The sequence below is a fragment of the Polynucleobacter sp. Fuers-14 genome (assembly GCF_018882045.1).
Taxonomy (GTDB): Bacteria; Pseudomonadota; Gammaproteobacteria; order Burkholderiales; family Burkholderiaceae; genus Polynucleobacter.
Window position 1 is genome coordinate 284,324 of sequence record NZ_JACVPG010000003.1, and the last position, 57,671, is coordinate 341,994.

Here is a 57,671-nt window from a genome sequence, read left to right on the forward strand (position 1 = left end):
CTCCAAGGCTGGCTTAGATACCTCTTCAGCCAATGCTAAATCAGCAATTGCTGCCGCCAAGGCCGCTGAAGTGCAACTCTCTTTCGATTACATTCGCTCTCCCATTGATGGGCGCGCAGGGATTGTGAACGTGTTCCCAGGCTCATTAGTTCAAGCAAGTAATGTGGTTTCAACATCTACTAGCTCCACCGCCACCTCTAGCGTTGGTGCTATGGTCACGATTACGCAATTAAACCCAATAAATGTGCAGTTTGTAATCCCTGAAAAGGACATTCCAACTATTCTTGAAAATCAACTCGATGGTGAGGCGATGTCTGTGCAGGTAACAGTTGGCGATTCAGGCAAAAATACTTATAGAGGCAAAGTTATCGTCGTTGATAACCAAGTTGACCCGCAGATTGCTGCAGTGCGAGTCAAAGCACAAATTCCGAATGACTCCATGAGTCTATTACCAGGCCAGTTTGCTCGTGTATCGCTCATTGCCAATACCCTTAAAGATGTAATTACCGTTCCTTCGCAAGCGGTCATCATGAGTCCAAGGGGTAAGACTGTGTATGTAGTTGGCGAAGGCGATAAAGTTACCGCCAAGCCTGTCAAGGTTGTCTATGACTATCAAGGAACTTCTGTTGTTGAAGGCGTATCCGCAGGTGATCGCGTTGTAGTGGAGGGAAAACAAAACCTTCGACCTGGCGGCAAAATTCGTGAAGCAAAGCCTGCACCTGGCAGCCAAACTGCAACCCCTAGCACCCCAGAGAAAAAATGACACTCTCCGAATTATGTATTCGGCGCCCCGTAATGACAGTGTTGCTTTCAGTAGCAACCGTCATTGCCGGCACTGTTGCCTATCTAAAGATTCCGGTAGCGGCACTACCTAGCTTTAACTCCCCCGTTATTTCAGTGAGCGCTTCACTTCCCGGCGCCTCACCAGAAAACATGGCGGCATCTGTTGCGCTGCCTTTAGAAAAAGAGTTTTCCACAATTGATGGTATTACCGTCATTAGTTCAAGTAACTTTTTGGGTACCACCAACATCACACTTGAATTCAATAATGATCGTGATATCGATAAAGCTTCCGTAGACGTTCAGGCAGCCCTGCTTCGAGCCCAAAAGCGTCTCCCAATTGAAATGACGATTCCCCCGTCATATCGAAAAATTAATCCAGCTGATACTCCGGTATTGGTAGTGCGGATGAGTTCTCCTTCGGTAAATCTGTCCGACCTAAATGACTTTGCAGAAAATCTGCTCTCGCCAAACCTTTCAACAATTACCGGCGTTGCTCAGGTGTTGGTATACGGCGCCAAACGCTATGCTGTTCGCATACGGGTGCATCCTGATGCGTTGGGTAATCGCAACCTCACCATGGATGATGTTGCTACCGCCGTTAACAAGGCCAACGCTAACAGTCCTGTTGGCGTACTTGATGGCCCGCGTCAATCGATCACGATTTATGCCAATCCTCAACTGGTTAAACCAGAAGAATTTGCTAATCTGATCATTGCGCAAAAAAATGGTTTGCCTATCTACCTCAAAGATGTTGCGGAGGTCTCTCAAAGCTATGAGGATGTTAAAACTTGGGCCACCGCTGGCGGCGAACGCTCAATCGCCATTGCCGTTCTTCGCCAACCAAGCGCCAACACTGTCGAGGTCGTTAATGCTGTGAAGGCTTTGATCCCGCAACTGCAAAAGCAGATGCCCTCATCAATTAAATTGCAATTACTTAATGACCGCTCGCTTTCGATTATTGAAGCCATTCACGATGTGAACTTCACACTTGCATTAACTGTCCTTTTAGTGGTTTTGGTGATTTTCTTATTTCTCAAGCATATTTCAGCTACGGTTATTCCATCAATTAGCTTGCCAATCTCCTTAATTGGTGCTTTTTTTCTGCTGTACTTTTTAGGCTATAGCCTAGACAACATCTCCTTGCTGGGTATCACCCTGGCGGTAGGCCTTGTAGTGGATGATGCGATTGTCGTTCTCGAAAACATCATGCGCTATGTCGAAGAAGGCATGGAACCTCTCAAGGCATCTCTTAAAGGCAGTAAAGAGGTCGGCTTTACGATTATTTCTATCTCGATTTCACTTGTGGCGGTTTTTATTCCCATTTTCTTTATGGCGGGACCAATCGGTCTGTTGTTTAGAGAGTTCGCGGTTGTAGTGTCCCTATCTATTCTGGTGTCGGCGATCACCTCATTAACGGTCGTGCCGATGCTGTGCAGTCGTTTTCTGCCCCAGCCAGGCCAACATGCCAAGGAATATGCCATTAACAAGCAATTTGATCGCTTCTTTGGTTGGATGCTCAAAACCTATATTCACTACCTCGATCTAGCACTAAAGCATCGTCGCATCGTATTAATTGGAGCCTTCTCTACATTTGTACTTACTGTTGTTCTATTTGTGAACAGCCCGAAAGGGTTTTTTCCAGAAGAAGATATTGGACAGATTCAAGCAACCACTGAGGCATCCGAGGATATTTCCTTTAAAGCAATGCTAGAACTGCAGGATCGTGCCGCAGCGCTAGTTAACTCAGACCCCAATGTGGATAGCTCCATTTCTGTTGTGGGTGGGGGCTCAAGCTCTGGAACTAATACGGGTCGTATTTTTATCATTCTCAAAGAAAAATCTGATCGTGAAAAAATGTCTAAGGTAATGGAGGGGCTTCGCGCAAAATTTAAGGAACTTCCGGGATTAAACGTTTATATGCGGCCCATACAAAACTTACAGCTTGGGGGTAAAAACAGTAAGAGTCGCTATCAGTTTACGTTGCAAAGCGTTGGATTTGAGGGTGTTAATGAGTGGGCTGATAAGTTGATGCAGAAAATGCGTGCTGACCCCATGTTCCGCGACGTCACCTCGGACTCACAACTTAAAGGTCTGAATGTTCGTATCGATATTAATCGAGAAAAGGCTGCCAATGCAGGTGTGACTATTGCCGATATTAGAACTGCTCTCTACGACTCCTATGGTGAGCGTCAGGTTTCAACGATCTATACACCGGTCAATACTTATTACGCCATCCTGGAAACCGCCGAAGAGGATCGACAGTACGAGACCGATTTAAATAAAGTGTTTGTACGTGGGCGTGCTACCGATAAACTGATACCCCTCTCTAGCATTGCCACTTTTGTCAGAACAGTGGGTCCCACTGCCGTGAATCACCAAGGTCAGATTCCTGCGGTCACGCTCTCATTCAATCTTGCGCCTGACGTATTTTTGGGTGATGCCACTAAAAAGATTGAAGACTACGCCAAAGAAATTAGCCTGCCACCTTCCATCATTACCAGCTATGGTGGCGATGCTGCAGTATTTAAGAGCAATCAATCAGGTCAAATTATCTTAATCCTATCTGCTCTAGGCGTCATTTATATCTTGCTTGGTGTGCTGTATGAAAGTTACATACATCCACTGACGATTTTGGCGGGCCTTCCATCTGCTGCTATCGGAGCAATTCTTACATTACGTATTTTTGGCTTTGAATTGACTATCATTGCTTCTATCGGCATTCTGCTCTTAATTGGTATTGTGAAGAAAAATGCAATTTTGATGATCGACTTTGCTTTGGACGTTCAGCGCAATCAAGGTATGTCACCTGAAAAAGCTATTCGTGAGGCATGCATTTTACGGTTCCGCCCAATTATGATGACCACATTTGCCGCCTTGATGGGGGCGTTGCCAATTGCCTTTGGTTTAGGGGCTGGCGCAGAGTTACGTCAACCTTTAGGCATTAGCGTTGCAGGCGGCCTGATCTTTTCACAATTCGTGACGCTGATCATTACTCCTGTGATCTACCTTTATCTCGATAAATACGCAGGCAATGGTCCTATGGATATTCCTGCCTCTGTTCTTGAGGGCACCTGATGCGTCAAGTGATTCTCGATACCGAAACTACTGGCCTTAATCCAGCCACCGGCGACCGCATTATTGAAATTGGCTGCGTTGAGATGGTTGGTCGTCGACTTACTGATAGAACTTTCCATTACTACATTAATCCTGAGCGTGATATTGATGCTGGCGCCTTTGCAGTCCACGGACTTTCTAGAGAGTTTTTATCTGATAAGCCAATCTTTGCAAACATCGTTGAGCAGTTAATTGAGTTTGTAGATGGCGCTGAAATCGTGATTCATAACGCAGCCTTCGATTTGGGATTCTTAGATAACGAGTTTGCCCTTCTAAAGCGCCCTCCCTTCAGAAATTTAGCCTCCAAGATTACCGACACACTGCTTGACGCGCGTCAAATGTTCCCTGGAAAGCGCAATTCATTAGATGCGCTGTGTGAACGCTTTTCAATTAGTAATAAACACCGTACTTTGCACGGCGCGTTATTAGACGCCCAGTTACTAGCTGAAGTTTACGTATCGATGACAAGGGGTCAAGAAGACCTTTCGATTGATCTGATTGACTACACAGTGGGGGCAGACTCTACTGGTCATACCAAAGCTTTACCAACTAATCTCATGGTGCTGTCTGCATCAGATGATGACCTTGAAAGCCATGAAAAAATCTTGGCAGAAATTGCCAAGGCAAGTAAAAAGGACCCCGTTTGGAGTCCTTTAAATGCTGCTGCCTAGTTATTGGATTGCTAATTAGATTGCTGCGGCAATCGCCTTACCCAAATCATCTGTCTTAGCAGTGCCACCAAGATCTGGTGTCAAAGGCGCATGTCCCGGACCAGATGCCAATACCTTTTCAATGGCACTAAATATTGCTTTACCAGCCTCTGGATAACCAAGGTGATCTAACATCATCGCCCCACTCCAGATCTGACCAATTGGGTTGGCGATCATTTTGCCAAAGATATCAGGCGCTGATCCATGAACCGGCTCAAACAAGGAGGGAAATTTACCTTCAGGATTGATGCTACCGGATGGTGCTACCGCAATAGTGCCGGTACATGCGGGACCCAAGTCGGAGAGAATATCTCCGAATAAATTGCTCGCCACTACAACGTCAAAGCGATCTGGATTCATAACGAAGTGAGCCGCCAAAATATCGATGTGGTATTTGTCAGCCCTAACGTCAGTAAATTTCTTAGACATCGCCTCTACACGCTCATCCCAATAAGGCATAGTGATGGCAATACCATTTGATTTGGTTGCAGAAGTTAAATGCTTCTTAGGGCGACTTTGGGCTAAGTCAAAAGCGTATTGCAAAATTCGGTCAACACCCTGTCTAGTGAAGACAGATTCTTGAATCACGATTTCACGATCGGTATCCGGGAACATCTTGCCACCAACGCTGGAGTATTCACCTTCAGTGTTCTCACGTACTACAAAGAAATCGATGTCACCAGGCTTACGGTTAGCAAGTGGACAAGGCACACCAGGCAATAAACGTACTGGACGCAAATTGACATACTGGTCAAAGCCACGGCGGAATTGAATTAAGCTGCCCCAGAGTGAAACATGGTCAGGCAGAATATCCGGCATACCTACAGCGCCAAAAAAGATCGCATCGTACTTCATGAGGATATCGAACCAATCATCCGGCATCATCTTCCCATGCTTGAGATAGTAATCACAGCTTGCAAAATCAAAATGATCAAACTGCATACCTAGATTAAATTTACGATTGGCTGCCTCTAGCGCACGTACGCCCTCCGGCATGACTTCTTTGCCAATACCATCCCCAGGAATAACGGCAATCTTTGGATTCTTAAATATTTTCTTTGCGTTCATAAATGATGTGTCTCGTTTTATTTTGTTGAAGATGAATTTTACAAATAACTAGCTAATAGCGCGACGGATTTCATCTGGCGCCTTCTTGCTACCCTTTTCAACTGATTCACTATCGTAATCAGTGGTATTTTCAATGGTCTCTGGAACAGCTTCTAGCATCCGAATATTGTCCTTGGGGCAGATTGGCGCTCCATAACTGGCCCACTTCTTGAGCAAAGTTACCTCGTAGCCACATTGCCCACATTTAGCCTTACTTCGACTAGCATTGCTAGGCCTTGGGGGCGGGAAAACAATCGCTTGATGCGGGTAAGGGCCAAGCTCCTGACTAATCATCATCAGTCTTACAGTGAGCTCCTCAGTGGCATGAGCCATTCTGGCAGGGCCTTCCAGACCCACCGTTTGAGCGATTCCCTTGAAATCTTCGCCATGGCCACTAAAGCAGTCATCCACTGCATGGCAGAGTTCATGAACTAAGGTATCTAAAAGCTGAACAGGCTCATCCAACTTAGGGGAAATGAATATCTCATTTACGCCACCACCTGAGCGGTCACGTGGCCAGCATTGACCTAGTGTTGTTCTAGGACTACTAGAGGCCGGGAATCCGCATGAGACCCTGACGGGAGGGATGGCATAACCTGCTTTTGAAAAGACCGGCTCAAGATGCCTTACAGCGTCTTCAAGCCAGGCCTCACGGACTGTATGTTGCTTCATTTAACTTCTCTTCTATCGAAATCTAGGACGAAAACCATCAATTGCGATCATACGCCACCATAAGTAGAATGAGTCCATGAAAGATCTCGAAAGCCTTAGCGCTACCCAAGCCATCAAAGCCCTCTCTAAAAGGGAAATTAAAGCCACTGATTTACTCCTATCCTGCCTAGACCGCATAGGACAAAAAGAGAGCGTTGTTAAGGCCTGGGCAAGCCTAGGAAAGGAAGATGCCTTATCTCGCGCCAAACAGCTTGATAAAGGCGCCTTTCAGGGTCTATTACATGGGCTCCCAATTGGGGTGAAAGATCTTTATGACACCTATGATTTGCCGACCTCCTATGGTTCACCCATTTACGCCAACCACTATCCAGTCTCTGATGCTGTGGCGGTTGCCCTAATGCGACAGTCTGGTGCCATTATTTTAGGCAAAACTGTTACAACAGAATTTGCAACATTTAAGAGTGGCTTAACAACAAATCCCCATAACCCAAAGCACACACCCGGCGGTTCTTCTAGCGGCTCTGCGGCTGCAGTAGCCGATTTCATGGTTCCGATAGCAACCGGTAGTCAAACTGCTGGCTCAATCATTCGCCCTGCTTCTTTTTGTGGTGTAGTGGGTTTTAAACCTAGTCACGGCAAAGTGAGTATTGCGGGAATTAAAAGTCTTTCTGTAACACTCGACACCATGGGTTGCTTTGGTAGAACAGTAGAAGATGTGGGGCTCGGTGTAGCAGCTATGAGTGGCGATCATCGACTAGCAAAAATTGAAGTCTTGCATAACAAACCTCGCATCGCCATTTGCAAGACATCTAGCTGGCCGTTTGCACAAAAGGAAACTGCAACAGCGCTTGCTGTTGCCCGGCATGCTGCCGAGATGATGGCTAAAGGCACCATAATTGATCTGAAGTTACCAAAGACATGTGATGGACTCACCCAAGCGCAAACTCGCATCATGATCTCTGAAATGTCACGCAGCCTTACTTTTGAACGAGTGCATTACGCTAAAAAGCTTAGCCCACAACTTCTGAAGCAACTTAGTGAAGGCGCTGAAATTAGCTACGAGCAATATGCAAAAGATTTGAGCCTTGCCGATAAGTCAAGGGCGGCTATGGAAGACTTATTTAATAATGAAGTGGATATCTTGATCGCCCCAAGCGCAAATGGAGAAGCGCCCAATATCAAAGATGGCACGGGAGATCCACTTTTTTCTAGAGCTTGGACTCTTCTAGGTTTGCCCTGCATCAATATCAACGTAAGCAGTGGCCCCAATGGATTGCCAGTAGGGGTGCAACTCATTGCAGGCCCAGGTAAAGATCATTTCTTATTGAGTGCTGCCCGGGCATTTACATTGGCATTGCCTGACCCCACCCTGCGAGATCAGGCTTAGCCAAACCCTTAATCAAGAGTAATGTTTGCCGCTTTAATTGCTTTAGCCCAGAAAGGAAGTTCTTTCTTAACTAGCGCATCAGTTTGGTTTGGTCCCAAGTAACGAAGTTCAACACCAGCGGCATCGGCACGCTCTTTAATTTCAGGCAATGCCAAGCTCTGCTTTACAGAATTAGTGAGCTTGGTAACCACTGCTGCAGGTGTTCCTGCAGGCGCATAAAGGGCCACCCATGATTCCAACTGAAATGATGGTAGACCAGCTTCAGCGGTAGTTGGTACGTTTGGCATACCAGGGTGACGATTTTTGCCGGTCACAGCAAGCCCCTTGAGTTTTCCACTTTGGACGTGTTGCATGACTGAGGGTGGCGTACTAATAAATACCTGTACCTGCCCCGCCAAAACATCCTGAATGGCTGGACCAGATCCCTTGTATGGAACATGCACCATATCCACACCAGTAGTTTGCTTGAAGATCTCAGTACCAATATGCGACACAGAACCATTGCCTTGTGAGGCGTAATTTAATTTACCTGGATTAGCTTTTGCGTACGCAATAAATTCCTTCAAATTATTTACCGGAACTGAAGGGTGCACTGCAATGACATTGGTTGAAACAGTCAGTAAGGCAATTGGAGAAAAATCTTTAATGGGATCCCACGGAAGCTTATCGAATAAAGCGGGATTACCAACGTGATAACCAGAATAGGAAATCAATAAGGTGTAGCCATCGGGTTTTGCTTTGGCAACATACTGATAGGCGGTATTGCCACTTGCTCCCGGCTTGTTGTCAACAATCACTGGTTGACCGATCACACGCGTCAACGGCTCACTTAATAGACGTGCCGAAGTATCAACCAGCCCACCAGGTGGATTGGGTACTACTAAAGTAATTGGACGATCCGGAAAGGATTCAGCCATAACTAGGCATGAAATCCCAAACCCCAAAATTACAAGCGCACTGCGTATCACCGAATATTTTTTCATTAGCGCTCCCCCAACATATGATTTTTTAATGTTTATCGCTGCCCTACTTTTACATCACCAAATACGGCCTGGGCTTCTCGAGGTAAACAACGCCAATAACGCTCATTTGCAGTAACTGTGCCACCTAGAGCTGCTGCAGCTTCCCAACCCCAGCGAGGCTTGTATAGGAATGCTCTAGCCAAAGCGATGAGATCCGCATCACCCGCCTGCAAAATGTCTTCGGCTTGCTGTGGCTCGGTAATGAGTCCAACAGCCATAGTTGGCAAACCAGATTGATCTTTAACTATCTTTGCAAAAGGCACTTGGTAATTTGGACCAATTGCAATCTTTTGTTTTGGCGAAATGCCACCAGAAGAAATGTGTACGAAATCACAACCCAAAGGTTTGAGTTGTCTTGCAAAATTCGCTGTTTCTTCCGGAGTCCAGCCACCCTCTATCCAGTCGCTAGCTGAAATGCGTATGCCAAGAACTCCTTGATATGCGGCTCTTACGGCAGCAAATAACTCTAATGGAAAGCGAATGCGGTTTTCAAATGAGCCGCCGTATTCATCCGTGCGTTGATTGGCGATAGGAGATAAAAATTGATGCAACAAGTATCCATGGGCACCATGGAGTTCAATCCCATCAATTCCAATACGATCTGCACGTTTTGCTGATGCTACAAAATCATCAATCAACTTTTTTAATTCAACCTTACTCAATTCATGAGGTAAACGCTCTCCATCTAACTGGGGGATCGCTGAGGGTGCTAGAGTTTCCCATCCGCCCTGATCCGTTGGGAGCAATTGTCCGCCGTCCCAGGGGGTTGCACTGGATGCTTTGCGACCTGCATGCGCTAACTGAATAAAAACAGGTACGGCAGGAGCCAACCCGCGCGCTCGACTTAATTTGTCTTTCAAAGCTGCTTCAGTGCGATCATCCCAGAGCCCAAGACAAGCAGGCGTAATTCTGGCCTCCGGACTTACCCCTGTAGCCTCAATAATGAAGAGTGCTGCGCCACTATTCAGCAAATTACCCCAGTGCATGAGGTGCCAGTCAGTTGCCTCGCCGTTATTGGCCGAATACTGGCACATCGGGGCAACCACAATGCGATTTGCCAGCTCTAGAGGTCCCCGCGGGGAATTGAGGGTATAGCTCGAAAATAAAAGACTCATAAAATGCCTTGAAAAATCCAAAAATAGGTCAAAAATACGAAAATTGCTGTTAAGCGCTAGAATACTTAAAAAGCAGAATAAACGAGACAGCGAAGTCGTGCAGGCTAATTGGCCAAACGGCTTTTTTACCCAAAACCTGAAAAATACTCACCACAAGAGATTATGAACGCACCTCAAGCCTTTGAATCAAAAGAAGATATTGGCCACTTTGTTGGCGGCAATGTAGTTAACCCTAAAGATGGTCGCTTTGCCGATGTTTACAACCCAACCAAAGGAACAGTAGCACGCCGTGTTGCGCTTGCTAGCCGTAAAGAAGTTGATGAAGTTGTAGCCAATGCCCAAACAGCCTTTGTGTCATGGAGTCAAACCTCCCCATTGCGCCGTGCACGCATCATGTTCAAGTATCTTGAATTGCTAAACGCTCATCGCGATGAGTTGGCTGCCATCATTACAGCAGAACATGGCAAGGTGTTTACCGATGCCCAAGGTGAAGTAACACGCGGTATTGAGATTGTGGAATTTGCTACTGGCATTCCTGAGCTACTCAAAGGCGACTACACCGAGCAAGTATCGACTGGTATCGACAACTGGGTTATGCGTCAGCCTTTAGGTGTAGTTGCTGGTATCACCCCATTTAACTTCCCAGTCATGGTGCCAATGTGGATGTTCCCAGTTGCGATTGCTTGCGGCAACACTTTCATTCTCAAACCCAGCCCTACAGATCCTTCTGCTTCACTGTTCATGGCTAAGCTCCTCAAGGAAGCTGGCCTACCTGACGGCGTATTCAACGTTGTTCAAGGCGATAAAGAAGCGGTTGATGCCTTAATAGAAAATCCAGATGTTAAAGCGGTCAGTTTTGTGGGCTCCACTCCAATTGCCAATTACATCTATGAGCGCTGCTCGCACTTTGGCAAGCGCTCCCAAGCTTTAGGCGGCGCGAAGAACCACATGGTGATCATGCCTGATGCTGATATTGATAGAGCAATTGATGCGCTGGTTGGTGCTGCTTACGGCTCCGCTGGCGAACGCTGTATGGCCATTTCTGTAGCGGTATTGGTTGGTGATGTGGCAGAGAAGATCATGCCAAAGCTGATTGAGCGCACCAAGACTCTAAAAGTTAAAAACGGCATGGAACTTGATGCTGAAATGGGACCAATCGTTACTAAAGCAGCTCTAGAGCGCATTACCGGCTATATTGAGGCTGGCGTAGCTTCGGGAGCAAAACTCCTTGTTGATGGCCGCGGACTCAAAGTTCCTGGCAACGAGAACGGATTCTTTATCGGCGGTACATTGTTTGACAATGTCACCCCAGACATGAAGATTTACTTAGAAGAAATCTTTGGACCAGTTTTGTCCTGCTTGCGTGTTGCCAACCTTACAGATGCGCTTAACTTAGTTAACTCTTGCGAATTTGGCAATGGTGTTGCCTGCTTCACAAGCGATGGCAATATTGCCCGTGAATTTGCTCGTCGTGTACAAGTAGGCATGGTTGGTATTAACGTACCAATTCCAGTACCTATGGCATGGCATGGCTTTGGTGGTTGGAAAAAGTCGATCTTTGGCGATATGCATGCATACGGCAAAGAAGGCGTACGTTTCTACACCAAGCAAAAGAGTGTGATGCAACGCTGGCCCGAGAGTATTGCTAAAGGCGCAGAGTTTGTAATGCCTACCTCTAAGTAATATCAGGAAGTGATTAGCAAAAAAGCGATCTTCGGATCGCTTTTTTATTTGCCAGGATGAAGTAAAAAATTACTGTAGCGTATTTTTAAGTGCGGGAATCATTGGCATCGAGAGGACATCGATGCCCTCTTCTCGTAAGGCTTCAGCCTCATCGAAAGTAGTTTGGCCACGAATACTTCTCTCAGGAGATTCTTTGTAGTGAATCTTTCTGGCCTCATCAGCAAAAGAATTGCCAACATCCTCAGATCGGCCCATTAGCTCACGCATACCTTTCAAAAAGGCGGCCTGTACTTGAGCCTCGAGATGAGAATGGTCGCTTCCAGTCAAAGCAACAACGCCCCAACTCATACTTTCAGGTTCAGCTTTAGATAAAGCTAACTCAGTAGAGCTTGATTTACCAATATGGGGGGCTGAAGGCATGCGGGTGATTTCTGTGCTGTCGCATATTGGACAAGCAAGCATCCCCTTGTCCTGCTGAGCAAGGCAATCCTCTTCGGAGGCAAACCACCCTTCAAAGCGATGGTCTAGGGGGCAGGTTAAGTTATAAACTTTCATAAAACGTATATAAGGGCAAAAACGATAAATTCAATACCCTATTTTAATCGGGTTTGAATGCAAGCTATTCGATTGGATGCGGTTTTACTAAGCCCCTACGATAGCGATCAAGCCAATAGGTGGCTATCGTGGTTTTGACGTCCGTAATCTCGCCATCCTCAACCCAAGAAATCAATAGCTCCAATGGAGCAGCAAATACATCCAAAAACTCTTCATCATCGAGATGGCTTTTACCGGGGATCAACTCCTCTGCCAGATAGATATCAATGAACTCTGTTGAATACGAAATCACGGGATGAATACGGCGAATGAAACTCCATTTTTTTGCTGTATATCCGGTTTCTTCTTCGAGCTCACGTATCGCGCATACTAAATGATCCTCTTTAGGGTCTAGTTTTCCTGCAGGAATTTCAATGCAGGCTTTTGCGATTGGATAGCGATACTGGCGCTCGAGCAACACACGACCATCATCCAAGATCGCAACAATAGCTACCGCACCCGGATGGGTTAAATATTCGCGTATCGCCTCTTCACCATCAGGCAATGACACTTTATCTCGCCTCATCTTTAAAAAGATGCCGCCGTAAATATCCTCTCCAGATAGACGCTCTTCACGTAAATGTTTATCACCAGTCGGCAGATCTTCAAATGATTTTTCAGTCATAGGTCTTAGTACATATTCCGTCTGTTATTGATTAAACCAGCTTAACTAAATTGAATGTCATTTTGATGGCACCTGAAATGATAAAGGCCCCTTACGGAGCCTTTAGATAGATGTTAATTCCTTCTAAGATCCCAGTAAGGTACGGCGCATTGCATCTAAACAAAGACTCATTAGACCCGCAGGAACAATGCCGATAACCAAAACCAAAATGCTATTAAGACTCAAGAGCCCTTTAGCAAAGCCTGAACCAGAAACTGTGATCTCGTGCTCAGGTTCATCAAAATACATCACCTTGACTACGCGCAAGTAATAGAAGGCACCCACTAAAGAAGCCATTACAGCGATGACTGCCAAGAAGGTATGCTCAGCATCCACTAGCGCTTCTAGAACGCCCAATTTAGCTGCAAAACCAACTGTAGGCGGAATCCCTGCTAAAGAGAACATCATAACCAGACCAATAAAGGCAAACCACGGATGCTTCTTATTGAGCCCTTTTAATCCATCCAAGGTTTCGCAGTCATAACCTTTGCGCGACAAAGCCATCAATAAGCCGAAGGTGCCAAGGGTTGTCAACACATAGGTAATGGCGTAGAACAATGCTGCACTAAATGCGTGATCATCAAAAACAGACAGCATGCCCAAGAGAACAAAGCCCATTTGCGCAATGGCAGAATAAGCCAGCATGCGCTTGATGTTGGTTTGCGCAATTGCAGTCACGTTACCTACAACTAGTGATAGAACTGCGAGCAAAACCAGCATTGGCTGCCAATCGCCCAATAAAGGCAATAAGGTATTTACCAATAAGCGAAATAACAATGCAAATGCAGCTAATTTTGGAGCTGCAGCAATCATTAAGGTCACAGCAGTTGGCGCACCTTGATAGACGTCCGGTACCCACATATGAAATGGCACCACACCCAACTTGAAGGCTAAACCGGCAACAATAAATACCAAGCCAAACGCCATCACCAAATGGTTTACACGAGGGTCAGCAACGGTTTTAAAGATTTCAATAAGGTCAAGCGATCCGGTGACACCGTAGAGCATCGACATGCCATAAAGTAAGAAACCGGATGCTAATGCACCCAAGATAAAGTACTTAATACCGGCTTCCACACTCTTTTCGCTGCTGTGACGCATTGCAACCAATGCGTATGTAGGCAAAGCCATCAACTCCAAGCCTAGGTATAGAGTTAACAGATTTGCACCAGAGATCAATACAAACTGGCCAAGCAAAGCAAGCAGAGCTAAGACAATGAAATCAGGACGGAACAAGGCGCGATCCATCAAATATTGCTTAGAATAAATCAAGCTCACCAAAACAGCGATGCAAGAACACGCCTTGAGTAAGTTAGAAAATGGGTCAGACTGAAATAGCCCATTCATTGCTACAAGCGCTGGGTCTCCCATGCGGCCAATAAAAGCAAAAATGAGATACGCCAATAAGACCAGCGAGAAAAAGTACACGAAGCCAACTCCACGCGGAGTATGAAAGATGTCTTGCTCAACACCAAGGGTAGATGTCACTCTTTCGCGAACATAAACGCTAGCAACCAATAACAAACAGGTTGCTACGAGTAAAACAAGTTCCGGCAGGATGGCGTAAAGGTCGAATGCTTGCATTTGTACTTACTCAGAGTTTGCTGACAGCAACATGCTGCAACAGATTAATTACAGCTGGATGAATGATGTCGGTAAATGGTTTTGGATAGACACCCATACCAATTACACAGATAGATAAAACTGCCATCAAGAAATATTCACGACCGTTCAAATCCTTTAACTCTTCAACGTGGGCATTGTTAACGGTACCGAAAAATACACGTTTCACCATCCACAAGGAATAAGCGGCGCCTAAGATCAATGCTGTAGCAGCTAGGATACCGATGACAAAGTCATAGTCAACAGCAGCTAAGATCACCATGAATTCACCAACAAACCCAGAGGTAGCAGGTAAACCGCAGTTGGCCATCGCCATTAATACGGCAAACGCAGTAAATGCAGGCATGCGATGCACTACGCCACCGTAATCAGCGATCTGTCGGGTATGCATACGGTCGTAAAGTACGCCAATGGACAAGAACATCGCACCGGCAACAAAGCCGTGTGAAATCATCTGCACAATACCGCCCTCAATACCCAGCGGACTAAAGAGGAAGAAGCCTAAGGTTACAAAGCCCATGTGAGCAACTGAAGAATAGGCAACCAGTTTTTTCATGTCTTTTTGAACAAGAGCAACTGCACCTACATAGATCACCGCAACCAAAGATAAGAAGATTACAAAAGGGCCTAAGTATTGGCTCGCATCTGGCGCGATTGGCAAAGAGAAGCGCAGAAATCCATAGGCACCAAGCTTCAACATAATTGCAGCCAAAACCACTGAGCCACCTGTTGGCGCTTCAACGTGGACATCTGGTAGCCAAGTATGTAATGGCCACATTGGAACCTTGACAGCAAACGCCATAAAGAATGCTGCAAACAATAGGATCTGCTCAACAATATCTAATCGGGCATTTTGCCAAGCCAAAATATCGAATGTATTAGTCACGTTGTACAAATACAGCATGGCAATCAAAGTAAGCAAAGAGCCAAGCAAGGTATACAAGAAGAACTTAAATGCCGCATAAATACGGTTGTGGCCGCCCCATACACCAATGATGATGTACATCGGAATTAATGTCGCCTCAAAGAACATATAGAAAAGCAATGCGTCAAGAGCACAAAATACGCCTATCATTAATCCAGACAGGATCATGAACGAGGCCATGTATTGCGAAACCTTGGTTTGAATCACTTCCCATGCTGCAATCACCACAATGACATTGATGAATGCAGTAAGCACGATGAACCAAACAGAAATGCCGTCAATGCCTAGGTAATAGTTAATATCGTAACGCGGAATCCAGCTGATCTTTTCAACGAACTGCATTCCAGAATTAGCGATATCAAAATTAATCAACAATGGAAGCGTTGCAATAAAGCTAAGCACAGCTCCGATCAGGGTCAACCAGCGTAGACCGGCAGTTGATCTTTCAGACCCATAAAACAAAATAATGAGTCCAAAGACAATCGGGGTCCAAATGGCGTAAGAAAGAATCATAGTGGCTACTTAAGTAACAAAGGCCTAGCGAACAAAAGGCAGGTAAGCATACAAAACCCAAGCTAACAATACAGCTAGGCCCGCAATCATTGCGAAGGCATAGTGGTAGAGATAGCCGGATTGCAAATGACGAATTACTCCGGCAAAGCGCCCTACTGCATGCGCACTGCCATTAACAAAGAAACCGTCGATGATCTTTTGATCGCCGCGATGCCATAAGAAGCTGCCGATCCAAATAAGACCTTTAGCAAACACGGCTTGGTTGATTTCATCGAGGTAATACTTGTTATCAAATAATTTTTTAATTGGTGCAAATGTTTCGGCAACTTTGGCTGGCAGCTTAGGGGCCCAGAGATAACCAATCGCAGCAGTCAACACGCCAAGCACTACCAGCATTAAGACTGGTGAAGTGAATGCATGAATTGCCATTGCAACCGGACCATGGAACTCATCTTCCAATTCTTTCATCACCGGATGGCGTGCTAAGTCAATAAATATGGAGTCACCAAAGTAAGTTCCGAATAATAGCGGTGAGATGGTGTAGAAACCAATGATCACGGATGGAATTGCCAGAAGGATCAATGGCAAAGTGACAACGAACGGGGATTCATGGGGCTTTTGACCTGGAGCTAAACCATGATGCGCATGATCGTCACCCTGCTCCGCATGATCATGATGATGGTTGTGGGCATGTGAATCCTCATGACCCCAGCGTGCTTTACCGTGGAATACATAGAAATACAAACGGAATGAGTACAAGGCTGTTACGAATACGCTAGCCATGACTGCAAAGTAGGCAAAGCCTGAACCAGGGATATGACTTGCAGCTACCGCCTCAATAATGGAGTCTTTTGAATAGAAGCCTGAGAAGAATGGAGTTCCCACCAGAGCCAGATTGCCTAACAACATCATCAAGCAAGTAATTGGCATATATTTCCAGAGACCGCCCATCTTGCGCATATCTTGTTCGTGATGCATACCAAGAATCACGCTACCTGCTGCAAGAAATAACAATGCCTTAAAGAAAGCGTGAGTCATCAAATGGAAGATGGCTACCGGATATGCAGAAACACCCAATGCGACTGTCATGTAACCCAACTGAGACAAAGTTGAATACGCAACAACGCGCTTGATATCGTTTTGCACAATACCGAGGAAGCCCATAAAGAGCGCTGTGATTGAACCAATCACCAAGATAAAGCTCAGCGCGACATCTGAAAGCTCAAACAGTGGTGACATGCGTGACACCATGAAAATACCAGCAGTAACCATGGTTGCAGCATGAATCAATGCAGAGATTGGTGTTGGACCCTCCATCGAATCTGGTAGCCAAACGTGTAATGGGAATTGAGCTGACTTACCCATTGCACCAATAAATAAACAGATGCAGGTAACGGTCATCAAATTCCAGCTAGTACCAGGTAATGTCTGGGCTGCTAGAGCGGAATTCTGAGAGAAGATCACGTCATATTGCATCGAGCCAGTACTGGCCAACAGAATGCCGATGCCCAAGATGAAACCAAAGTCACCAACGCGGTTAACTAAGAAAGCCTTCATATTGGCAAACACTGCAGACTGGCGTTCAAAGTAGAAACCAATCAATAAATAAGAAACCACACCCACAGCTTCCCATCCAAAGAAGAGTTGCAATAAGTTATTACTCATCACCAACATCAACATAGCAAAGGTGAATAAAGAAATATAGGAGAAGAAGCGGTTGTAACCTTCTTCACCGTGCATATAGCCAATGGTGTAGATGTGGACCATCAATGACACAAAGGTCACGACGCACATCATGGTTGCCGTTAAAGGGTCAATCAGGAAGCCAATATCTAAATTGAGTTCGCCCAATTGCATCCAATGGTAAACAGTTCCATTGAAATAGAAGCCATCCATCACTTGAACTAATACATTGCAGGAAAGCACGAATGCAATGGTTACGCCCAAAATAGTCACAAACTGACTGGCCCCATGACCAATGCGATTGCCGCCTAATTTGGTGCCAAAGAAACCAGCGATGATAGATCCGACTAACGGCGCCAAAGGAATAGCGCAAAGTACAGGTATGTTTAAGGTCAATTGCATGACTAGCCTTTTAGGTGGTCAAGATCATCGGCATTAATCGTGTCAACCTTACGGAAGAGCACAACCAAAATTGCCAGGCCGATAGCTGCCTCAGCAGCTGCCACAGTCAAAATAAAGAATACGAATACTTGACCAGCCATATCACCCAAATAATGGGAGAAAGCCACAAAGTTCATGTTCACCGACAGAAGCATCAACTCAATTGCCATTAGCAAAACGATGACATTCTTGCGGTTTAAGAAAATTCCGATAACGCTAGTTGCAAATAAGATTGCACCCAACACTAAATAATGAGCGAGAGTGATATTCATTTCTTCTCCCCTCTTACGTCTTGCTTTGCACCCATATCTGAACCCATCTTCACAATACGCATACGATCTGCAGCAATCACATTGACCTGCTCGTGAATATCCTGCGATTTTGAATCTTTACGATTACGCAATGTCAACGCCACAGCAGCAATAATCGCTACCAACAAGATCACGCCAGCCACTTCAAAGGCGTAAACATAATCCACAAAGATCAACATTCCCAAAGCTTGGGTATTGTTTGCCATCATCTCTTCTGGCATGAGCTGCACTGGCACATCAGTTCCAATAAAGCTACGAATGATCACAATTGATAACTCAAGAACAATGACGGCACCCATCAAGAAGGCAACCGGTAGAAACTTTTTGAAATCGCGACGTAAATGTTCAGTATCTAAGTCCAGCATCATCACCACGAAGAGGAACAAGACCATCACTGCGCCAACATAGACCAAAATGAGAGCCAAGCTTAAGAACTCGGCCTTGAGCAACATCCAAAGACCTGATGCGCAAAAGAAAGCCAATACCAAGAATAGTGCTGCATGGACTGGGTTACGAGCCGTGATCACACGAAGCCCAGAAATCACCAATAAGCCTGCAAAGCCATAAAAGAACATGGCAAATAAAGTAGATGGATCGAATGTCATATTAGTTAAGCTCGATTCGATTAACGGTAAGGTGCATCAGCTGCACGGTTAGCGGCAATATCTTTTTCGTATTTATCGCCCACAGCTAAAAGCATGTCTTTAGTGAAATACAAGTCACCGCGCTTATCGCCGAAATACTCAAAAATATTTGTTTCAACAATGGCGTCTACTGGGCAAGCTTCTTCACAGAAACCACAGAAAATACATTTAGTAAGGTCAATGTCATATCGGCTGGTACGACGAGTGCCGTCATCACGCTCAGCAGTTTCAATAGTGATGGCATAAGCTGGGCAAACTGCTTCACATAGCTTGCAACCGATACAACGCTCTTCACCATTTTCATAACGACGAAGAGCATGCAAACCACGGAAGCGACTGGATAACGGCGTCTTCTCTTCTGGGTATTGAACAGTAATTTTTGGCTTGAAGAGATAGCGACCAGTAATAGACATACCGACCAAGATGTCTCTTAGCATCAAGCTATCTAGGAATTGGGAAATTTTCTTAAACATGATTTATCAACTTATTTCCAAATATTCCATGGAGAGACAACCCACGCGCCGATAACAACCACCCAAAATACTGAGATGGGAATAAATATTTTCCAACCCAAGCGCATAATTTGGTCATAGCGATAGCGCGGTAATGTAGCGCGTAACCAAATAACGCAGGATAGGAGGAAGAATGTTTTACCAAATAACCAGAAGAACCCTGGAATATCACGCAAGATTGGCAAGTCAACAATCGGCAACCAACCGCCTAAGAACATGATGGATGCAACAGCTGCAATCAAAATCATGTTGGCATATTCAGCCAAGAAGAACATGGCAAAAGACATGCCTGAATACTCAACCATGTGTCCAGCTACGATTTCAGATTCACCCTCAACCACGTCAAATGGATGGCGGTTTGTTTCAGCAACGCCAGAGATAAAGTAAATCAAGAACATTGGTAATAAAGGTAACCAATTCCACGAGAGGAAATTAAGACCCATGCTGGCAAAGTAGCCCTGCTCTTGTGAAGTTACGATGGCGCTTAAATTTAACGAACCCGAGGTAAGCAAGACGGTAACCAATGCAAAGCCCATTGCAATCTCATAGGAGATCATTTGAGCTGATGCGCGCATTGCACCGAGGAATGGATATTTAGAGTTAGAAGACCAACCAGCCAAGATAACCCCATAAACACCAATAGAAGAAATAGCCATGATGTACAGCAAGCCTGCGTTTACATCAGCTAAAACCATCTTTGCCTGAAATGGAATCACAGCCCAAGCAGCAAATGCAGGCATGATCACCATGATTGGTGCAATGAAGTACAAAACCTTACTAGCTTGAGCAGGTGCAATAATCTCTTTCATCAAGAGCTTTAATGCGTCAGCAATTGGCTGCAATAAACCCAGTGGACCTACGCGATTTGGGCCAAGACGAATATGCATCCAGCCAATCAACTTTCTTTCCCAAAGGGTTAGATAGGCAACGCAACCAAACATCGGCAATACGATGATCACAATACGAATCAATGCCCAAACCAAGGGCCACAATGAGCCAAAAATAGCCTCGCCTTGAGTAGTTATGAGGTTCAAGAAATTATCCATCTCGTCCCTTATGCCTTACTAATAGTTACTGGACCAAACATCGACCCCAATTTGGCACTAGCCATGGTGCCAGCAGAAATCCTGACAGCTCCAGGCGCTAAATTCACTTCTAATGTTGCCGGCATATCAACTGAATGAGAGTCTTGGGTAACGCGCACTGCATCACCCTCTTTGAGACCCAATTCAACGAAAGTGATTTTATTTAAGCCTACCTGATTGCCGCGCTTAGCATCACGCGTTAACTGCAAAGCTGAAGAACGCCGTACGATTTGGTCGCCAGCATAAATGTTGACATCTGCCAAACGCTCGAGACCATTGAAAGGCGCTAGATTTCCATTGGCAATCAAAGAGCTAGAAGCTTTGTTATTTAAGCGATTGCAGTAACCATCGTCCAATGCTTCTCCTAGGACTTCCTCAGGAACATTAAACAAGAAACCGTCTAAACCTAAGAGCCCACCCAATACACGCAATACTTTCCATGCTGGACGTGAATCACCTAAAGGTTTTACTGAAGGCTGTACCGTTTGAACTCTTCCCTCTAAATTCACAAAGGTAGAGACTGTTTCTGAGAACACTGAAGTAGGCAGAATGACATCAGCTACCTCCATCAAGTCAGCACTCTTATAAGCGCTCAAAGCAATAACGGTATTAGCCTTTGCCAAAGCCGCACGAGCAGCTGCTGGATTTGGAAAATCTGAATCTGGCTCGATATTCATCAAGATCACTGCGCGACGTTCGCCAGATAAGACTGACTCAACACCTACGCCATTAGCATTCACTAAAGATGCGCCAACGGCATTGCCACCAACTGGCAAGAAGCCTAAGGTAGCACTAGTCTGATCAGCAATAAATTGCGCCATGACGTGCAAGTCAGAAGCGTGGTGATGCGCAATAGCAGCAGAACCAAGCAATACAGCCTTTGACTCACCAGAGAGCAAGCTATCGGCAATCATCTGCGCCGCAGGAGAAATGGTTAGATTAAATGTGCCAACTGGCGCTGTTACTGATTTTGCTTTTGCAACAGCAAGTGCAACTTCACTCAATGCATTCAACCATGCGCTTGGAGCTACTGAAATACCGCTACTTGGAATCAACCAGTCATCACCACCCGCATCAATACGAAATACTTGTAAGGCGCGTTTGCTGGCAGTACGAATACGAGCAGCCAATACAGGCTGGTCTTTGCGCAAGAAACTACCAATAACTAATACACGATCCAATTCATTGATCTTGGTGATTGGCATACCCAACCATGGCGCTGCTGCAGCATTTTTTACATCAGCTTGGCGCAATCGAGTTTCCATTTGATTGGAGCCAAGGCCACGCACTAACTTTTGCAAGAGGTGCAATTCCTCAGTAGAAGATATTGGGTGGGCTAAAGCACCAATCGACTCAGGACCACTTTCTGCTGAAATTGTTTTCAGAGAATGAGCAACATAATCTAAAGCTGACTGCCAATCTGTTTCTAACCACTGGCCGCCCTGCTTCACCATTGGTGTGGTTACACGGTCAGAACTATTTAAACCTTCATAAGAGAAGCGATCACGATCGCTAATCCAGCATTCATTAATGGCTTCGTTTTCTAGAGCAACTACACGCATGACTTTATTAGCTTTAGTCTGAACTGTAGTGTTGGCACCTAAGCTATCGTGCGGACTAACTGAACGCTTACGTCCGAGTTCCCATGTACGCGCTGCATAACGGAATGGCTTGCTGGTTAAAGCGCCAACTGGACACAAATCAATCATGTTTCCAGACAGCTCTGAATCTACCGTCTGACCAACGAAGGTGGTGATCTCGGAATGCTCACCGCGGTTGACCATACCTAACTCCATAACGCCGGCAACTTCTTGGCCGAAGCGTACACAACGAGTGCAATGGATGCAACGTGTCATCTCTTGCATGGAGATCAATGGGCCAACATTTTTATGGAAGACAACACGCTTCTCTTCATCGTAGCGTGAGTTTGATTTTCCGTAACCAACCGCTAAGTCTTGTAATTGACACTCGCCACCCTGATCGCAAATTGGGCAATCTAATGGATGGTTAATGAGCAAGAATTCCATGACAGAACGCTGGGCTTCTACGGCTTTGGCAGAATGCGTAAACACCTTCATGCCTTGAGTTACTGGTGTAGCACAAGCGGGTAGAGGTTTAGGAGCCTTCTCTACTTCAACCAAACACATGCGGCAGTTAGCGGCAATCGATAACTTCTTGTGATAGCAGAAGTGAGGAACGTAGGTGCCGAGCTTGTTCGCGGCGTGCATCACCATCGAACCTTGCGGAACTTCTACAGTCTTACCATCTAATTCGATTTCTACCATGCTCACTTTTAGATATCCCGTGCTCTAAATCTTTATAAAGGTTGTGCAGAATCTAAGCAGCGCTTATGTTCTACGTGATAGGCAAATTCATCCATGTAATGTTTCAACATGCCACGTACCGGCATTGCTGCTGCATCACCTAAAGCGCAAATCGTACGACCTTGAATATTGGCAGCTACGTCATTAAGCAAATCCAAGTCCTCTGGACGTCCTTCACCATGTTCAATGCGATGAACAATGCGCCATAACCAACCAGTACCTTCACGACATGGGGTGCATTGACCGCATGATTCTTCGTGGTAGAAGTAAGACAAACGCTCCAAGGCACGGACCATACAACGGGTTTCGTTCATCACGATCACAGCGCCAGATCCCAACATTGATCCTGCTTTTGCAATACTGTCGTAGTCCATAGTCAGATCCATCATCTGCGCGCCAGGAACAACTGGCGCAGAAGATCCTCCAGGAATCACAGCCTTCAAAGCTTTGTCATCACGCATACCGCCAGCAAGCTTTAAGAGCTCTGAAAATGGAGTACCCAACGGAATTTCATAGTTGCCTGGATGAACCACGTCACCCGATACCGAGAATATTTTGGTTCCACCATTATTGGGTTTTCCAAGCTCTAAATAGGCTGGACCGCCAATGGCCAAAATAAATGGCACAGCAGCAAATGTCTCAGTGTTATTAATGGTTGTTGGCTTGCCATACAAACCAAAACTTGCCGGGAATGGTGGCTTAAAGCGTGGCTGCCCTTTCTTACCTTCTAAAGATTCAAGCAGGGCCGTTTCTTCACCACAAATATAAGCACCCCAACCTGGGGATGCGTGTAACTGGAAGGAAAAATCGCTTCCTAAAATTTTGTCACCCAGATATCCTGCTGCTCGCGCTTCTTCAAGCGCCTCTTCAAAGCGAGAATACACATCCCAGATTTCACCGTGGATGTAGTTGTAGCCAACTGTAATACCCATTGTGTAAGCGCCGATGATCATGCCTTCAATCAAAGCGTGTGGGTTATAGCGCATGATGTCACGGTCTTTAAAAGTACCGGGTTCACCTTCATCACTATTACAAACTAAATATTTTTGTCCCGGGAATTGACGGGGCATAAAGCTCCACTTCAAACCCGTTGGAAAGCCTGCGCCTCCACGACCACGTAATGAAGAAGCTTTTAATTCAGCGATGATGGCATCAGGAGAAACTTTGTCATTAATTAAACGACGTAATTGTTGATAGCCACCACGACTTTCGTAATCTTTTAAACGCCAGTTATCACCATTTAATCCAGCGAGGATTAAAGGCTTGATATGGCGATCGTGCAAGCTGGTCATACTGCTTTCCCTTCTGCACGTAATTCACTCAATAAAGCATCAATCTTTTCTTTGCTCATAAAGCTGCACATGCGCTTGTCATTCACCAGCATCACTGGTGAGTCTCCACATGCCCCCATGCACTCACCCTCTTTCAAGGTAAAAGTTCCACATGGTGTAGTTTCGTTGTAGCCAATACCTAGAGTTTCTTTGAGATATGTTGCTGCCGTTTCACCATGGGTCAATTGGCATGGCAAATTAGTGCAGATCACCAATTTGTATTTACCAATTTGCTTGGTGTTGTACATGTTGTAGAAAGTCGCTACTTCATCAACAGCAATGCTTGGCATTTCTAAAATCTGGGCAACCGTTTCAATAACTTCTGGAGAAACCCAGCCCACCTCAGTTTGAGCGGCGATTAAACAGGCCATTACAGCAGACTGCTTGTGCTCAGCGGGATACTTGGCGATATTGCGATGAATATCAGCCAGTGTTTTATCGGATAGTTGCAGAGTCGTAGTCATTAAATATTCCTTGGCACGCCTATTAGCGGTCAATCTCCCCGAACACAATATCTTGGGTACCAATAATGGTTACTGCATCAGCCAACATGTGACCACGTGACATCTCGTCCATTGCCGACAAGTGCACAAATCCTGGCGCACGAATCTTCATGCGATAGGGTTTATTTGCACCATCAGAAATTAAGTAAATACCAAATTCACCTTTAGGATGCTCAACAGCTGAGTAAGCCTCGCCATCAGGAACGTGAATACCTTCGGTGAATAGTTTGAAATGGTGAATGAGCTCTTCCATATTGGTTTTCATATCCACACGCTTTGGTGGGGAAACCTTATGGTTGTCGCTCATCACAGGACCTGGATTAGCCTTTAACCAAGCTACGCACTGTTTGATGATGCGATTAGATTGACGCATTTCTTCCATGCGCACTAAATAACGATCATAAGAATCGCCATTCACGCCCACTGGAATATCAAAATCTAAACGGTCATAGACTTCATATGGCTGCTTCTTACGCAAATCCCACTCGATACCTGAACCACGAAGCATTGGACCTGTGAAGCCGAGCTGCAATGCGCGCTCAGGAGTCACAATACCGATATTCACTAAACGTTGCTTCCAAATACGGTTATCAGTTAAGAGGTTGCAATACTCGTCAACATTGGCATCAAACCCATTGGTAAATTGCTCGATGAAATCAAGTAATGTGCCACTACGATTTTCATTCAAACGCTTGATGGCAGATGCACTGCGAATCTTGTTCTTGGTGTACTGAGCCATTTGATCAGGCAAGTCACGATAAACGCCACCTGGACGATAGTAAGCGGCATGCATACGTGCACCAGATACCGCCTCATACATATCAAAGATATCTTCGCGATCCCGGAAAGCGTACAAGAAGACAGCCATTGCACCAACGTCCAGACCATGACAACCAATCCAAAGCAAGTGATTCAGCAAACGAGTGAGCTCGTCATACATCACGCGGATATATTGAGCACGCAACGGAACATCAACTTGCAGTAATTTTTCAATGGCCATGACATAGGCATGCTCATTGGACATCATGGAAACATAATCTAAACGATCCATGTAGGGGACGTTTTGAATCCAAGTACGTGTTTCAGCTAATTTTTCTGTCGCGCGATGTAATAAACCGATATGCGGGTCAGCACGCTGGATCACTTCACCATCGAGCTCAAGCACTAGACGTAATACGCCATGCGCAGCAGGATGCTGAGGACCGAAATTGAGGGTGTAGTTCTTAATTTGTGCCATAACTTAAACCGGGCCTCCGTACTGCTCTTCACGAACAATGCGTGGAGTAATTTCTCGTGCCTCAATCGTGACCGGTTGATAGACAACACGTTTTAACTCTGGGTCATAACGCATTTCCACATTACCGCTGATTGGGAAATCTTTTCTAAATGGATGACCAATGAAGCCATAGTCAGTCAGAATGCGGCGCAAGTCTTCGTGACCGTCAAATAGAATGCCGTAGAGATCGAAGGCTTCACGCTCAAACCAATTGGCAGCAGCCCAAACTGCTGTAATTGAGGCTACTAATGGGTAGCTATCATCGGGCGCAAAAACACGAACACGTAAACGCCAGTTGTGTTCCAAAGAAAGTAGATGACTTACAACACCAAAGCGCAGACCGCTCCATGCTCCATCACGGAAATCTTGATAGTCAACACCACATAGATCAATCAATTGCTCAAAAGCAAGCGAAGGATCATCACGCAACAACATGGCAGATTCAAAATAAGTGTCCGCATTAACAACTACAGTCACCTCACCCAATGCAATCTCAATGGATTTAGCGCGCTTACCTAAAACTTTTTCTAAGTTGGCTGCTAATTGAATTAAACGATCTGACATAAATTAAGCCTTCCGCGCAATCGTGCTCGTACGAGCAATCTTAGATTGCAGCTGAATAATTCCATAGATCAACGCTTCTGCAGTTGGAGGGCAGCCTGGAACATAAATATCGACTGGCACAATGCGGTCGCAACCGCGTACTACTGAATAAGAGTTATGGTAATAACCACCGCCATTGGCGCAGGAACCCATAGAGATTACCCAACGTGGTTCTGGCATTTGGTCATAAACCTTGCGGAGTGCTGGAGCCATCTTGTTGCACAAAGTGCCGGCGACAATCATCAAATCGGATTGACGTGGAGATGGACGAAATACGACGCCAAATCGATCCAAGTCATAACGGGAAGCGCCCGCATGCATCATCTCTACCGCACAACAAGCCAGACCAAAGGTCATAGGCCATAAGGAGCCGTTACGCGTCCAGTTAATCAACTGATCCGCAGTGGTAGTTACAAAACCTTCTTTAAGTACGCCTTCTAATGCCATATCTATCACTCCCAGTCGAGAGCGCCCTTTTTCCAGATATATACAAATCCCACAATGAATTCCAATAAGAAAATCACCATAGAGGCGTAGCCAAGCCATCCAATGTCACGTAGCGCTACACCCCATGGGAATAGGAATGCAGTTTCTAAGTCAAACAGGATGAAGAGAATGGCGATTAAGTAGTAACGCACGTCAAACTTCATACGCGCATCTTCGAAAGCTTCAAAACCGCACTCATATGGAGAGAGTTTTTCAGCGTCAGGCTTCGAAGGAGCCAAGATTTTTCCGAGGAACATGGGGACTAATCCCACCCCAATACCTACGAGGATAAAAAGCAGAACAGGAAAGTAATTAGCGAGATTCAAAATAGCCCTGATTCGTTTGTCTGGTAATTCCTAAAAACACAAATTATTACTTATTCCACTACATAAGACATTGATTTGGAGCAAAAAACGCTCATCAATACCCTTTTTTGGTGCCGACGGCGAGACTCGAACTCGCACAGCCTAAGCCACTACCCCCTCAAGATAGCGTGTCTACCAATTTCACCACGTCGGCATCTTGCAAAACTCATCAATTCTACTGCATTGCACAAGTGCACTACCCCAAATTCTGGGCTAGAAAATCTGTAAAAGCCTACTGTTTTACTTAGGAACTGCTGGTTTACTTGGATCCTGTGTTGGGGCTACTGGAGCGGCTGGCGTTGCCGCCGGGGCTACAGTTCCGGAGAGGACACCAGGACTTACTTCCTTCTTGTTACCAATCCAAGTAATTCCTAAAGTACAAAGGAAGAAAACTGCTGCAAAAACAGCCGTTGTATGGGACAAGAAATTAGCAGATCCACTAGCGCCAAAGAGGCTACCAGAAGAGCCCGAGCCAAAGGCTGCGCCCATATCGGCACCCTTACCTTGCTGTAATAGCACCAATAGAATGACAGCCAAAGCTGAAATTACCTGCAATACGATCAATAAAGTCTTAAACCATTCCACAGCTTATCTCCAAATAAAAAATCTATGCCTGACAAATAGCTAGAAAGTCCTGGGGATTCAAGGATGCTCCCCCAACCAATCCACCATCTATATCTGGCATGGCAAATAATTCAACAGCATTGTCAGGCTTGACACTGCCGCCGTACAAAATTCCAACGTGAGATGCAACATCCTCATTAAATTCAGCCAATTGCAGACGAATAGCGCGATGCATATCTTGTGCAACTTGGGCGCTGGCAACTCTGCCTGTACCGATCGCCCATACTGGCTCATAAGCAATTAGGCAGTCAGCAAGACGATCTTGCAAAACACCCGCCTGCTTTGCAACTTGAGCACAAACAATCTCTTCCGCCCTACCTGAATTTCTTTCATCAGCAGTCTCACCCACACAAATCACTGGAGTCATACCATTGTCCAATACCTCGAGGGCTTTAGCAGCAACGACCTCATCAACCTCTTGGTGCATTTGACGGCGCTCAGAGTGCCCAACGATGACATAAGTACAACCAAGTTCTTTGAGCATTGAGGCCGCAACCTCACCGGTATAAGCACCCGAACAATGGGCTGATGCGTCTTGTGCGCCTAGATTCAAAAAAGCCAATGAATGCTCTTTAATCAACTGTGCACATTGGGATAAATACGGAAATGGCGGGCAGACCGCATATTTACGTCCAGATGGCATTCCACTCTCCATGCCACGAGCAACGGTCTTGATCCAATCTTGATTGCTCGCAAGACTGCCATTCATTTTCCAATTGCCGATAACGATGAGTGGTCGCATAGGGATAATGAATATTTCTAAACAGTTAAAACAATTTTGCCAACGTGCTCGGATGACTCCATCAATGCATGAGCATCTGCCGCTTGATCTAGCGTAAACGTTTTATAAATGACTGGCTTCAGTTTGCCAGCATTGAGCAAAGGCCAAACATTCTCAAAAAGCTGCTTGGTAATTTGCTTCTTAAATGAAACTGGGCGTGGACGTAAGGTTGAACCAGTAATCGTGAGGCGACGACGCAAAATCTGATTGGTGCTTACCTCTGCTTTTGATCCACCCTGGATTGCAATAATCACAATGCGTCCATCATCAGCAAGACAGTCAATTTCTTTTTGCACATAAGCGCCAGTCACCATATCAAGAATGACGTTAACGCCTTTGCCATCAGTTGCCCTCTTCACTTCTTCTACAAAATCTTGTGTCTTGTAATTGATGGCGAGATCAGCACCCAATGCTACACATGCGGCACATTTTTCATCCGTACCAGCAGTTACAAATACTTTATGGCCTAAGGCTTTGGCGATCAGGATTGCAGTCACGCCGATACCACTGGAGCCACCTTGAACCAATAAAGTTTCGCCTTCGGCCAGTTGACCACGCATGAAGACGTTGCTCCATACGGTATAAAACGTTTCAGGCAAAGCTGCAGCCTCTTGGTCAGTAAACCCCTTAGGGTAAGGTAAGCACTGGGCTACAGGCGCAGTACACAAGTCAGCGTAACCACCACCTTGAACGAGTGCGCAAACCTTATCACCCAGCTTTAAGCCAAATATGTTGTCAGGATGAGCTAAATCACCGCCGACGATTTCACCGGCAACTTCAAGACCGGGAATATCAGATGCGCCAGCTGGAACCGGGTAATGACCCTTACGCTGTAAAACGTCAGGTCGATTAATTCCAGCTGCCAGAACTTTGATCAAAATTTCACCAGTCCCAGCAGCAGGAGCTACTGGATCAGGGCGAGTAGTTGGCACCAGCATTTCTGGGGCACCAAACTCCTTAATTTCAATAACACGCATAAATACTCCCGACGCTTTTTACTTAAGCCGTTTCGTCAGATGAAGGAGTTGCTTCAGCAGCGCCAGCTAAAGGAGCAATCGTGCCACCCTCATCAGCCATCGCAGCCTTCAATGACAAACGTAAACGACCACGCTCATCAGCAGCAAGCAATTTCACGCGAACCACTTGGCCTTCTGCCAAATAGTCTTTAACTTCTTTTACACGCTCATTAGAAATCTCAGAGATATGCAAGAGACCATCTTTACCAGGAAGAATGTTTACCAAAGCGCCGAATTCGAGCAACTTCACAACTGGGCCTTCGTAGATCTTACCTACTTCAGCTTCAGCGGTAATGCCTTCGATACGAGCTTTAGCTTCAGCCATACCTTCAGCGGAAGTAGAAGCAATTGTTACAGTGCCATCATCTTTGATGTCGATGCTGCAGCCAGTTTCTTTGGTCAAGGCTTGAATTGTTGCGCCGCCTTTACCGATTACTTCACGAATCTTGTCTGGATGAATCTTGAAAGAAACCATACGTGGGGCATGAGCTGACAATTCTGTACGAACTGAACCCATTGCTTCTTGCATTTTGCTCAAGATGTGCAAACGGCCTTCTTTAGCTTGCGCCAAAGCCACTTGCATAATTTCTTTAGTAATACCTTGAACTTTAATGTCCATCTGGAGCGCAGTAATACCGTTAGCAGTACCCGCTACTTTGAAGTCCATATCGCCCAAGTGATCTTCGTCACCCAAGATGTCGGTCAATACAGCAAAACGATTGCCGTCAAGAATCAAGCCCATTGCTACACCAGCAACGTGTGCTTTAACTGGAACACCAGCATCCATCATTGCTAAACAGCCGCCGCAAACAGAAGCCATTGAAGATGAACCATTGGACTCAGTAATCTCTGAAACAACACGGATGCTGTATGCAAAATCTTCAGCACTTGGCAAGACTGGAATCAATGCGCGCTTAGCTAAACGGCCGTGACCAATTTCACGACGCTTTGGGCTACCTACACGACCTGTTTCGCCAGTAGCGAACGGAGGCATATTGTAGTGGAACATGAAACGATCACGGTACTCGCCTTCAAGCGCATCAATGATTTGCTCGTCACGTGCAGTACCTAAAGTAGCAACAACAAGAGCTTGTGTTTCACCACGAGTAAACAATGCAGAACCGTGTGTACGTGGCAATACGCCGTTACGAATTTCAATCGGACGCACAGTACGTGTATCGCGACCATCGATACGTGGCTCACCGTTCAAAATCTGGCTACGAACAATCTTCGCTTCGATTTCAAACAAGATATCGTTAACAGCTACTGCGTCAACATCACCCTCTTCTTGTAACTTAGCAACCACTTCTTTAGTAATTTCTTTGAGCTTGTCTGAACGAGCCCCTTTTTGACGAATCTGATAAGCCTCCCGCAATGGCGCTTCAGCCAATGCAGTTACCTTAGCGATGAATGGCTCATCTTTAGGTGCTGCAGTCCAATCCCACTCTGGTTTACCAGCTTCACGTACCAAATCATTGATTGCGTTGATGGCTGTTTGCATTTGGTCATGACCATATACAACCGCACCCAACATCACTTCTTCAGATAATTGGTTTGCTTCAGACTCAACCATCAATACAGCGGCTTGTGTACCAGCTACGATCAAATCGAGTTCGCTAGTGGCTTGCTCTGTACGAGTTGGGTTCAAGAGGTATTGACCATTAGCGTAACCAACGCGTGCTGCGCCAACTGGGCCAGCAAATGGGATGCCTGAAATAGCCAATGCTGCAGAGGCAGCGATCAAAGCAGGAATATCTGAAGGAACATCAGGGTTGATAGACAACACATGAACCACTACTTGAACTTCATTCAAGAAGCCTTCTGGGAATAAAGGACGCAATGGACGATCGATCAAACGGGAGATCAATGTCTCACCTTCTGATGGACGACCTTCACGACGGAAGAAGCCGCCGGGAATCTTACCTGCTGCGTATGTTTTTTCTAGGTAGTCAACAGTCAACGGGAAAAAAGACTGGCCTGGCTTTGCAGACTTAGAGGCTACTACCGTACCCATTACTACTGTGTCATCAACGTTAACGATAACGGCACCACCAGATTGACGAGCGATCTCGCCTGTTTCCATTGTTACTTGATGGTTGCCCCATTGAAAACTCTTTACTGCTTTTTTAAACATAGTCATTCTGATCTTCTCCAAATTGTTCACGCAAAGCTCACATGAGCATTACGCTTGTCGTGGGATAAAGCAGTGTCACGACAACACTGGAGCGATTTAAGATCACAAGGGATGCCATTCCAGGGAGACTCTGAATCCACCTTCAGAAGCTCATTGGAATGACACAATCCCCTACACAAATAATCTTGAAGCGCCCAAAAAAACATGCCATCTGCTTAAGACTGAATCTGCGAAGAAACAACCCTAAGATAGATGGCATTGCATACCGATAAGAATTACTTACGGAGACCTAATTTCTCAATCAATGCGCGATAGCGATCCAAATCTTTGCCCTTGAGGTAATCCAAGAGGCGACGGCGACGTGAAACCATCTTCAACAAACCACGACGGCTGTGATGATCTTTAGCGTTAGCCTTGAAATGGGGGGTTAATTCATTGATGCGGGCTGTGAGCAATGAAACTTGAACTTCAGGGCTACCCGTATCGTTTGCGCTGCGCGCGTTATCTTTGACGATTTCCGCCGTTTTAATATCAGCAACTGCCATTTTTAATACTCCTTACTTGCGAACACTTGAGCTTTCACCCAGTCTGTGTCGTGCGTGATTAACAAAATAAAACAAAAAAGCTTTAAAAATCAAAGCCATCGAATTGTAGCAGAGCCGGCACGTATTTACCGTATTCCCCATGGAACTTGTTATGCTGTAGGCTTATATTTAGTCAAATAAATACACTTTTCCCATATTAATCAATAACTTATAAAATATGTCCTTACTACATCGCTCACTTATTGGATTTCTCTGCCTCGGATTCGGACTTTTTCAGCCCGCCTATGCCCAGTTTGGATCGTTTTTTGGGCAAGATAAAACGGTTGCAGAGCAACGCCAGGACATTTTGATTAAAAACCAAGCAATTCTGAAGCAACTTTATGAGGCGCAGCCAAAAGCGAAGGATCTCATTGAAAAGTCAGTAGGTTATGCGACCTTTAGTAACTTCGGCATGAAAATTCTAATTGCAGGAGGCGGAACTGGTAGCGGCGTTGTGATTAACAAGGCAAACAAGAAGCCCGTCTACATGAATATGGCTGAAGTTCAGGCTGGCTTGGGCCTTGGCATTAAATCATTCCAAAATATTTTTGTATTTGAAACTGAAACGGCTATGAATGACTTTATTAACTCAGGCTGGACTTTCGGTGGCCAGGTAACTGCTGCTGCGAAATACGAAAAAGATGGCGGCGCATACCAGGATGCAACCGTAGTTGCCCCGGGAGTTTTAATGTACCAATTGACAGACTCTGGCATTGCCGCTGAAATCACCGGCAAAGGCACCAAGTACTATAAAAACACTGACTTAAATAAGTAAATCTCTTTGCAGATGACTCAATGATTAAGGAGTCATCTGTGCATTGAGCTTGGCCTGACTCGGATCATGCAATTTGTTCAAAGCAGATAAATAGGCTTTTGCAGAAGCAGCAATGATGTCTGGGTCTGTGCCTACGCCATTCACAATACGACCGCCTTTTGCCAAGCGTACTGTCACCTCACCTTGAGACTGCGTACCTGATGTAATGGCATTGACAGAATAGAGCAACTGCTCTGCCCCACTCTTCGCAATTTCTTCAATTGCATTCAAACTCGCATCTACTGGACCATTACCTTCTGCTTCAGAGCACATCTCTTTATCACCCATGCGAAAAGTCACGCGAGATTTAGGGCGCTCGCCAGTTTCAGAGTGCTGGCTTAAGGAAATAAATTTATAGTGCTCACCCTCTTCTGCAGCAGCAGAATCAGACATGATTGCAATGATATCTTCATCAAATATCTCAGACTTTTGGTCAGCCAATGCTTTAAATCTGGCGAAGGCTTCATTCAAATCAGCCTCGGCTTCAACGGTGATTCCCAATTCTTGCAAGCGCTGCTTAAAGGCATTGCGGCCAGATAACTTACCCAAAACAATCTTATTAGCAGACCAACCCACATCTTCTGCGCGCATGATTTCATAAGTATCGCGGTTCTTCAAAATACCGTCTTGATGAATGCCTGAAGTATGCGCAAAGGCATTTGCACCAACGACCGCCTTGTTAGGCTGGACTACAAAGCCGGTGATCTGAGATACCAATTTAGATGCTGGAACAATCTGCGTTGCATCAATACCGCAGACCATATCAAAGTAGTCCTTGCGGGTCCGCAAGGCCATCACAATTTCTTCTAAGGCAGTATTACCTGCACGCTCGCCCAAGCCATTGATCGTGCACTCAATTTGACGGGCGCCGCCAATCTTTACACCCGCCAAGGAATTGGCAACAGCCATTCCCAAGTCGTTATGGCAATGCACTGACCAAACGGCCTTATCAGAGTTAGGCACGCGGGTTCGCAAGGTCTTAATAAACTCGCCATATAACTCGGGAGTGGCATAACCTACGGTATCTGGAATGTTGATGGTAGATGCGCCCTCGTTAATAACCGCCTCAACTACTCTGCATAAGAAATCCATTTCCGAGCGATAACCGTCTTCAGCTGAAAATTCAATATCTTCAGCTAGGTTACGAGCAAAACGAATGGAACGCTTAGCCTGCTCTAAAACCTCTTCTGGAGACATGCGTAATTTCACGGCCATATGCAATGGACTTGTTGCCAAGAATGCATGGATACGTTTTGCGTTTGCTGCTTGCAATGCATCAGCAGCTCGTGTGATGTCCTTGTCGTTAGCTCTAGCCAATGAACAAACAATAGAGTCCTTAACGGCAGCTGCAACTGCAGATATTGCCTGGAAGTCACCCTCCGAGCTAGCGGCAAAGCCTGCCTCGATCACATCTACTTTAAGACGCTCTAACTGACGCGCAATGCGTACTTTTTCGTCTTTGGTCATAGATGCACCTGGTGATTGCTCACCATCGCGCAAGGTGGTATCAAATATGATTACTTTATCGCTCATCACTACTCTCCGGTTTTAAACAATTCTGAACTTCTTCAGATAACTCAAACTCATAAAACAAAAACCCCAGCAATTAGCTGGGGCTGGTATGTGGTGGTTAATGATTCTGCTTTATCTCATTAACTCAGGCCTTACCCGCCCCAAGCCTTAGGCTTAGTGCTAGCAGAAGGAGGCCAGTTAAAGGCGAGAAATTCATCAACATGGAATTAATATACCCCAAAAATAGGGAATTAGCCAAAACGTTTACCGCTGAGACGCTCCCAAGCCCAAATTACATAGCCAGAGATGGAATAAATCACGAATAAACCAAACAGCGTTAATGGCGGGTTTGAGGATATTAAGACAAAAGTCAAGATCATTAAAACCATCACACCAAATGGCACGCGGTAACGGACATCCAAGGCCTTACCACTATAAAAGCGAGCATTAGAAACCATAGTCAGTCCGGCATAGACGGCGATAAAGAAGGTAATCCAAGGGATTGCTGTATCGCGAACTGGAATCTTATTATCATCAGCCAACCAAATAAAGCCGGCCATTAATGCACCTGCAGCAGGACTTGGCAGGCCTTGAAAAAATTTCTTATCCACTACACCGGTATTCACATTAAAGCGCGCCAATCGCAAGGCAGCGCCAGCACAGTATGTAAATGCCGCCAACCACCCCCACTTACCCAAATCTTTTAATGCCCATTCATAAGCGACCAATGCAGGCGCAACACCAAATGAGACCATATCAGCAAGAGAATCGTACTGCTCACCGAAAGCGCTTTGAGTGTTGGTCATACGTGCCACACGCCCATCCATGCCGTCCAATACCATTGAAGCAAAAATGGCGATTGCCGCAATCTCAAACTGGTGATTCATTGCATTCACAATCGCATAAAAGCCACAAAACAAAGCTGCGGTTGTAAAAGCGTTTGGAAGAAGATAAATGCCCTTGCTGCGTAGGCGGAGCTTTTGAGGATGCAACTCCTCAACTTCGTAATCAATACCATCACCTAAGTCTTCAGCCCATTGATCTTGTGAAGAAGTCAGACGTTTCTGAGAGAGGCGGCTACGGTCAATACGACCACGACGGCGAAATGTAGTCAAAGAATATCCCAGTGAATAATATTTCGAATCAATCCAAACCAGGCAAACGAGCCAAGGCTGTATTTGTTGCAAATACTTTATCACCAACGCTCACTAGCGGCTCTGCAGTGAGCGGCAAATAAATGTCTACTCGTGAACCAAAGCGAATAAATCCGTAGCGCTCACCTGCTTTGAGGCGATCGCCAACATGAATGTAGCAAAGAATACGGCGGGCAATTAAGCCAGCAACCTGGACCAAAGTAACTACTTGACCATTGGCATCGATAACAACGGCATTTCGCTCGTTCTCGGTAGATGCTTTATCCAAATCTGCATTCACAAATTTACCGGGGAAGTATTGAATCTCTTTCACCAAGCCATTTACCGCGCTACGATTAGAGTGTACGTTAAATACGTTCATGAATACGCTGATTTTGAGCGCTTCACGACCAGCATACGGATCATTAGTTTTTTCAACGACAACAATCCGTCCATCCGCCGGAGATAAAACAAGATCGCGACCTAAAGCAGGAATACGCTGTGGGTCACGAAAGAACTGCAGAACAAAGAAAAAAATGATCCAAAGAGGCCATGACCAAGCTATCCCACCTAAATAGTGAACTAGCAAAGTCAATGCCCCCACTAACGCTAAATACGGCCAACCTTCTTTCGCAATAATGGGGTGCGGATACATCATCTTTGTTCTGAGCCTTTTATTGAACTGCTATTAGTAGATGCTTAGCTTTTAGCTTAGTTCTTAGTCTGGTCAACCAACTTATTCTTAGCAATCCAAGGCATCATGGCGCGCAATTTAGCACCAACAACTTCGATGTCATGTTCTGCGTTCAAACGACGACGTGAAATCAAAGTAGGCGCACCTGCTTTGTTTTCCAAGATAAAGCTCTTAGCGTACTCACCGGTCTGAATATCTTTCAAGCACTGACGCATTGCATTCTTAGTGTCTTCAGTCACAACACGTGGGCCAGTAACGTATTCACCGTACTCAGCGTTGTTAGAGATGGAATAGTTCATATTGGCAATACCACCTTCGTAGATCAAGTCAACAATCAACTTGAGCTCATGCAAGCACTCGAAGTAAGCCATTTCAGGAGCGTAACCAGCTTCAACCAAAGTCTCAAAACCGGCTTTGATCAATTCAACTGCGCCGCCACAAAGAACAGCCTGCTCACCGAACAAATCAGTTTCAGTTTCTTCACGGAAGTTCGTTTCGATAATGCCAGCACGGCCACCGCCGTTTGCAGTTGCATAAGACAACGCAACATCACGAGCGGAGCCAGATTTATCTTGGTAAACAGCGATCAAATGAGGAACACCGCCACCTTGAGCGTATGTGCCACGAACTGTATGACCAGGAGCCTTAGGGGCAATCATGATCACATCTAAGTCAGCACGTGGCTGCACTTGACCGTAGTGAACGTTAAATCCATGAGCAAACGCCAATGCAGCTCCCTGCTTGATGTTGCCGTGAACTTCTTTGCTGTAAACATCAGCAATTTGCTCATCGGGCAAGAGCATCATGACTACGTCTGCGTCTTTAACTGCTTCACCAACTTCTTTTACTGTCAAGCCAGCATTCGCAGCCTTACTCCAGGAAGCGCCATCTTTACGCAAACCAACAGTAACGTTACAGCCGGAATCCTTCAGATTCAATGCGTGTGCGTGACCCTGTGAACCATAACCAATGATGGTGACTTTCTTGCCCTTAATGAGGGACAAATCAGCGTCTTTATCGTAAAAAACTTTCATGCTCTTTCCTTGTATTGAAAATGTAATTAATGCAGTAATCAGTTAAAAAAAAATTAAACCTTGAGGATGCGTTCACCGCGACCAATTCCAGAACCGCCCGAACGGACAGTTTCGAGAATCGAAGCGCGATCAATCGAATCAATAAAGGCATCCAACTTGGCACCATCACCCGTTAACTCAATGGTGTAACTCTTGTCAGTCACATCAATGATGCGACCGCGGAAGATATCGGTAGTACGTTTGAGCTCCTCGCGCTCTTTACCAACAGCGCGCACTTTAATCATCATGAGCTCACGCTCAATATGTGGACCTTCACTTAAATCAAATACCTTCACCACTTCAACCAAACGGTTTAAGTGCTTAGTAATTTGCTCAATGACGTCATCAGAACCAAATGTGACGATCGTCATGCGAGATAAAGATGGGTCTTCAGTAGGCGCAACACTCAAAGTGTCAATGTTGTAACCGCGCGCAGAAAATAAACCCACTACACGCGATAAGGCACCCGGCTCGTTCTCAATGAGTACAGAAATAATATGTCGCATTAGAGATCCTCGCTACCCAAAAGCATTTCAGTAATACCCTTGCCTGCTTGAACCATAGGCCAAACGTTTTCTTCTGGGTCAGTCTGGAAATCCATAAACACCGTACGATCTTTTAAGCGAATTGCCTCTTTAAGCGCACCCTCAACATCGGATTTTTGCTCGATACGCATACCAACGTGACCATAGGCCTCTGCCAACTTCACAAAGTCAGGCAAAGAATCCATGTATGAGCTGGAATAACGTTTGTTATAGGTGAGCTCTTGCCACTGGCGAACCATACCTAAGTAACGGTTGTTCAAGGATACGATCTTGACAGGAGTGTTGTATTGCTTGCAGGTAGAGAGCTCTTGAATACACATCTGAATAGAGCCTTCACCAGTAATGGCGAATACATCCTTATCCGGAAATGCTTTCTTGATACCCATGGCATAAGGCAATCCTACGCCCATGGTACCCAGACCACCTGAGTTAATCCAACGACGCGGCTGATCAAACTTATAGAACTGTGCTGCCCACATTTGATGTTGACCTACGTCTGAGGTAATAAATGCATCACCACCAGTGAGCTCCCACAGCTTTTGAACCACATACTGCGGCTTCACAATTTGTGAGGCTTCGTCGTACTTTAAACAATCTTTTTTACGCCACTCATTAATCTGATCCCACCAAGCAGCAACTTTGTCACCATTCTTGCGTGGGCCAGCAGCTTTCAATTGCGCAGTCATCTCTACCAATACTTCTTTGAGATTGCCAACAATAGGAACATCCACTTTGACACGCTTCGAGATAACGGAAGGATCAATATCAATATGAATAATCTTGCGCGGATGACTTGCAAAGTGTTGTGTATTACCGATCACGCGGTCATCAAAACGAGCGCCAATGGCAATCAACACATCACTGTGTTGCATCGCCATATTGGCTTCATAAGTGCCGTGCATGCCGAGCATACCCAAGAACTGAGGACTTGTGCCAGGGAAACCACCCAAGCCCATCAAGGTATTGGTAACTGGATAACCGAGTAAGTCGGCAAACTCTTTGAGCTCTGGAGCAGCATCAGAAAGGATTACGCCACCACCGGTATAGATGTATGGACGCTCTGCCTCTTGCAGTAACGCCACCGCTTTACGAATCTGACCGCTGTGACCCTTTACAACAGGGTTGTAGGAGCGCATTTCCAGAGTCTCTGGATAGACGAATGGCCCTTTAGCTGCAGATACGTCCTTCGGAATATCAATCAATACAGGACCAGGGCGACCTGTCTGTGCAATGTGGAAAGCCTTCTTCAGAACCAATGGAAGATCTTTAACATCTTTCACAAGGAAGTTGTGCTTCACTACTGGGCGAGTAATACCAACGGTATCAGCCTCTTGGAAAGCATCTTCACCAATCGCGTACGTTGGCACGTTACCGCTGATGATCACCATTGGGATCGAATCCGTATAGGCGGTTGCTATTCCGGTCACCGCATTGGTAACACCAGGACCAGAGGTAACTAGTGCAACGCCAACCTTACCAGTTGCACGCGCATAACCATCGGCAGCATGAACTGCTGCTTGCTCATGGCGAACCAAAATATGTTCGAACTTATCTTGTTTAAAAATTTCATCATAGATAAAGAGAACGGATCCGCCTGGGTAACCCCAGACAAATTCAACACCCTCTTTGTGCAGGGCATGCACGAGCATTTCAGCACCAATCATTTCTGGAGGCGCTTCTACGAGATTTGTATTTGTTGTGTCTTTGTTAGCTTTAGTAGCTAAAAATTCGGCGCTGCTTGTATTCATTTTCTTTCGTCCTTTGCAATTTTCGGCAAAAAATTGTTTGGTCTGTTCTATCTCTTGCTTTTGGCCTGAGTTCGAACGGCGCTGCTACCGGAAAAAACCACTTCTTGAATGAGATTCTAGGTAGTAAGCCCTATATTCTATAGCAATCCCCTAAAATGACTCAATTCTTACAGATTCAGGTCTAATCCATTGCATGGCATCAGCCCAAGAACTATCCGACTTTCTCAGTAGTGTTGAGCAGCGTGCTTTTAAGCAGGCGGTCTACGCCGTGCGTGATGACGATGCTGCGATGGATATCGTGCAAGATGCCATGATCAAATTAGCCGAGAAATACGGTGATAGACCAGCAGGAGAACTTCCCCTGGTATTCACCAGAATTCTGCAAAATCGCATTCATGATTGGTTTAGAAGGCAAAAGGTTAGAAATACCTGGGTCACCTTGTTTTCCAACATGGGCAAAAAGACCGATGAAAGCGATGATTTTGACCCTTTGGAGTCCGTTTCAGCCCCTGATGACAGTGAAATTCACCAAGATGGGGCTCAAAAGCTTGAAAAAAGTCAGCTTTTACAGGCCCTTGAGTCAGAAATATCTAAATTGCCTGTACGTCAACGAGAAGCCTTCCTGATGCGTTATTGGGATGAGCTAAGCATTACTGAGACGGCCAAAGCAATGAGTTGTAGCGAAGGAAGCGTCAAAACGCACTGTTCTAGAGCCACCCAGACATTAGCTAAAGCATTGAAATTAAAAGGAATTACGCTGTGAAACACTTTGATGACCAATTTACCCAGACCCAAGTCGACCAATTTGGCCAGGCTAGCGCTGCCCTGCTTCGTCAAGGTACTCAGAGCATTCCCAAGCATCTGAAAGATCGCCTATATGCAGCACGTATGAAGGCCCTTTCTGTTAGAAAACCTGAAAAAATCCGCATTCAGAAGCAAGTTTTAGCTGGTTCGTCGCGTAATTTGACCTCTGGATCTAATGGCCTTTGGGATAGCGTTGGCTGGATTGCTCCGCTAGTAGTCCTTGTATTTGGCCTGATTGGCATTGCCCAATGGCAAGATGATTCTCGTATTAATGACATCGCCGAAGTGGATGCCGCTCTTTTGTCTGATGATGTGCCTCCTGATGCATATGCAGACAGTGGATTTATGGCCTTCCTCAAAAACGGCCCTCTCTCCGAATCTGATAGCCAATCCGACTTATTACGCAGCAAATAATCTTGCCTCGTTTGATGTCTATGAGAACTAGAACAGGTCAAGTTTTTTGCGCTGCCCTGTTGGCATTTTTCTGCGCCGCCCAGGTGAGTCCAGCACTAGCACAAGGAGCGCCTAGCGCTCCACATGGAAAGGCTACGGCCATTCCTGAAAAGAAACCTGATGGCACTTGGGATGGTTTAAAGCCAGCGCAACAGAAAATTCTTGCACCGCTAGAAAGCGACTGGGATTACATGCTGCCTGATAGTCGCAAAAAATGGATTCAGGTAGCTAACATTTACCCTAAGATGAGCGCACAAGATCAAGAGCGCCTTCAGTCTCGCATGACAAGCTGGTCCAATCTTTCGCAGAAGGATCGTCGCATTGCTCGGGAAAACTACCTCACCAGCCTCAAATTCCCTGCAGAGAAAAAAGCGGAGGCATGGTATGCCTACCAAAAACTGAGTGATGAGCAAAAGAAAAAGTTGGCTGAATCTGAGCTCAAGAAAAAGCCTACTGCCGCCAATGCCCCAACACTTCAGCAACATCCTATTTCACCTAAGGCTGCTCTCCCCGCCGCCGTCATTGCTCCGAGCGCACCTGCGCCAGCAGATGGTGCCGGTTCTAATGCAGAAGCCGGCTCCCCTTATTAAGCGGTCGCATGACACCTGCTGAATTAGACGCCTTACCCTCACCTCAATTTTGGCGACGAGTGTCTTGCTGCCTCTATGAACAGCTCGTATTGCTTGGCGTCATTGCATTTACTTTTCTAGTCCCTAATCTTGGCTTGGGGATGCTATTAGGTATCTCATTACCCAGCTGGCTGACATTTATATATCTCTATGCTGTACTGGGGATTTATTTTGTTTGGTACTGGACTAAATCTGGTCAAACTCTCGCCATGCAAACATGGCGGGTTCGCCTTGTTGGACGCGGCGGTTTCAATCTCACTAAACAACAAGCCTTTTGGCGTTATGTCTATGGCTCGCTCTGGCTCATTCCCTGCGTACTATTGCAATGGGCATTTCATTTAGAGAAATGGCAAATTATTGAAATGCTATTCACTGTAGCCTTGTTAATTTGGCCACTCAGCATCTATTTAGATCGTCAGAGTTTTCTATATCGACAAAGCCTTCCAGACCGCTTCGCTGGCACACGATTGGTTGAGCTCCCCAAAAACCTCGTTACCTTGAATTAAGAACTGCGTCTTGATTTTCTAACTTAGGCTTCTCGCAAACATTCCACTGCAGTCGCCTTCTGAATTCTTCTCTGAAAACGGTATCCAGATGCAAGGCAAGCGCTAATTCCAAATGCGACGCCCATGAATAAGGCCCCTCCAAAGGCATTAAATGGAATCTCCATCACGAAATAGCCTAAAGCCCAAGCTGCAGCACCAGAGGCTACGCCTGCTAGCAACCCTGCTATCAAGCCAATCATGACTAATTCAATATTCGCAATCTGAGCTAAGGTATTTCGAGAGGCTCCCAAAGCCTTTAATAGGGCTGCATTTTTGTAACGCTCATCTTGAGTAGCTGCGATCGCTGACATTAAAACCAAGAACGCTGCTGCAATCGTAAATGCCAATAGCAAAGCCAATACTGAGGAAAGCTTATTCAATATTTCCTGTATTTGTTGCAGCGAGGCTGAAACATCCACAATAGTTAAATTAGGATAGGCCTGGATTAGATCAAAATCCAAAGATTCTTGTTTGGGCGATTGGTAGTAAGAGGTAATCCAAGATTGCGGAAATGATTGCAACTGAGCAGGCGGCATGATCACGAAAAAGTTCACGCGCATTGAACCCCAGTCAAGCTTTCGCAAGGAAGTAATTGGGGCAACAATTTTTTCTCCGGCAACCTCAAAGGTTAACTGATCGCCCAATTTCAGTTTCAAGGTTTTAGCGATGCCAGTTTCCATGGAAATCTGCGGCGCATCGCCCTCAATCCACTTACCCGTTAGGATTTGATTACCTGATGGCAATTGATCTGTATACGATAAATTGAACTCTCGATCGATTAAGCGCTTTGCATTTTCTTCTACATAGTCGTTAGGCGTGATGTCTTTGCCATTCACCTCAATCAAGCGGCCACGTACCATTGGATAAAACTGCGGAGCCGAAACGCCTGCATTCTGAAGAGACTCTGTAAGCCCCCGCTTCTGATCGCCTTGAACATTAATCATGAAGCGATTAGGCGCATCACTCGGTATATTGCCTTGCCAGGCGCTTAAGAAATCAGCTCGCAAGAGCAGTACCAATAAGAGCGCCATCAAAGCAATACCGAGCGCTGTAATTTGCACCACTGCAAGACCTGTTCTTCTGCCTTGAGCAAGAATAACAAATCCTAGAGAAAAACCTTGGGTGCGTATCCTGCAAAGAAACTTTAAGATACCCCAAGATACAGAGGCAAAAATCAGAATAGCAAGCCCAAAACTTAGGCATGTCCATAACGCTAGCTTCCAATCGCGTGCCGCAAGCATGATCAATATCACCGCCGCAGTTAATCCACATAGAGCAGTCCAAATAGTAGGGATGCCGAGGCCATCAAATTCTTTTCTAATCAATCTGATTGGGGATACCTTTACCAAACTGAACATTGCCGGGCCAGCAAAACCAAACAATAAAAACCAGGCCACCAGCACACTCCAAAGAACTGGCCCAAAAGAGACGGGGGGCAATTCTGTTAAGACTAGATTACCCAAAAGAAGAGTTAATACATATTGGCCAAGGTAACCCAAAATAGAGCCCATCAATGCGGCTATGAAGCCAAGCGCTAAAAGAGTCTGCCCTTGTTGCCTAAGGATCATGGTAGAGCTGGCTCCAAGGCATTTCAGAACAGCACAGGTATTTGCCTGTTTGCGGGTATAGCGATGAGCCGATAAAGCAATAGCAACCGCAGATACCATCGCAGTTAATAAAGCAATCAAGGAGAGAAAACGATCTGCGCGTTCAAGTGTTTTGCGCATCAAGGGTTGTGCATTCTCTAAAGTTTCAATGCGAACACCCTTAATGCTCTCGGATTCAATATATTGACTTGCCCATTCACTATAAGAATGGATTTGCTTATCAGAACCTGCCAATAACAATCGATAGGTCACCCTGCTACCAAGGCCGATGAGACCGGTCTCACTGAGATCAGCGATTGACATCATGACTCGAGGGGCAAAGTTCATGAACCCTGCCCCACGATCGAGTTCGCGCTCTAAAATTCCACCGATCACAAAGACTTTTTGACCAAGCTGAATCGAATCACCTTCCTTTGCATGCAAGCTCGCCAACATTGCAGGATCAACCCAAACAGATCCTTGGGCGGGCCCAGTACTGAATGCCTTGTCTTGGGCCTTGGATTGAACCTGCAAAGCGCCACGCAAAGGATATTGAGGGCTTACCGCCTTAAGTGAAGCGAGTTTGCTATGTGAGCCCACAGTTGCCATGCTCGGAAACACGATCGTCTGACCTAGCTGTAGGCCCCTGCTCTTTGCCTCATCTAAAAAGAGATTGGGTAAAGGCTGGTCAGAAACGATCAGCAAGTCCGAAGCTAAGAGTTGGCGGGCATCGAATGCAAAAGCCCTTTGCATTCGATCTGCTAAAAAAGTGACACTAGATAACGCTGTTACCGAAAGAGTTAAGGCAACGAATAGCCAAGCTAACTCGCTTGAACGTAAATCACGTCTCAAACCACCCAAGAAACGAAGTAATGATTTAATCAAATTGCCTGTATTTGCCCGCCATCAATACGCATGACGGTACCAGTAATGAATGATGCATTTTGGCTGGCTAAAAATGCAGCGGCATCGCCATACTCCTTGGGATCGCCATATCTACCCATTGGAATTTGTCTTAAGCTAGCTTTAACAACATCTTCATAGCTGGTGCCTTCCCGCTTTGCGCGCGCTTCATCCAACTGACGCAGACGAGCAGTTGCAATTCTTCCAGGCATGATGACGTTAACAGTGATGCCTTCAGCAGCTACTTCTGCAGCCAATGTTTTAGACCACGCCAGCAATGCCGCGCGTAAGGTATTGGAAATAGCTAGATTTTTGATGGGAGCAATAGCACCTGAAGTGGTGCTGGTAATAATGCGGCCCCACTTACGCTGGCGCATGCCAGGAAGTATTCGATCGGTAATAGCAATGAGCGATAAAACCATATCGTTAAAGCTCTTTTGCCAAAGCGCCGGATCTTGACCGGCTGCTGGTGTTGGCGGCGGCCCACCTGTGTTGTTAATCAGAATATCGATGGGGCCAAGCTCCTGCTCCACTTTTGAGACCAAGCTATCAATAACCGAAGAATCGGATAGATCCCAATTCAGTGCCAAAGCCTGTCCGCCTGCCGCCTCTATCAACCTTACGGATTCACTCAAACCCTCAGCATTTCTACCGGTAACGGCTACCTTTACACCCTCTTTAGCCAATGACACAGCCATTGCCTGACCCAAGCCACGGCTAGACGCCATGACCAATGCAACCTTACCTTTTAATCCTAAGTCCATCTCGTCTCCAAAAACTGATTTTTATATTTTTAATCTAACTGCAATTTCTGCTTGGCAACTACCTCTTTGTAAACGGTGTACTCGGCTTTAATTTCTTTTGTAAACGCCTCAGAACCATTCACATTGATGATTGAGCCAGTATCTTCAATACGCTTCTTAACCGCAGGATCGGTCACTACTTTTTGTAAAGCAGCCGTATATTTATCTACGATATCTTTTGGCATTCCTGCAGGTCCCAATAGACCGTAATAAGCCATCCGATTAACTGGCGCTAAACCCACTTCAGCAAAAGTAGGTACATTCGGTAATTGAGCCAAGCGCTTAGGTGCAGCCACCACAATCGGCACTAGCTTACCGTCTTTAATGAAAGGTAAGGACGATGGCAAGTTGTCAAAGATCATCGAAACCTGACCGCCCACTGTATCGGCCAATGCGGGACCAGCTCCACGATAAGGAATGTGCACAATAAATACCCCAGTCAAACTCTTAAAAAGTTCAGTTTGAAGGTGGCCAATACCACCAGTGCCAGAGCTAGAATAAGAATATTTTCCAGGGTTAGCCTTCAAAACCTGCATAAAAGTTTTGAAATCCTTTGCAGGGAATGATGGATTTACTGCAACGATATTTGGTGTCGCAGCAATATTGCTGATGGCCGTGAAGTCCGTAACAGGATCGTAGCCAATCTTTGGATTAATCGCTGGATTGGCTGCTGTGGTGGAAACGGTAGCCATACCAATGGTGTAACCATCTTTTGGTGAGCGCATCACTTCCAACGCGCCAATAGAACCACCACCGCCCGCTTTATTCTCGACAATCACCGGTTGACCTAACTGACGACCCAAAGCATCACCAACGGCTCGTGCAATGATGTCTGTACTTCCACCGGGTGCAAATGGAACGATTAAGCGAATAGGCTTATTAGGGAAAGTTTCTGCTTGGACCGCAGTAAGTGAACTTACGGCAATCAGTAATGTTGCGCCAACGAATTTAATAATACTTACTGAAGTGGATTTCATAAAGTTACTGACCTAAAGGTTTTGGTAAATTGCCGGCGTATTTATAAAGTTGCGCCTCGTACTCCTGGAAAATCTGAGCCAGTGCTTCTTGCAGGCCCAATACCAGCGCTTCAGGAGTATTGTCCCTAAGGGCTACTCGCTTAGTGTAGCGGTTTGCACCAATCAAGGGATTAACTTTGCCAGCACTAGTAGCGCTCAAGAAAAACTCCACGCTCACTACCGCCTCTGGTTGCTTACGATAATCACCATAAAACTCCTCTACAGTTGCCTGTAAATAATAGTAAGGAAAGAGGCTATTACTTTGACCTACTGTTGAGGAGAAAATATTCGCCTTATTCATCCACTGGCGCTCAGCATTGCCAATCATTTCAGCAGGAATAGTTGTGTAGACGTTATAAAAATCCTTTTCATAACGTTGATCGCCAGTACGGTAGACCAAAGATCTGCCATCAAAGGGTGGCGTAACCGATACAGAACCCATCTTCAACCAAATATCTGTGCGAGCTTGACGCGGTGCCGCAGTTCTATCTGGGGACACCATCCAGGTAGTCGGCCCTACTGGTGGCCTCGTGGGAAAGGTACATGAGGCCAACCCTAAGATGGCAAAGGTAAATAAAATACGCTTCATCATTTCTGAGCTCCAGACTGACCTGCGCTACTAGTGGGTGTAATTTTCTTTGGCGGATCACTCCAGATTAGGCTTGATGGCGATTGGCTGGCAATACGGCTAAATTCGTTCAAGTTCTCGCTTGCCTGCTTAATATTTTCTATCGTCAAAACAGTGTCACCCTGCACACTCGTAATAGTTTGGCGCAAAGAAGAGGTGGCCGCCACTAATTCACGCATCAGAACACCAAGCTCTTCTTTATCGGTTGCTTTAGTAATGCGAGCCATGATGACGTTTAACTGCTTAACGGATTCAATCATGCCTTCATTACCTCTACCATCTCCTGCCATCAGCACATTGAGATTGCCTAGCAAGGCGTCCAATTTTTTCTGTGTGCCATCGATATTCATATTATTCAAGGCACCAATCAGATTCTGAATGCCCGAAATAATTTCATCCGCTTGGTTTGGCATAGATGGGATTACTGGATACTCGGGCTTCCAAGAAAAAGGGAGGGCGGGAGTATCGGATGCATGAGCAATAAAATCAAACTCAACGTAATTTACCCCCGTAATACCCATAGATTTGATGCGAGCTCGCAAATTATTTTTTACAAACTCGCTAATTTGATCTTGATTTACTTTGTCACCAAAAATTTGCATTCTGACGACAACATACTGACGGCGATCATGAAAAGGCAAATCTCTTTCGTAAATATCACCAGATAGGCCAATCGATGTGACCTGACCAATCTTAACCCCACGAAACCGTACAGCCGCCCCTGCATCCAAGCCTGTTACAGACTGCTTGATATAGGTTTCGACCATAAATGATTTTTGGAAGAATTTGCCTCCGCCGAAAATGAGGATCACAGCAATCAGTACACCAATTGCGGCGAGCACAAAAGCGCCTAAGCGAAAATAATTGGGATTTGAGTTATTACTCATGCTGCGTCCTTACTCATAATACGATTGAAGAATTGATGCACCCGTGGATCTTTACTGGTATCGCGCAATACTTTTGGATCTCCCTCAGCGATGATTCCCTTAGCACCTTTGTCTAGCATGATCACTTTGTCAGCAATGGCATAAATGCTAGCAAGCTCATGGGATACGATGACAAAGGTAATGCCTAGGTTTTTTGATAAATCCTGAATCGTGCTATCGAGATCGGCAGACGTAATAGGATCCAAGCCGGCAGATGGCTCATCTAAGAATAATATTTTGGGATCCAGCGCCATGGCACGAGCGATCGCCGCCCTTTTTTGCATACCACCACTAATTTCACTGGGCATATAAGACTCATAAGGCAACAGACCGACTAAATCTAGCTTACAGCGCGCCAGTAAATCCATTTGCGCTTGTGTTAGCTGTGTGTATTCCTGCATAAACAAAGTCACGTTATCGAGCAAATTCATGGAACCAAATAAGGCGCCTTGTTGATACATGACGCCAAAGCTTGTCATGATCTTCTGGCGCTCTGCTCCAACTGCGGTAGTGATGTTTTGTCCTTCAATCAGAACATCGCCAGACAGGGGCTGATAGAGGCCGAACAAGTTTTTTAATAAACTGGATTTGCCACAACCCGAGCCACCCAGAATCACAAAAATTTCACCGTAATTCACCGTGAAATTCAGATTTTGCATCAGGATGTTAGAGCCATAACCTACGGTGAGGTTTTGAACATCAATCGCGCATTGAGATTTGCTTGGCGTATCCATCAGAAACCTGTCTTATAGGAAATGAAGGCAAAAATACCATCGACCAACACAATCAAAACAATGCTGCTAACTACTGCACGCGTTGCTGAAATACCAACTGCAGCCGCACCATTTCCGGTTTGCATGCCACGCAGGCAACCAACCGCTGAGACAACTACGCCAAAAAGAGTTGCTTTAATTAAACCTGAACCAATATCTTCGATATCTACAGCCGAGAGCATGCCGTTGTAGAAGTTAATAAATGGAATGCCGTAGATCAACATCGTCAACATTGAGGAAAAAATACTGACGATGTCAGCAAATAAAGTCAAAATAGGTGCAACCAAAATACCTGCCAAGACGCGTGGCACAACTAAAAAGCGAATTGGGCTTAAGCCGCCAGAAACCAGCGCATCTACCTCACTATTAACAGTCATCGTGCCAATCTCGGCAGCAAATGCTGCTGAGGAACGCCCTGCTAACAAAATGGCGGTAATTAATGGGCCCATTTCTCGCACAATACCCAAGGCCGCCAGCGGACCAACAAAAGATACTGCGCCAAACTGCTGCATGCCGATAGCGGCCTGGAAAGAAAGAATGACGCCAATCAAAAACGCGACTAGCCCAACGATAGGTAATGCTGCAATACCTGCTTGCACAGCAGCGTTCACAAAATCACCCCAGCGCACTTGCTTGGGATAACGGATAGACCAAGCTAAATCAGCTACCAGATGTCCGGTAAATGAAATTAATCCAACAGCATCATCAATTAAATTTTGGGTTGCCATTCCTGTGCTGACCACAAAACTTCTTTTGGGCTTTACAACTGGAACTGGAAATAAATTACCGATGGGATTGAATTCAGTTAGTAAAGGTTCATAGCGAGGATTTAAGCCCACGACATCAAACTTTGCACCCGCTGTTGTTTGCGCCTCTTCAATCCCAATCAGAAATGCAATACCAGCGCCATCTAGAAAAGTGACTTTGGAGGCATCAAAAATTAGAGACTTGTTTTTACCATCGCCCTGCTTGAGCCACACATCTTGAGAATTGCGGACTTGAGTCCAAACCCCGCCCAAGGAATAGACGTTCACATTGCCGCTCATCAGCACTTTGGCATTATTAGCATCTACCTGCGACCAAACAGCCACTGGGGTGTCAGAAACGGCAGAAATGGTGTCAGAAGTGCTCATAAGCAGACTATAAGGTATCTCTGTGAAAGGGCTGAGAAAAGCCTAAAAAGAGAAAGGGCCTAGTTTTTCAACTAGGCCCTTATGTAGGTTGGTGCGGCTGGCAGGAATTGAACCCACGACCCCTTGGTTCGTAGCCCATACTTCTGAACTAGCTTTTACCTTTACCAATCAAACAGTTACAAAACCTAAATTGCACTATAGATTCTACAGGCATAACCCTTTAAGTGCTTGTTTCTATTGAGTCGTACATCACCCTATAGTGCACTTTTACTTAGGCCAAGCGTCTTCCATTAGTTTGAGATCGGCAACGTGTCCGTCAGCCTTTGTTGCCAATTCGCTATATTGGCTTGTGCACTCTTCGAGTACTGTACTGAGGGTGGTGACTCTTGCGGCGAGGGCTGCGCTGGAATAGCTGGACAGATTGCGGTTTGTGGTGTCGAGTTGTTGGCGCAGCTGGCTAACAGCATTGCGGTTAGCAATAGCGCTAGCAAGAAGAGCATTTTCAGCTTTTGATCGTGCATTTTGAGCCTCATTTAACTTGGTTTGTAGGGTTTGCTCTTTAAGGCGAGCTGCCTGGGTATCTTTTAAAGCCTGAGCCGTGTACTCGTTTTTAGCCTTTTGGTATCCAACATTTTCAAAATGATCGGCCGTGGCCCATAAACCGAAGATCACAAGACCAATGATGGCCAGCCAAGCGACAACCTTCATTAGAAGGGTTTGAGGGTTTAGATCCGTTAAATTCATTATTGGCCCATGCAGGTTGAATATTCATTTTTTCTACGATTGATCAATCCGGATAAAACATGACCTTGATGATCGTGTGTGTACCAATTGAGCATCGCCTCACAAGCCCCCCGATAGTCTTGCTGATTGGCTTTAGCCGCTATAGGAGATTTACAAAAAGCATTTACGCCAACGTTGTAAGCAACATCCACATAGGAATCAAATTCATATTGGTAAAGCGGTACCTTGATGCAGTTCCGCACACCATCGGCATAGACATTTACCGATCTATTTAATTGAACTAGCGCTCTAACTGGTGTAGTCGTGGCGCCAGGGGTAGCCCCTTGAGATTCACCAAACCCAATAAAGGAAGCACCACCAGGATCGATTGTGGTTTTGCCGACATAATTCTCATTAACGGCAATGCCAACCAAAGTGCTGGCGGCCACTACTAGAGTGGCGATAGCTACTCTAGGCCCATACGTTCTATTGGAAGGATCACTGGCCATCAATACCCCTTTGCTTTACCAGTCGGCATACCCCAGCCATTACCGAGAACACAGGAGCCAATACCGAACAAAAGACCAATAAAAGTGAAAAGGTATTTCTAGGCAGATCCAGCTGATAAAAAGGAAGGACTAAGACTAGCCCGCTACATAATCCCGACAAAGCAATAAACTTCAAACTCCACGCTTTACGCAGGATGTACTTCCAGTCAGGATGAAGCATGATTCTCATTTTGATAGGTATAGTTTCACTGCGCCCCAAATAACACCGATTGCCGCTACGGCTCCGGCAATGTATTTAACGGCGACTACTATATTATTTGCGGTTTGCCAAGCCGTTACTAAGGCCTTCACATCGGCAGAGAGCTCTTCTACTTTTTGAGATAGTTCTTCTACATCCCTGCGAAGGAGTGCGTTTTCTACAGCTTGATCTTGACCTGTCACGATTGGCTACCTATTAAGCAAAGTCGGCTTTGGTAAAACCAAAGCTTGTAATGGTTGATAGGTCTTCTACATCAGCCCACACAGGAGCTACTACTGCTCCGGCATAATCTACCTTGCCGTAGCCATCAGGATATATGGCTGTATCTTGTTTGCGAGTCATACTGCCTTTTAGATAGCTCATAAATTGATCGTGTTCAGGAGTGCCAGCGATAGCATCCAAATCTTCTCTAGTGTTAATAATTGTTGCCATGCTTTTTCTCCAGCCAGTTAAATAAATTATTGGTATCTGCCCACTGGGTGTGACCACGCCAGGAGCCTAAAAACTTTTCAAGCTTTAACTCATTGTTATTTTTAATATAGCGATCTATTTTTCGTTTAGCCCTCACCACAGAGTCCTTACGAATTAACTTAAATTCAGGCCATACGCGATAGCCTAAAAAGTTAATGCCTTTATTTACTGGCGACACTTGCCATTTGCTAATATTGAGCTTTAACTTTTCTTGTGAGAATTCTTGAATTCTGTAGAAATCGCTTCGGAGTTTATTCATATCGTCACCAAGAGATACGATGTCATCCATGTATCGCGCCCAGTGCCGATGACCGAGTTCAAAATGAATAAAACGATCTACTGCATTGCCGTAAACATTGGCGAAAAGTTGACTAGTTAAGCTGCCGATAGGAATGCCCTTACCTTCCAAAGGCACTATTTCTCGGATAATTTGCAACGTCTTTTCACATCCAATTTTGCGATCGATCATCTCATGCAAAACAGGATGATCAACGCTGGGGAAGAACTTAGAGTAATCTGTTTTAAGGAAGTATTTAGCCTCTGTACTTCTTAATCTTGCTTGAATATGCTTCACACCAGCGTGAGTACCCATACCCACCCTACAAGCAAAGGTGTAAGGCATTAGGCCTCGTTCAAAGATCGGTGCAATTACATTGCATAAAGCATGTTGCACCAAGCGATCTTTAAAATTCAATGCTGAAATCAATCTTGGTTTTGGCTCTTTAACGATAAAAGTACGGTACTCACCTATCTGATAGGCTCCGGCTTTTAACTCTTCTTGCACGCGTAATAAATTGAGTTCGTCGTACTCTTTAAACTGCAAGTACCCCCAAGTCATTCGCTTTGCCTTGGCCGTATTTCTATAAGCTAGACGCAAATTCTCGATTGAAGTTATTTGATCTATTAAGTTTTTGTGTCGCTTCATAAAAAAGCTGGCTGCACCTTTCGATAAACTACTAAGTGATCTACCAGACCCAGCACTATATTTCCCGAAGGAGGACAGAACCGGCTGACCACACTTTGAATGGTCTGCCTGTAAAGCCGTAGCGTTTACAGAGCAATAAAGTGATGTCGCCACAGACGCCGCGCGCCCCGATGTTGTTGTTCGAGTTCGTGGGAGAGTTGTTCCAATTCGAGTAACGCGAACCTGCGTTCGCACCATCACTCCAGTTGCCCCCAAAGAGTACGGCGTTATTTCCCAGCCTGCCCCTGCTGTCTTTTCCCAATCCAAGAGTGAATCATCCCGCCCACTTCCGCAATTAGCACTTGTGCCGTTTGAACTTGATGGGGAGTCATACACCGAATGGTTTTGAGAAAACGCATCCAAAACCGTAGCTGCGCTAACCCTGCGTCGGCTACGTAAATCTTTGAAATCTGATTGGACTTGCCCGCTTGGAAGAATAGGTCGGGTTGACCTAGCAGACACTCCAAGAACATATCCCTTGCAACACCGTGTTTTCTTGGCATCGACTGAGCGATGGGATAGCAATACGAAATTACCTTTTCGTATTTTTCCACTATCACCATTTGGTCGTAGCATTGTGTTATTTCCTCTGTTGGCTGCATACGTAGGCGGGGCTATCGCCCCGCTAAACAAGAATCAGGTGATCACAGACGCCGCGCGCCCCGATGTTGATGCTCGAGAGCGTGGGAGAGTCGCTCCAATACGAGAAACGCGAACCCGCGAGCGCACCATCACCCCAGGAGCCCCCAAAGAGTACGGCGTTCGGAAGCTGGTAAGTTTGACCGCGGCCGATAGTGTTATTAACCCAGCCAGGAGCCGCAGCGCCACCGCCGAATTCGTTGCCCCATTGGTCGAGAACACCTGTAGATTGAATAACACCCCACTTAGAGGTGTAGGCAGCATTGAGAATCGTATTAGTTTGATCCGCACCAATAGCCGAGGCTTCAGTTGTACCGTATGCTAAAGCTGAAAATTCTTGGTGACGTGGCAAGCGTTTACCGTAAGCGGCAGTAACTTCAGCCGCCTCCCACCAGTTAAATTCTGCATAAGCAGTAGAACCGTTACCGCCGAAAGCAGTAGGCACCAATGGCGGCGTAGTACCACGGGCGTAGGCCACGTTGTACTTAGAAGTTCCATTGGTAATGTGGTTGACATTCAATAGGTAAATGTCAGACCAAAAGCTATTTGCTACCAAAGTCATACCACGTGGATCAGGGCATTTTGGCCTAAATTTCAAATCCCAAAATGAGTAAGGGTTAATGGCCGGAGTGGTATTACCACCGGCTTGAGCTGAAGCATTACCCCCAGGGGCGTAGTGGAATCCACCAATCTGAATACTGTTACTTGTGGTGTATCCGCTCGGATTGGTAAAGCTTGAATCGGCTCTTATTGTGCCGTCAGTACACGCATAGATAGCGTAGTCAGTTCCCGCCGTAAGGGTGGGCATCACTACTGTAGCGCCCGAAACAAAGCTCATTGGTTGGCCTACTACGTCCACATAAATATTTTGTGACAAAGTTGCAGTACCTGCGCCAGTGGCCGTAAAAGCTACGATTGCGCGATTGGCTTTTGCAAAATTGTTTAAAGTCAAAATATAGGGCGCCATCGGATTACCGCCAGCCGTTGCGCCATCGTGGGTTACTACTACCTTTTTAGTCGAGTCGTAAGTGAACTCACCGACAAGACCAGTAAATCCCGCGTGTTGCGCAGTTGTCCCACGGCGGCGTTGAACAGCATTACTCATGGTACGGTTCCTAGATCAAGGGTAGCCGCCAGTGCGGCTGCAGTAACACTGGCATTTGCTAGCGCTAATGGGGCACCACTCGCCCGTTGATAAGATCGAACTACCCAGTTGCCTGAGCCTAAGCACTCGGCTTCAAAGCAATCCCCCGCGGCCGTTACGATGTTGGCTGCACCAGGGAGGATTAACGAGGTAGCGTTATAAGTTAAGGTCAAGCCAGCAGCCATACGTACATCACGATGTACGCCAGCCGCCGCGGTTGAACCGAATGAGGTGATTGTGGTTGTGCCGCTAATGAGCACATTCATGCTAGTTGCCGCACCAATATCGGCAGTGGCCGCAGAAGCTACCAAAGCCTCACCAGCAAATACCAAAGCCCCCGTAGCAGCGCTAGCGGCAGCCGAAGAAGCGCTAATCGCAGCAGCGGCGGCAGAGGCGGCAGCGGCAGCGGCATTGGCATTAGCGTTTTGAATTACACCAATGTTTGTTGCATTGGTATCGATAGCCCCTATATTGGTAACAACCAAATCAATATTGGCTTTATCACTAGCAACAGTATTGATATTAGTAAGGTCGCCAGCTACCGCATCAATGTTAGCTTTATCACTAGCAACAGTATTGATATTTGTAAGATCGTTATATACCGTGGCGATAACCCCGCTCGCGCCCGCTGGGTTTGTTGCGGGTGATAAATCACCATAATCTACAGCCACTGGCAGACCCGTTAGGTCGTTACCTAAAGCGATTACTTGCGCTGAATTAGAGCCTATTACGTTGATTGGCGTGTGATCAGCCGCTACGGTATTGATGTTTGTCGAATTCGCATTAACTGCGTTAATGTTGGTTGTATTACCTGCTACGCTAATGATGTTTGAAAGGTTGTTATACAAAGCGACAATGTAACTAGCCATCACAGAGGGGCTAATACCACTTGAAATACTGGTAGTTACCGCACGGCTCATTTGCTCTTTTAATTGCTGCACAAGAATCGTCAAGCGATCCATTGCATCATTTAGAACAGTTGGGAAAAAGCCGCCTGTATTGGTCAAAATTACAGACTGGATAGCTGCCACTTGGCTTGAGAGAGTTGTTAGGTACCCAACGCCAGGAGCTACGAGAGGGGTTACTACGCCTCCAGGATTAGAGTCCTGATTAGAGTTAAGGGTAACTGTGTAATCAGAGCTAAGGGTGAGCGTCGATTCAACACCGCTTAAATCGGTGCGGATAACCAATACGTCGGCCGCAGTAAAGACCTTAAAGCTAAACGGTAAAGGGACAATGGCCCCTGTTCCGGTGAAGGGGCCAGCCTTACGCGTGGAGTCACTAGATATACTCATTCCACCACCTTATGAATTATTGGCCTAATTGTGGGGTGGTATTTCATGGGTATGGAAACTTCTAGCTAGTGATCTCTGGTGTTGCCGGTAGTCACTCCGCGCCACCATTCCGATATGTCTTGAGGGTTTTGATTGCCCGTCCAAACATCGGATAAGAATTGCACAGTGCTAGCGGGTTGGCCAAGAGGTAATCCGAAGATATAACCCGCTTCGGTTAGAGCGTGCTTAATAAAGCGATCCGAAGTGCTATTGCTATCCATGTCCTTTAAGAGCGAATCGGTATTGTGAATAAGCGAAGCGATTGGGCTCATTTCATAATCCTTACCTCCAGCGTAGTGCCCTACTACGTCCCTTGCTAACGGCACACCGCTAAGACCTGATAGTGCCATTTGCTTGCCAAACCACATTAGCCAGCCTTCGGGGTTTTGATCGTCCTCTTTAGGTGGGTGCATCATGTGGTGGATTGCCTGCACGCCAAGGGTGTACATGAAGGAGCGCAGCACTAAAGTACCTACATCACCTCTAAATCCAGCCCAATCGCCACTTTCCTTCGCATCCCTATACTCAGCAGGCAATTCCTTTATGCGCTTGCCAGTATCCATAATGCGGTTAATGTTATGGTTCCAAAAGGTATAGAACATGGTGAAGAGTTTGAAGAACTCAGAGCCGCGTTGCACCTGGGCGAGATCCTTAATACCACCGCCACCGTGAGCATTGCGAACTGTCTTATCGGCAAAGTAAACGGCATCTTCTTCGCTCATGCCCAAACCGCCCTTTTCAGTCTTCTCTAAACCCTTCAGGTAGCCGCCCATCCATGTAGGCAAAGCAGAGGCCATATCTAACATGGCAATGCCTGAATACGCCCTAGATTCAATTGCTAGCTTAGCCCGCTCAATTGAGCCAGTAGCCGGATCCATTAAGGCAACTTGAATTTCCCGAAGCTTGTCGCGCACATCGCGCTCAATCTCATTGCTACGGTGGCGCATCTCAGCGCTACGCTCAAAGATAAAGTCACGATTTTGTGCAAATTGAGTATCACGCAAGAAGTTATCTAAACCTTTTTGCATCCACTCGGGGCCAATAAGACTTAACGCTGCAGCCGTCTTGGAGTTAAATAGTCCTTTAGCCATCGCCTTAGGACCCGCTTCTGCAATAGATTCACCAGCGGCCGTAAGACCGTGCTGCACCATTGTTGAGATCCGAAAGCCAAGACCGACCATGGTAGTGCGGGTACGAAGCTCATGCGAGAGCCTATCCCACATTTGTAGCTCAGAAGGCTTCACCATTGCATCGTTGGCCAAGGATAGTAGCCAGCCGTTAAATACATCGTAGTG

Annotated in this window: 58 protein-coding genes and 1 tRNA gene (2 of these 59 running past the window's edge); 10 read left to right on the forward strand and 49 right to left on the reverse strand. The window is 45.9% G+C overall.

All coding sequences use genetic code 11. The features are described 5' to 3' along the window. The 3 genes in view from ICN40_RS02170 to dnaQ are tightly spaced (each overlapping or abutting the next) and all read left to right on the forward strand, a layout consistent with a single transcriptional unit that may run on beyond the window. On the forward strand, nt 1–763 hold the 3' portion of the coding sequence (locus ICN40_RS02170) for an efflux RND transporter periplasmic adaptor subunit (protein WP_216241801.1). The gene continues 539 nt to the left of window position 1, outside the view; the window shows 763 of its 1,302 coding nt (coding positions 540–1,302); its start codon lies off the left edge, out of view; its stop codon occupies nt 761–763. Continuing rightward, on the forward strand, nt 760–3,858 hold the full coding sequence (locus ICN40_RS02175; protein WP_216241803.1) for an efflux RND transporter permease subunit: 3,099 nt from the start codon (nt 760–762) through the stop codon (nt 3,856–3,858). Before ICN40_RS02170 ends, ICN40_RS02175 begins: the two co-directional genes overlap by 4 nt. Next, on the forward strand, nt 3,858–4,568 hold the full coding sequence (dnaQ, locus tag ICN40_RS02180; protein WP_215319843.1) for a DNA polymerase III subunit epsilon: 711 nt from the start codon (nt 3,858–3,860) through the stop codon (nt 4,566–4,568). Before ICN40_RS02175 ends, dnaQ begins: the two co-directional genes overlap by 1 nt. A 15-nt stretch (nt 4,569–4,583) precedes the next feature. Here the strand turns inward: dnaQ and ICN40_RS02185 are convergent, their stop codons facing one another. Further along, complete coding sequence (locus ICN40_RS02185; RefSeq protein WP_216860703.1) at nt 4,584–5,675, reverse strand: tartrate dehydrogenase; 1,092 nt, start codon at nt 5,673–5,675, stop codon at nt 4,584–4,586. A gap of 48 nt (nt 5,676–5,723) precedes the next feature. Then, on the reverse strand, nt 5,724–6,386 hold the full coding sequence (locus tag ICN40_RS02190; RefSeq protein WP_216241805.1) for a SprT family zinc-dependent metalloprotease: 663 nt from the start codon (nt 6,384–6,386) through the stop codon (nt 5,724–5,726). A gap of 76 nt (nt 6,387–6,462) precedes the next feature. Here ICN40_RS02190 and ICN40_RS02195 point away from each other — a divergent pair, with 76 nt between their 5' ends. Further along, a complete protein-coding gene (locus ICN40_RS02195; RefSeq protein WP_216241807.1) occupies nt 6,463–7,773 on the forward strand; it encodes an amidase in 1,311 nt (436 codons plus the stop codon). A gap of 8 nt (nt 7,774–7,781) precedes the next feature. On the opposite strand, the gene ICN40_RS02200 is transcribed toward ICN40_RS02195, so the two are convergent. Both ICN40_RS02200 and ICN40_RS02205 read right to left on the reverse strand, forming a co-directional pair. Beyond that, nucleotides 7,782–8,690 (reverse strand): Bug family tripartite tricarboxylate transporter substrate binding protein, encoded by a 909-nt coding sequence (locus ICN40_RS02200; RefSeq protein WP_374222775.1) that lies wholly within the window; start codon nt 8,688–8,690, stop codon nt 7,782–7,784. 98 nt (nt 8,691–8,788) lie between these two features. Next, nucleotides 8,789–9,910, reverse strand: a complete 1,122-nt coding sequence (locus ICN40_RS02205; RefSeq protein WP_216241812.1) for an NADH:flavin oxidoreductase/NADH oxidase — start codon at nt 9,908–9,910, stop codon at nt 8,789–8,791. Nucleotides 9,911–10,072: 162 nt separating this feature from the next. On the opposite strand from ICN40_RS02205, the gene ICN40_RS02210 reads away from it, so the two are divergent. Continuing rightward, nucleotides 10,073–11,593, forward strand: coding sequence for a CoA-acylating methylmalonate-semialdehyde dehydrogenase (locus ICN40_RS02210; RefSeq protein WP_216241815.1), 1,521 nt, complete (start codon nt 10,073–10,075; stop codon nt 11,591–11,593). 69 nt (nt 11,594–11,662) lie between these two features. On the opposite strand, the gene ICN40_RS02215 is transcribed toward ICN40_RS02210, so the two are convergent. The 22 genes from ICN40_RS02215 to rpsO all read right to left on the reverse strand — a co-directional run bounded on the left by ICN40_RS02215 (nt 11,663) and on the right by rpsO (nt 32,576). Next, nucleotides 11,663–12,148, reverse strand: coding sequence for a DUF1178 family protein (locus ICN40_RS02215; protein ID WP_216241817.1), 486 nt, complete (start codon nt 12,146–12,148; stop codon nt 11,663–11,665). 64 nt (nt 12,149–12,212) lie between these two features. Continuing rightward, nucleotides 12,213–12,812, reverse strand: a complete 600-nt coding sequence (locus ICN40_RS02220) for an NUDIX domain-containing protein (protein WP_216241819.1) — start codon at nt 12,810–12,812, stop codon at nt 12,213–12,215. Between the two features lie 123 nt (nt 12,813–12,935). Further along, nucleotides 12,936–14,435 carry an NADH-quinone oxidoreductase subunit NuoN gene (nuoN, locus tag ICN40_RS02225; RefSeq protein WP_216241820.1) on the reverse strand — a complete coding sequence of 500 codons (1,500 nt, stop codon included), beginning with the start codon at nt 14,433–14,435 and terminating at the stop codon, nt 12,936–12,938. Between the two features lie 10 nt (nt 14,436–14,445). Beyond that, nucleotides 14,446–15,912, reverse strand: coding sequence for an NADH-quinone oxidoreductase subunit M (locus tag ICN40_RS02230; protein WP_216241822.1), 1,467 nt, complete (start codon nt 15,910–15,912; stop codon nt 14,446–14,448). A 24-nt stretch (nt 15,913–15,936) separates the two neighbouring features. Then, the gene (gene nuoL, locus ICN40_RS02235; protein WP_216241824.1) at nt 15,937–17,997 is read right to left on the reverse strand and encodes an NADH-quinone oxidoreductase subunit L; all 2,061 of its coding nucleotides are present in this window, start codon (nt 17,995–17,997) and stop codon (nt 15,937–15,939) included. A 2-nt stretch (nt 17,998–17,999) separates the two neighbouring features. Continuing rightward, on the reverse strand, nt 18,000–18,308 hold the full coding sequence (nuoK, locus tag ICN40_RS02240) for an NADH-quinone oxidoreductase subunit NuoK (RefSeq protein ID WP_072582482.1): 309 nt from the start codon (nt 18,306–18,308) through the stop codon (nt 18,000–18,002). Beyond that, nucleotides 18,305–18,952, reverse strand: coding sequence for an NADH-quinone oxidoreductase subunit J (locus tag ICN40_RS02245; RefSeq protein ID WP_216241826.1), 648 nt, complete (start codon nt 18,950–18,952; stop codon nt 18,305–18,307). The genes nuoK and ICN40_RS02245 overlap by 4 nt, the downstream gene beginning before the upstream one ends. Before the next feature lie 20 nt (nt 18,953–18,972). Then, entirely contained in the window at nt 18,973–19,464 is a 492-nt protein-coding gene (gene nuoI / locus ICN40_RS02250) for an NADH-quinone oxidoreductase subunit NuoI (protein WP_215319862.1), read from the reverse strand. A gap of 11 nt (nt 19,465–19,475) precedes the next feature. Continuing rightward, nucleotides 19,476–20,549 carry an NADH-quinone oxidoreductase subunit NuoH gene (gene nuoH / locus ICN40_RS02255; RefSeq protein ID WP_072582485.1) on the reverse strand — a complete coding sequence of 358 codons (1,074 nt, stop codon included), beginning with the start codon at nt 20,547–20,549 and terminating at the stop codon, nt 19,476–19,478. Nucleotides 20,550–20,557: 8 nt separating this feature from the next. Further along, nucleotides 20,558–22,873: an NADH-quinone oxidoreductase subunit NuoG gene (gene nuoG / locus ICN40_RS02260; RefSeq protein WP_216241829.1), complete on the reverse strand. Its 2,316-nt coding sequence runs from the start codon at nt 22,871–22,873 to the stop codon at nt 20,558–20,560. A gap of 32 nt (nt 22,874–22,905) precedes the next feature. Next, nucleotides 22,906–24,204 carry an NADH-quinone oxidoreductase subunit NuoF gene (gene nuoF, locus ICN40_RS02265; protein ID WP_216241831.1) on the reverse strand — a complete coding sequence of 433 codons (1,299 nt, stop codon included), beginning with the start codon at nt 24,202–24,204 and terminating at the stop codon, nt 22,906–22,908. Further along, a complete protein-coding gene (gene nuoE, locus ICN40_RS02270) occupies nt 24,201–24,707 on the reverse strand; it encodes an NADH-quinone oxidoreductase subunit NuoE (protein WP_216241833.1) in 507 nt (168 codons plus the stop codon). Before nuoE ends, nuoF begins: the two co-directional genes overlap by 4 nt. 22 nt (nt 24,708–24,729) lie before the next feature. Then, nucleotides 24,730–25,983: an NADH-quinone oxidoreductase subunit D gene (locus ICN40_RS02275; RefSeq protein ID WP_072582489.1), complete on the reverse strand. Its 1,254-nt coding sequence runs from the start codon at nt 25,981–25,983 to the stop codon at nt 24,730–24,732. Between the two features lie 3 nt (nt 25,984–25,986). Then, nucleotides 25,987–26,586 (reverse strand): NADH-quinone oxidoreductase subunit C, encoded by a 600-nt coding sequence (locus ICN40_RS02280; protein ID WP_216241835.1) that lies wholly within the window; start codon nt 26,584–26,586, stop codon nt 25,987–25,989. A gap of 3 nt (nt 26,587–26,589) precedes the next feature. Further along, entirely contained in the window at nt 26,590–27,072 is a 483-nt protein-coding gene (locus ICN40_RS02285; RefSeq protein ID WP_011902891.1) for an NADH-quinone oxidoreductase subunit B family protein, read from the reverse strand. Between the two features lie 5 nt (nt 27,073–27,077). Continuing rightward, nucleotides 27,078–27,437, reverse strand: a complete 360-nt coding sequence (locus tag ICN40_RS02290; RefSeq protein WP_012357790.1) for an NADH-quinone oxidoreductase subunit A — start codon at nt 27,435–27,437, stop codon at nt 27,078–27,080. A 108-nt stretch (nt 27,438–27,545) separates the two neighbouring features. Continuing rightward, nucleotides 27,546–27,630, reverse strand: a tRNA-Leu gene (locus tag ICN40_RS02295). A gap of 86 nt (nt 27,631–27,716) precedes the next feature. Next, complete coding sequence (gene secG, locus ICN40_RS02300; RefSeq protein ID WP_215319874.1) at nt 27,717–28,061, reverse strand: preprotein translocase subunit SecG; 345 nt, start codon at nt 28,059–28,061, stop codon at nt 27,717–27,719. Nucleotides 28,062–28,083: 22 nt separating this feature from the next. Beyond that, entirely contained in the window at nt 28,084–28,842 is a 759-nt protein-coding gene (gene tpiA, locus ICN40_RS02305; protein ID WP_216241837.1) for a triose-phosphate isomerase, read from the reverse strand. 17 nt (nt 28,843–28,859) lie between these two features. After that, complete coding sequence (locus tag ICN40_RS02310; RefSeq protein WP_216241839.1) at nt 28,860–29,858, reverse strand: NAD(P)H-quinone oxidoreductase; 999 nt, start codon at nt 29,856–29,858, stop codon at nt 28,860–28,862. Between the two features lie 22 nt (nt 29,859–29,880). Then, nucleotides 29,881–32,037, reverse strand: a complete 2,157-nt coding sequence (gene pnp, locus ICN40_RS02315; RefSeq protein WP_216241841.1) for a polyribonucleotide nucleotidyltransferase — start codon at nt 32,035–32,037, stop codon at nt 29,881–29,883. A gap of 269 nt (nt 32,038–32,306) precedes the next feature. Then, on the reverse strand, nt 32,307–32,576 hold the full coding sequence (gene rpsO / locus ICN40_RS02320) for a 30S ribosomal protein S15 (RefSeq protein WP_011902897.1): 270 nt from the start codon (nt 32,574–32,576) through the stop codon (nt 32,307–32,309). A gap of 217 nt (nt 32,577–32,793) precedes the next feature. Between rpsO and ICN40_RS02325 the strand changes: the two genes are divergently transcribed. After that, on the forward strand, nt 32,794–33,390 hold the full coding sequence (locus ICN40_RS02325) for a YSC84-related protein (protein WP_216241845.1): 597 nt from the start codon (nt 32,794–32,796) through the stop codon (nt 33,388–33,390). A 24-nt stretch (nt 33,391–33,414) separates the two neighbouring features. On the opposite strand, the gene ICN40_RS02330 is transcribed toward ICN40_RS02325, so the two are convergent. The 6 genes from ICN40_RS02330 to ICN40_RS02355 all read right to left on the reverse strand — a co-directional run bounded on the left by ICN40_RS02330 (nt 33,415) and on the right by ICN40_RS02355 (nt 40,134). Further along, a complete protein-coding gene (locus tag ICN40_RS02330) occupies nt 33,415–34,962 on the reverse strand; it encodes a 2-isopropylmalate synthase (RefSeq protein ID WP_216241847.1) in 1,548 nt (515 codons plus the stop codon). A gap of 230 nt (nt 34,963–35,192) precedes the next feature. Next, entirely contained in the window at nt 35,193–36,056 is an 864-nt protein-coding gene (pssA, locus tag ICN40_RS02335) for a CDP-diacylglycerol--serine O-phosphatidyltransferase (protein WP_216241849.1), read from the reverse strand. Nucleotides 36,057–36,084: 28 nt separating this feature from the next. After that, nucleotides 36,085–36,732, reverse strand: a complete 648-nt coding sequence (locus ICN40_RS02340; RefSeq protein ID WP_215356902.1) for a phosphatidylserine decarboxylase — start codon at nt 36,730–36,732, stop codon at nt 36,085–36,087. A gap of 53 nt (nt 36,733–36,785) precedes the next feature. Further along, nucleotides 36,786–37,802, reverse strand: a complete 1,017-nt coding sequence (gene ilvC, locus ICN40_RS02345; RefSeq protein WP_046329933.1) for a ketol-acid reductoisomerase — start codon at nt 37,800–37,802, stop codon at nt 36,786–36,788. A gap of 53 nt (nt 37,803–37,855) precedes the next feature. Continuing rightward, nucleotides 37,856–38,347: an acetolactate synthase small subunit gene (gene ilvN / locus ICN40_RS02350; RefSeq protein WP_011902903.1), complete on the reverse strand. Its 492-nt coding sequence runs from the start codon at nt 38,345–38,347 to the stop codon at nt 37,856–37,858. Continuing rightward, on the reverse strand, nt 38,347–40,134 hold the full coding sequence (locus ICN40_RS02355) for an acetolactate synthase 3 catalytic subunit (protein ID WP_216241851.1): 1,788 nt from the start codon (nt 40,132–40,134) through the stop codon (nt 38,347–38,349). The genes ilvN and ICN40_RS02355 overlap by 1 nt, the downstream gene beginning before the upstream one ends. A 193-nt stretch (nt 40,135–40,327) precedes the next feature. On the opposite strand from ICN40_RS02355, the gene ICN40_RS02360 reads away from it, so the two are divergent. From ICN40_RS02360 to ICN40_RS02375, 4 genes are read left to right on the forward strand one after another with little or no spacing between them, the layout of a single operon-like run. Continuing rightward, entirely contained in the window at nt 40,328–40,897 is a 570-nt protein-coding gene (locus ICN40_RS02360; RefSeq protein WP_216241852.1) for an RNA polymerase sigma factor, read from the forward strand. Then, nucleotides 40,894–41,352, forward strand: coding sequence for a DUF3619 family protein (locus ICN40_RS02365; RefSeq protein ID WP_072582502.1), 459 nt, complete (start codon nt 40,894–40,896; stop codon nt 41,350–41,352). The genes ICN40_RS02360 and ICN40_RS02365 overlap by 4 nt, the downstream gene beginning before the upstream one ends. Before the next feature lie 14 nt (nt 41,353–41,366). Beyond that, nucleotides 41,367–41,981 (forward strand): DUF3106 domain-containing protein, encoded by a 615-nt coding sequence (locus tag ICN40_RS02370; RefSeq protein ID WP_072582503.1) that lies wholly within the window; start codon nt 41,367–41,369, stop codon nt 41,979–41,981. Between the two features lie 8 nt (nt 41,982–41,989). Beyond that, entirely contained in the window at nt 41,990–42,526 is a 537-nt protein-coding gene (locus tag ICN40_RS02375; RefSeq protein ID WP_216241854.1) for an RDD family protein, read from the forward strand. A gap of 23 nt (nt 42,527–42,549) precedes the next feature. Here ICN40_RS02375 and ICN40_RS02380 read toward each other — a convergent pair whose 3' ends face one another. The 17 genes from ICN40_RS02380 to ICN40_RS02460 all read right to left on the reverse strand — a co-directional run. Then, nucleotides 42,550–45,036: an ABC transporter permease gene (locus ICN40_RS02380; RefSeq protein WP_216241856.1), complete on the reverse strand. Its 2,487-nt coding sequence runs from the start codon at nt 45,034–45,036 to the stop codon at nt 42,550–42,552. Continuing rightward, nucleotides 45,033–45,818 carry an SDR family oxidoreductase gene (locus ICN40_RS02385; RefSeq protein ID WP_216241858.1) on the reverse strand — a complete coding sequence of 262 codons (786 nt, stop codon included), beginning with the start codon at nt 45,816–45,818 and terminating at the stop codon, nt 45,033–45,035. Before ICN40_RS02385 ends, ICN40_RS02380 begins: the two co-directional genes overlap by 4 nt. A gap of 29 nt (nt 45,819–45,847) precedes the next feature. Next, nucleotides 45,848–46,834, reverse strand: coding sequence for a tripartite tricarboxylate transporter substrate binding protein BugE (locus tag ICN40_RS02390; RefSeq protein ID WP_216121146.1), 987 nt, complete (start codon nt 46,832–46,834; stop codon nt 45,848–45,850). 4 nt (nt 46,835–46,838) lie between these two features. Next, nucleotides 46,839–47,465, reverse strand: coding sequence for a membrane integrity-associated transporter subunit PqiC (locus ICN40_RS02395; protein WP_216241860.1), 627 nt, complete (start codon nt 47,463–47,465; stop codon nt 46,839–46,841). Beyond that, the gene (locus ICN40_RS02400; protein WP_216241862.1) at nt 47,462–48,388 is read right to left on the reverse strand and encodes an MlaD family protein; all 927 of its coding nucleotides are present in this window, start codon (nt 48,386–48,388) and stop codon (nt 47,462–47,464) included. Before ICN40_RS02400 ends, ICN40_RS02395 begins: the two co-directional genes overlap by 4 nt. Next, a complete protein-coding gene (locus ICN40_RS02405) occupies nt 48,385–49,161 on the reverse strand; it encodes an ABC transporter ATP-binding protein (RefSeq protein ID WP_216241864.1) in 777 nt (258 codons plus the stop codon). Before ICN40_RS02405 ends, ICN40_RS02400 begins: the two co-directional genes overlap by 4 nt. After that, nucleotides 49,161–50,333 carry an ABC transporter permease gene (locus tag ICN40_RS02410; RefSeq protein ID WP_216241866.1) on the reverse strand — a complete coding sequence of 391 codons (1,173 nt, stop codon included), beginning with the start codon at nt 50,331–50,333 and terminating at the stop codon, nt 49,161–49,163. Before ICN40_RS02410 ends, ICN40_RS02405 begins: the two co-directional genes overlap by 1 nt. A gap of 267 nt (nt 50,334–50,600) precedes the next feature. Then, nucleotides 50,601–51,077 (reverse strand): DUF2514 family protein, encoded by a 477-nt coding sequence (locus ICN40_RS02415; RefSeq protein ID WP_216241868.1) that lies wholly within the window; start codon nt 51,075–51,077, stop codon nt 50,601–50,603. Next, nucleotides 51,077–51,565 carry a lysozyme gene (locus tag ICN40_RS02420; protein WP_216241870.1) on the reverse strand — a complete coding sequence of 163 codons (489 nt, stop codon included), beginning with the start codon at nt 51,563–51,565 and terminating at the stop codon, nt 51,077–51,079. Before ICN40_RS02420 ends, ICN40_RS02415 begins: the two co-directional genes overlap by 1 nt. Continuing rightward, nucleotides 51,555–51,794: a hypothetical protein gene (locus tag ICN40_RS02425; RefSeq protein ID WP_216241872.1), complete on the reverse strand. Its 240-nt coding sequence runs from the start codon at nt 51,792–51,794 to the stop codon at nt 51,555–51,557. Before ICN40_RS02425 ends, ICN40_RS02420 begins: the two co-directional genes overlap by 11 nt. Further along, nucleotides 51,791–52,006, reverse strand: a complete 216-nt coding sequence (locus tag ICN40_RS02430) for a hypothetical protein (RefSeq protein ID WP_216241874.1) — start codon at nt 52,004–52,006, stop codon at nt 51,791–51,793. The genes ICN40_RS02425 and ICN40_RS02430 overlap by 4 nt, the downstream gene beginning before the upstream one ends. 13 nt (nt 52,007–52,019) lie before the next feature. Further along, nucleotides 52,020–52,256 (reverse strand): hypothetical protein, encoded by a 237-nt coding sequence (locus ICN40_RS02435; protein ID WP_216241876.1) that lies wholly within the window; start codon nt 52,254–52,256, stop codon nt 52,020–52,022. Then, nucleotides 52,240–53,526 (reverse strand): reverse transcriptase/maturase family protein, encoded by a 1,287-nt coding sequence (locus ICN40_RS02440; protein WP_255561091.1) that lies wholly within the window; start codon nt 53,524–53,526, stop codon nt 52,240–52,242. The genes ICN40_RS02435 and ICN40_RS02440 overlap by 17 nt, the downstream gene beginning before the upstream one ends. Further along, a complete protein-coding gene (locus ICN40_RS02445; RefSeq protein ID WP_304608957.1) occupies nt 53,487–53,762 on the reverse strand; it encodes a hypothetical protein in 276 nt (91 codons plus the stop codon). Before ICN40_RS02445 ends, ICN40_RS02440 begins: the two co-directional genes overlap by 40 nt. 122 nt (nt 53,763–53,884) lie before the next feature. After that, complete coding sequence (locus ICN40_RS02450) at nt 53,885–55,003, reverse strand: hypothetical protein (RefSeq protein WP_216241880.1); 1,119 nt, start codon at nt 55,001–55,003, stop codon at nt 53,885–53,887. Then, nucleotides 55,000–56,337 carry a hypothetical protein gene (locus ICN40_RS02455; RefSeq protein WP_216241882.1) on the reverse strand — a complete coding sequence of 446 codons (1,338 nt, stop codon included), beginning with the start codon at nt 56,335–56,337 and terminating at the stop codon, nt 55,000–55,002. The genes ICN40_RS02450 and ICN40_RS02455 overlap by 4 nt, the downstream gene beginning before the upstream one ends. Before the next feature lie 65 nt (nt 56,338–56,402). Beyond that, nucleotides 56,403–57,671, reverse strand: partial view of a hypothetical protein gene (locus ICN40_RS02460; protein WP_216241884.1) — the end only. Its footprint extends 5,976 nt past the window's final position; the window shows 1,269 of its 7,245 coding nt (coding positions 5,977–7,245); its start codon lies beyond the right edge, outside the window — the gene reads right to left on this strand; it ends in the stop codon at nt 56,403–56,405.

Excerpts from the sequence above, each read along its gene's own strand:
- ICN40_RS02175 (WP_216241803.1), top strand. The coding sequence starts at position 760 with ATGACACTCTCCGAATTATGTATTCGGCGCCCCGTAATGACAGTGTTG.
- dnaQ (WP_215319843.1), top strand. The coding sequence starts at position 3,858 with ATGCGTCAAGTGATTCTCGATACCGAAACTACTGGCCTTAATCCAGCC.
- ICN40_RS02185 (WP_216860703.1), bottom strand. The coding sequence starts at position 5,675 with ATGAACGCAAAGAAAATATTTAAGAATCCAAAGATTGCCGTTATTCCT.
- ICN40_RS02190 (WP_216241805.1), bottom strand. The coding sequence starts at position 6,386 with ATGAAGCAACATACAGTCCGTGAGGCCTGGCTTGAAGACGCTGTAAGG.
- ICN40_RS02195 (WP_216241807.1), top strand. The coding sequence starts at position 6,463 with ATGAAAGATCTCGAAAGCCTTAGCGCTACCCAAGCCATCAAAGCCCTC.
- ICN40_RS02200 (WP_374222775.1), bottom strand. The coding sequence starts at position 8,690 with ATGGCTGAATCCTTTCCGGATCGTCCAATTACTTTAGTAGTACCCAAT.
- ICN40_RS02205 (WP_216241812.1), bottom strand. The coding sequence starts at position 9,910 with ATGAGTCTTTTATTTTCGAGCTATACCCTCAATTCCCCGCGGGGACCT.
- ICN40_RS02210 (WP_216241815.1), top strand. The coding sequence starts at position 10,073 with ATGAACGCACCTCAAGCCTTTGAATCAAAAGAAGATATTGGCCACTTT.
- ICN40_RS02215 (WP_216241817.1), bottom strand. The coding sequence starts at position 12,148 with ATGAAAGTTTATAACTTAACCTGCCCCCTAGACCATCGCTTTGAAGGG.
- ICN40_RS02220 (WP_216241819.1), bottom strand. The coding sequence starts at position 12,812 with ATGACTGAAAAATCATTTGAAGATCTGCCGACTGGTGATAAACATTTA.
- nuoN (WP_216241820.1), bottom strand. The coding sequence starts at position 14,435 with ATGCAAGCATTCGACCTTTACGCCATCCTGCCGGAACTTGTTTTACTC.
- ICN40_RS02230 (WP_216241822.1), bottom strand. The coding sequence starts at position 15,912 with ATGATTCTTTCTTACGCCATTTGGACCCCGATTGTCTTTGGACTCATT.
- nuoL (WP_216241824.1), bottom strand. The coding sequence starts at position 17,997 with ATGCAATTGACCTTAAACATACCTGTACTTTGCGCTATTCCTTTGGCG.
- nuoK (WP_072582482.1), bottom strand. The coding sequence starts at position 18,308 with ATGAATATCACTCTCGCTCATTATTTAGTGTTGGGTGCAATCTTATTT.
- ICN40_RS02245 (WP_216241826.1), bottom strand. The coding sequence starts at position 18,952 with ATGACATTCGATCCATCTACTTTATTTGCCATGTTCTTTTATGGCTTT.
- nuoI (WP_215319862.1), bottom strand. The coding sequence starts at position 19,464 with ATGTTTAAGAAAATTTCCCAATTCCTAGATAGCTTGATGCTAAGAGAC.
- nuoH (WP_072582485.1), bottom strand. The coding sequence starts at position 20,549 with ATGGATAATTTCTTGAACCTCATAACTACTCAAGGCGAGGCTATTTTT.
- nuoG (WP_216241829.1), bottom strand. The coding sequence starts at position 22,873 with ATGGTAGAAATCGAATTAGATGGTAAGACTGTAGAAGTTCCGCAAGGT.
- nuoF (WP_216241831.1), bottom strand. The coding sequence starts at position 24,204 with ATGACCAGCTTGCACGATCGCCATATCAAGCCTTTAATCCTCGCTGGA.
- nuoE (WP_216241833.1), bottom strand. The coding sequence starts at position 24,707 with ATGACTACGACTCTGCAACTATCCGATAAAACACTGGCTGATATTCAT.
- ICN40_RS02275 (WP_072582489.1), bottom strand. The coding sequence starts at position 25,983 with ATGGCACAAATTAAGAACTACACCCTCAATTTCGGTCCTCAGCATCCT.
- ICN40_RS02280 (WP_216241835.1), bottom strand. The coding sequence starts at position 26,586 with ATGTCAGATCGTTTAATTCAATTAGCAGCCAACTTAGAAAAAGTTTTA.
- ICN40_RS02285 (WP_011902891.1), bottom strand. The coding sequence starts at position 27,072 with ATGGCATTAGAAGGCGTACTTAAAGAAGGTTTTGTAACTACCACTGCG.
- tpiA (WP_216241837.1), bottom strand. The coding sequence starts at position 28,842 with ATGCGACCACTCATCGTTATCGGCAATTGGAAAATGAATGGCAGTCTT.
- ICN40_RS02310 (WP_216241839.1), bottom strand. The coding sequence starts at position 29,858 with ATGCGTGTTATTGAAATTAAGGAGTTTGGTGCCCCAGAAATGCTGGTG.
- pnp (WP_216241841.1), bottom strand. The coding sequence starts at position 32,037 with ATGACTATGTTTAAAAAAGCAGTAAAGAGTTTTCAATGGGGCAACCAT.
- rpsO (WP_011902897.1), bottom strand. The coding sequence starts at position 32,576 with ATGGCAGTTGCTGATATTAAAACGGCGGAAATCGTCAAAGATAACGCG.
- ICN40_RS02325 (WP_216241845.1), top strand. The coding sequence starts at position 32,794 with ATGTCCTTACTACATCGCTCACTTATTGGATTTCTCTGCCTCGGATTC.
- ICN40_RS02330 (WP_216241847.1), bottom strand. The coding sequence starts at position 34,962 with ATGAGCGATAAAGTAATCATATTTGATACCACCTTGCGCGATGGTGAG.
- ICN40_RS02340 (WP_215356902.1), bottom strand. The coding sequence starts at position 36,732 with ATGATGTATCCGCACCCCATTATTGCGAAAGAAGGTTGGCCGTATTTA.
- ilvC (WP_046329933.1), bottom strand. The coding sequence starts at position 37,802 with ATGAAAGTTTTTTACGATAAAGACGCTGATTTGTCCCTCATTAAGGGC.
- ilvN (WP_011902903.1), bottom strand. The coding sequence starts at position 38,347 with ATGCGACATATTATTTCTGTACTCATTGAGAACGAGCCGGGTGCCTTA.
- ICN40_RS02355 (WP_216241851.1), bottom strand. The coding sequence starts at position 40,134 with ATGAATACAAGCAGCGCCGAATTTTTAGCTACTAAAGCTAACAAAGAC.
- ICN40_RS02360 (WP_216241852.1), top strand. The coding sequence starts at position 40,328 with ATGGCATCAGCCCAAGAACTATCCGACTTTCTCAGTAGTGTTGAGCAG.
- ICN40_RS02370 (WP_072582503.1), top strand. The coding sequence starts at position 41,367 with ATGTCTATGAGAACTAGAACAGGTCAAGTTTTTTGCGCTGCCCTGTTG.
- ICN40_RS02375 (WP_216241854.1), top strand. The coding sequence starts at position 41,990 with ATGACACCTGCTGAATTAGACGCCTTACCCTCACCTCAATTTTGGCGA.
- ICN40_RS02385 (WP_216241858.1), bottom strand. The coding sequence starts at position 45,818 with ATGGACTTAGGATTAAAAGGTAAGGTTGCATTGGTCATGGCGTCTAGC.
- ICN40_RS02390 (WP_216121146.1), bottom strand. The coding sequence starts at position 46,834 with ATGAAATCCACTTCAGTAAGTATTATTAAATTCGTTGGCGCAACATTA.
- ICN40_RS02395 (WP_216241860.1), bottom strand. The coding sequence starts at position 47,465 with ATGATGAAGCGTATTTTATTTACCTTTGCCATCTTAGGGTTGGCCTCA.
- ICN40_RS02400 (WP_216241862.1), bottom strand. The coding sequence starts at position 48,388 with ATGAGTAATAACTCAAATCCCAATTATTTTCGCTTAGGCGCTTTTGTG.
- ICN40_RS02405 (WP_216241864.1), bottom strand. The coding sequence starts at position 49,161 with ATGGATACGCCAAGCAAATCTCAATGCGCGATTGATGTTCAAAACCTC.
- ICN40_RS02410 (WP_216241866.1), bottom strand. The coding sequence starts at position 50,333 with ATGAGCACTTCTGACACCATTTCTGCCGTTTCTGACACCCCAGTGGCT.
- ICN40_RS02415 (WP_216241868.1), bottom strand. The coding sequence starts at position 51,077 with ATGAATTTAACGGATCTAAACCCTCAAACCCTTCTAATGAAGGTTGTC.
- ICN40_RS02420 (WP_216241870.1), bottom strand. The coding sequence starts at position 51,565 with ATGGCCAGTGATCCTTCCAATAGAACGTATGGGCCTAGAGTAGCTATC.
- ICN40_RS02425 (WP_216241872.1), bottom strand. The coding sequence starts at position 51,794 with ATGAGAATCATGCTTCATCCTGACTGGAAGTACATCCTGCGTAAAGCG.
- ICN40_RS02435 (WP_216241876.1), bottom strand. The coding sequence starts at position 52,256 with ATGGCAACAATTATTAACACTAGAGAAGATTTGGATGCTATCGCTGGC.
- ICN40_RS02445 (WP_304608957.1), bottom strand. The coding sequence starts at position 53,762 with ATGCCAAGAAAACACGGTGTTGCAAGGGATATGTTCTTGGAGTGTCTG.
- ICN40_RS02450 (WP_216241880.1), bottom strand. The coding sequence starts at position 55,003 with ATGAGTAATGCTGTTCAACGCCGCCGTGGGACAACTGCGCAACACGCG.
- ICN40_RS02455 (WP_216241882.1), bottom strand. The coding sequence starts at position 56,337 with ATGAGTATATCTAGTGACTCCACGCGTAAGGCTGGCCCCTTCACCGGA.